We start from the raw sequence: 57,227 nt of genomic DNA, 5'->3' as shown, positions 1-57,227 counted from the left end.
GCCGACGAGGTGAACGCGCTGATCGGAAAGATGGAGCCGACCAGTCCCGCCGTGCTCGGCGAGTGGACCGAACGGGAGTGAACTGGCACTTCACCCCGGACCAGTTCGCGCTGAGCTGGGCGCGCACCGACGGCGACCGGATCCCCTATCCGCTCGCCGTCCGTGCGTCCGCGCGCGACACCGTCGAACGGGCCGCCCAGCAGCCCGCGCTCGACGCCTGGTGCGCTCGCACCCTCGACGCCGACCTCGCGGCCGCCCTGCGGGTGCTGGCGAAACCCGAGATCCGGGTCGAGGTCTGCGGCCACGCGCCCGCGCCGGTGCGGATGCTCGGCGCGGTCACCGCGGATGTCGCGGTCCTCGCGGTGCAGGATCCCGGTAGCGCTGCCGACCGTGGCGGTTCGGTGCACGTCCAAGTGGGCAGTACGAAACGTCTTGCCGCCCAGGTATTCTCCCGGCTGCCCGCCCAACGCCCCGGCGTCACCCCGCGCATCACGGCACCGGCGACCCGGGTCGAGGAGGACAGCCGCGACCTGGTGACCGCCCCCGTCGCCGGCCCGTCCGACGCGGCCCGCATACGCAGGCTGCTCCAGCGCCCCCGCAGCGGCATCGGCCAGATCCTCGTCGCCGCAGGCACCGACCCCACACCCTCGGGCGTCCTGTCCTGGATCGACCTCACCGGCGACGGCCGCTACCTGGTCCACGCCAGCCGCCACATCGACATCACCCCCGCCACCCCCGACACCGCCGTCGAATGGCTACGCCGCCTACTCCGCAGCGTCTGAATCCCACACACCCGCCCACACCCACCACCCTGACCGGGGTGGTCACAGACCCCACACCCTGCGGGTAACCCCCGACACCCCACGCACTATCCGAGCCGAAGAAACCCCGAGAGATCGGCCAACTCTTCCGCCGTGTCCGGAAGATACTCCGTGAGCAACGGCGAGCGGATGACGATGGCCTTCCACATCGCCCGGCACAGAGTGGCGTGGATAACGGTGCGCGACAACAACGGCCGCATCCCGAAGGGCGCGTCAGCGGGCGTCGACGTGGTCATCGACAGCAGAACCACCGCGGCTTCCCGACCACGGAAGCGGTCCGGAGTTCCCACCAGCACGTCTTCGATCTTGGCACGGGCCAGCAGCGTTCGAATGCGCGCCACCTGGGCGGCGTACGGCGCGACCACGAAGATGTCGTGCGGGTGGAGTTTGCGGGTTCCGCCGTCGGAGGTCCATGTCTCGCCGAGCAGGATCCGGACCCGGCGCACCACTTCGCGTGCCTCGGCATCGGATTCGGTGGCACTGCCGCGGTGCTCGACGAGCACCGTGCTCACCCCGGGCGCGATCCCCGCCAGATCCCTTGTCAGCGTGATCGCCTCGTCCGCGCGCAGCCGGCCGTCGTAGCAGCAGGCCGACACGGGTTCGCAGATCGCGGGGTGCATGCGCCAGGTCCGGTCGAGGAAGTAACCGCGTTCGACGGGCAGGGTCCCCGCGCCTTCACACAGCCATTCCAGGGCCGAGACCTGCACGGGCTCCGGGTGTTTCGCCTGCGACCTGGCCGGTACCGGATCGCCGATCAGCAGCAGATTGCGCGCGCTCACCGCGACCGCGACGGTGTCGGCCAGTGAGCATTCGCCCGCGTCGGCGATCACCAGCAGGTCGAGGGCGCCGGGCGCGATCAGTCGTTCGTCGACGAAATCCGCTGTGGTGCCACCGATCACGCAACCGTTGACGGCGTTGTCGAGGAAGCGCGGGTAGCGGGTGGCATCGATCGCCGACCAATCCGGACCGACCGAGGCGACGTCCTTCTTCGCGACGAGTTCGGGCAGCAGGCCGGCTTCCACGACCGCGTCGAAGATCCGCTCGATCACCGCGTGTGATTGCGCCACCACCCCGATCCGCCACTTATGGCGGGTGACGAGCCGCTCGAGCGCACGCCCGGTGATGCCGGTCTTGCCGGTGCCGGGCGGCCCGTGCACGGCCAGGTACGACGCGTCCAGCGCGCCCACCGCGTGGGCGAGGACGGCGCCGAGGTCGTCGTGGGGCTGCGGCAGCGCCATCCCGTCGCGCAGCCGGGGCGCGCGACGCAGCAGCACATCGTAGACCGCGTTCTCCGGCACCCACGGCAAGCTCATCAGCAGGTCCTGGGCGGTGTATTCCAGCGCGGCCTCGATCTCGGCCTCCCCGTCGGGCGGGCCGGGAGCGATGGCGGCGGGCAGGTCGTCGTAGGGCGGGCAGCCCGCCGGAAGCAGCTCTTCCAGCCGGACGGTGTCGTCGAAATTCGGGTCGACGGCGCACCCGAGCACGGTGGCGGTGGCCGTGGCGCGACGGCCGAGCGTCTGGGTCATGCCCGCCGCGGCGGCGCCGTCGTAGATGGTGACCATCTGCGTGCCCGGGGTGAGCGTCGCACCGGTGCCCAACCTGCCGGTGAGCGTCAGGTAGCGGCGCATTGTCGGAAGTTGCGGCGTGCGATGCCATTTGGTGTCGACGGTGCCCCATTCGACGACGAGCACACCCGGTGCGTCGGCCCAGTCGCCGACCGGATGGCCGAGCCGATCGATATGCGCCCACCAGCGCGGCTGGCGTTCTCGCCGGTGATAGCCCAGGACCGCGGCCGTCAACGCGGCGGCACGAGCCGAATCTCCGTGCGCGTCGGCGGCGAACTCGCTCAGCGCCGCTTCCAGCGAGCCGGGGTGCAACGACGGCGGCACATCGGACTCCGCGACGGCGAACCGCGTGCCCGGCACCGCGATTCCCGCGTCGGCTGCGCGGTCGAGCAGCCAGTCACGGATACCGAGAACCGTCGCCGCCCGACCGGGCGCATTCGGCAGTAACGCGGCGAGTCCCGCCGCGTCATAGGACTGTTCGCCGATCAGCAGCGCGGTGCGCACGATCGGCGCGAGGTCGACCAGCGCGCCCTCGGCCAGCAGCTCGTCCAGTAGATCGGCGCCGGTGCCGAGCCTGCCCGCCCCATCGAGCAGTGCCGTGCGAATGTCCGAACCGTAGTGGTACACACGCACATCCGGATCGGCGGCCCGATGCTCGGCGATGATCTCCAGCAGCTCCTCGAGCACTCCCCCGTCCTGCGTCGACGGGCCCGCGTGGTCGAGGCCGGCAGGACTGCGCGGCACCGCATCGACTCCGGCCGGGCGCGGATCGGCGGCAGGCGTATCCGCCGGTTCGTCACCGCTGACCGGGTCGTCACCGATGACTATGCGCGCGAACGAGATGGTGTCCGCATCCGCCGGATCGGCACTGGGATAGCCCGCCGGGTTCGCGGGTTCGACACCGCCGGGCCCGAAGACCACGGCATTGGTGTCCATCGGCCCCACGGGCACGCTCGGCCGGTAGCTCACGCTGTTCGGCTGTTCCACACCGGCGACGACCGGTCGGAAGACGACAGTGGTGGCGTCGGCGAGCTCGAGGCCGGTCATGGTGCCGTGCCGGTCCAGGTCGATGACCAGGGCGAGGTCACCGGGGCGCGGTGCGGGCAGGGCCCCGAGCGCGGTGGCGTCGCGCAGGGCGAAGGCCGGGCGACCGGTGCGTTCGCGGACGAGTTGGATCTCGGCTTGTTTGCGCAGGGCCGCCAGCGTGCGCGGAGCCAGGCCGGGTACGGGCGTGCTGGTGGTGGCGAGACGGTCGATCGTGAGCACGCCCGCCTCACGCAGCCTGGCCCGCTGGGTGGGACGGATCCCCGCCACCAGCAACAGGTCTCGCGCGTTCGCCGCCGCGGCACGGCAACTCGGACACCGCCCGCACGCCAGATAGCGCGGGTCACCCCACTGGACCGGCAGCAATTCCGCCAGCTTCTCCTCGATGATGTGCTCCACGCGAGCCCGCCGCGCCGAATACACCGGCGCCAGTTCCGCGCTCACCGCACGCCGCACCCCCTCGGCGGTCCAGAGATACGCCGAGGGATCGACACCGATTCCCGCGTCGGCGAGTGCCTGCGCGCACGCCGCGAATTCGAGGCGCGCACTCAGCAATTCGCGAGCCGGATCGACCTTGACCGCCTGCACCGACGCCGCGACGCGCTCGAAAGGCGTCCGGCCCGCGGCCAATTCGCGTCGCAGCACCCGGCTGTCGGCAGGAGATACCGCAGCGGATCCGGCGAAACCGCTGAACTCCTCGTCCGACGACGCCGAAACATCGTTTGCCACCAGCGGCGTTCCCGCCGGACCGGTCGACACCGCATCGCCCTCGACGTGCGACCACGCCGACCGCGACGGTGCGGTGCCGCGACCGTGATGCGGCGCACCGGGAATGCCGACCGAATACTCACCGAGAGCACTGTGCACGGTGTAACCGGCGCGACCACGGACCAGAAGGTCGGCACCGCAGGCGAATCGACCGTCGAAGAACACCGCGCCGTAGATCGCCTCGGCGTCCGAGCCCAGCGCTCGCGCGGTGTGCTGCGCGGCGGAGGTCAGCGCCGCGATCCGGGCGTCGGCGTCCCCGCCGACCACCTCAGGTGACGGGATCCGGACCAGCCTGTCACCGAAGTGGGCGACCAGTTCGGCGGACGGCTCGGCCGTGCGCATCAGGGGCGCCGTCGTGTCGGGAACGCCGGGCAGGTTGCCGAGGGCGGCGTCGATGCCACGCAGCACCGCGAACTCACAGTTCGCCGCGCGCGCGAGATCGCCGACGGCACCGACCACCCGATCACCGGACACGAACAAGCGCGGCCCTCCTGTGTTCACGCACACCCGACGCCCATCACCTTAACCAGCGTTGCGAGCCACCAGCGCACTACCCACGGACAGGACGAACGCGCCTGACCTCGGCACCGGCGCGCACGAGCGGGCCTAGGTGCGCGGCTTACGCCGTTCGGTGCGCGGCCTGGCCTCGCGATCGCGGCGCGGGCCACGAGCGTTCAAACGCTGTGCCGGTGCGCCCTGGTCGGGCGTCAGCTGGATCAGCACACCGCTGATCCTGGTGCGCCGCAAGGCTTCCAGCGTTTCGTTGGGCAGGTTGGCAGGCAGCTCGACGAGGCTGTAGTCGGGCCGGATGCTGATGTGACCGAAGTCGCTGCGACGCAGGCCGCCCTCGTTGGCGATGGCGCCGACGATCGCGCCCGGCACCACGCGATGCCGCTTGCCGACACTGATCCGGTAGGTGGCGAGTTCTTCGCCGTTCTCCCGGTTGAACGACGGCGGACGCGGACGGTCCTCGTCGTCGTAGCGGCGCGGTGCGCGCTCACGGTCGCGGTCGTAGTCACGCTCGCGACGCGGGGCGGGCTCCGGCTCGGGCGACATGAAGAAGTTGTCGCCGTCGTAGCCACCCACGGCCAAGGCCGCGGCGATGTCGGCGAGCGGGGTGTTGTGCTCGGCCTCGTAGTCCTCGATCAGCTTGCGGAACAGCGCGATGTTGTCCGAGGACAGGTTCTCGGTGATCGAGTCACCGAACTTGGAGGCACGCGTCGCGTTCACGTCGTCGACACTCGGCAACTGCATCTCGGTGAGCGCGCTCTTGGTGGCCCGCTCGATCGACTTGAGCAGGTGACGTTCGCGCGGGGCCACGAACAGCAGGGCCTCACCCGAACGGCCGGCCCGGCCGGTGCGGCCGATGCGGTGCACGTAGGACTCGGTGTCGTGCGGGATGTCGTAGTTGACGACATGGGAGATGCGGTCCACGTCGAGGCCACGCGCGGCGACGTCGGTGGCGACCAGGATATCGATGCCACCCGACTTCAGCTGGCCGATGGTGCGTTCACGCTGGTTCTGCGCGATGTCACCATTGATCGCGGCGGCGGAGAAACCACGCGAGCGCAGCTTCTCGGCCAGCTCTTCGGTGGCCTGCTTGGTGCGCACGAAGATGATCATCGCCTCGAAGGTTTCGACTTCGAGCACGCGAGTGAGGGCATCGAGCTTGCGCTGATGCGACACCTGCACATAGCGCTGGGTGATGTTGGAGCTGGTCTGAGTCGTGGACTTGACCGTGATCTCGACCGGATCGTTGAGGTACTGCTTGGAGATCTTGCGGATCACGCCCGGCATGGTGGCCGAGAACAGCGCGACCTGCTTGTCCTTGGGGGTGTCACGCAGGATGCGCTCGACGTCTTCCTGGAAGCCCATCTTGAGCATCTCGTCGGCCTCGTCGAGCACCAGGTAGCGCAGCTGCGAAAGGTCCAGCGTGCCCTTCTCCAGGTGATCGATCACCCGGCCGGGCGTGCCGACCACGACGTGCGCGCCACGGCGCAGACCCGACAGCTGCACGCCGTAGCTCTGCCCGCCGTAGATCGGCAGCACGTGCAGACCCGGGATGTGCGAGGAGTATTTACCGAACGCCTCGGCGACCTGGATCGCGAGCTCACGCGTCGGCGCGAGCACCAGGGCACTCGGCTTGCGCTGCGTGGTGTCCAGGTTCATCAGGATCGGGATCGCGAATGCCGCGGTTTTGCCGGTACCCGTCTGCGCGAGGCCGACCACGTCGGCGCCGGAGAGCAGCGGCGGAATCGTCGCCGCCTGAATGGGAGACGGCGACTCGTAGCCCACATCGGCGATGGCCCGCAGCACGCGGTCATCGATCCCGAGATCGGCGAAAGTCGGGCCGGTGTCGTTCCTGTCGTTGTCGGCAGGAACGCTGTCGACCTCATTTGTACTCATTGACCACGAGTTTACTGCCTGGCAGTAGCTGCCCCAACCACCAGGTGAATACGGTGAGACCTATGCAACTGCGCGACGGGTCAGCACATCAGGAACTTCAGCCGGTGGAGGTAGGGATCGCGGTGATCCAATTCGCCCCCGAAACCGACCCCGAAACCAATCTGTCGAGACTGCGCGAACACGTGCGGACGGCGGCCGCGGCGGGTGCCCGGGTGGTGCTCGCGCCCGAATACTCGATGTTCGCTGTGACTCGTCTCGATGAGCGGGTGGTGGCGATCGCACAACCGCTCGACGGTCCGTTCACCAGTGGACTCGCGGCGCTCGCCGCCGAATTCGGCGTATTCCTGGTAGCCGGTGTGGTGGAGTTGCCGTCACCGGGGGCGACCCGGATCAGCAATACCCTCGTCGCGCACGGGCCCGACGGTGCCCGCGTCGCGGTGTATCGCAAAGTGCATCTCTACGACGCGTTCGGGCATCTGGAATCGGATGTGGTGGCAGCGGGACCGCTCGTCGCGCCTGCGACTTTCGCCGTCGACGGTGTGGTATTCGGCATGCAGACCTGTTTCGATCTGCGATTTCCGGAGGGGTGTCGGCGTGTCGCGGCGGCGGGCGCACACGTGTTGCTGCTGCCCGCGCAGTGGATTCCGGGACCGGCCAAAGTCGACCAGTGGACGACGCTGCTGCGGGCGCGCGCCATCGAGAACACGGTCTACGTGGCGGCGGCCGATCAGTGCGCGCCGCGCGGGGCGGGATCGTCGATGATCGTCGACCCGGCGGGCACGGTGCTGGCCGAACTGGGCGATGAACCGGGCGTGGCCACGGCAACGGTCGACACCGCGCATCTGGCCAGGGTGCGCACCGCCAATCCCAGCCTCTCGCTGCGACGTTTCACCATTTCCGAGGAGTCGGGAGCGGAGTAGCGTTCGAGACGATGGTGTACCCGGATCGCGCAGCGGCGGGCCGCGCCCTCGGCACGGCCCTCGAACACCTGCGAGCCACCCGCCCGCTGGTGCTCGGGTTGCCACGCGGGGGTGTGCCGGTGGCGGCGGCGGTGAGCGCGGCGATCGGCGGGGAACTCGATGTCCTGCTGGTCCGCAAGCTGGGGCTGCCGTGGCAGCCGGAGCTGGCGATGGGGGCGCTCGGGGAGAGCGGGCTGCTGGTCCTCAATCGCGACGTCGTCGACCACAGCCGGGTGAGCGCCGAGGCGTTCGACGAGGTGGAACTGGCCGAGCGGGCCGAACTGCGCCGCCGGCAGGCGATCCTGCGGGTCGGCGAACCGATTCCCCTGGCGCGGCGCACGGTGGTGATCGTCGACGACGGGATGGCGACCGGGGCCACGGTGGTAGCCGCGTGCCGGGTGGCGCGGGCGCAGCGGCCCGATCGGCTGGTGGTGGCCGTGCCGGTGTCCGCGCCCGACGCGGCGCGCCGGGTCGAGCGCGAATGCGACGAGTTCGTCTGTCTGTGGACGCCCGCGGACCTGGGCGGAGTCGGCATGGCGTACAGCGACTTTCACCAGCTCGACGACGACGAGGTCATCGCGCTGCTGGGCTGAGGCGCCGGTCGAGCTCAGCCGAAGCACTGACCTTCGCCGCGATAGGTGGGAACCGTCGTGCGGGTGCCCGCCTCGTCGACCAGGTGGATCTCGGCGAAGCGTTCGCACAGTTCGCCCGCCTTGGCATGACGGAACCAGACGCGATCACCGATCTCGAGTTCGGCGCCACCGGCCAGTGGCGTCTGGACTTCGCCCGCGCCTTCGGAGCCGAGCAGCTTCAGGCCCGCGGGCCAGACCGGGACCGGGACGCGGCTCGGGCCCGCGGGGCCCGATGCGATGTAGCCGCCGGCGAAGACGGTCGCGATGGCCGGGGCGGGTTTGCGCAGGACCGGGGTGGCGAAGAACAGGGCGGGGCGGGGCGTGAACGAGCGGTAGTGATCGAACAGGGTCGGCACGTAGAGGCCGGAACCGGCGGTCACCTCGGTGACATCGGGATCGGTGATCGAGACTTCGATCGAACCGGTGCCACCGCTGTTGACGATCTCCAGCGGGCCGGTCACCGAGCGGACAGCGTCGAGCACCCGGGTACGTCGGCGCCCGATCTCGAGCGCGGACAGGCGTTTCACCACGCGCACTGCGGGGTTGCTGTCGGGCAGTCCGGCGATCTGCGACTCGTAGGTCATCACACCGACCACAGCGAACCCGCGCCGCAGCGCTTCGGCGGCCAGCTCGGCGGCCTCCTCGGGGCTGCGCACGGGCGAGCGCCGGGCACCCAGGTGCAGCGGGCCGATCCGCAAGGCGGCGTCGACGTCGAGGCAGACGCGGGGGTGGACCAGGTCGGTGCCGAGCGCGGCGCGCGTGAGTTCGAGCTGGGCGACATCGTCGATCATCAGCGTGATCGCCTCGAGCAGGGCCGGGGCGGCGGCCAGTTCGGCCAGCGCGGCGCGGTCGAGAACCGGGTAGCCGAGCAGCACGTCGCGGGCGCCGAGGCGGACCAGCCAGATGGCCTCACGCAACGAGTACGCCATGATCCCGGCGAAGCCCTCGCGGGCGGTCAGCCCGTCGCCGAGCACCCGCTCGAGCACCGCCCGGCAGCGCACGGACTTGCTCGCCACCCGCACCGCGATGCCGTTCGCGCGCCGGACCAGGTCGGCGGCGTTGCGGTCCAGCGCGGTCAGGTCGACGGCGGCCAGCGGCGGGTCGAGCTCCGCGGTCGCCGCGTGCAGGTGGGGCAGCGATGTCGTCGAGGTCACACGACTACTGAACCACCTATTTGGTCAGTCGTCCAGCATTGCGGGTCAGCTTTCGACCGCTTTCAGCGTCAGGCAGCCGACCAGGTCGTCGATCACCACGAGGATCGTCTCGTCGTTGCCGTCGGCGAGCCAGCGCAGGACCGCGCCGTGGAACACCGAGACGAGGTAACCCGCCACCGAGTCGACCGGCTCCAGCCATTGCGTGCCGGACAGGCGCGCGCACATCCCGAGGAAGTCCGCGGCCTCGTCGTCCATCTCGCGGAACATCGCGACGGCGCTCGGGTCACCGATGGTCTCACCGGCGGGCGCCCACCGCAGACGCAGCGTTTGCAACGCGGCTTCGTAGGCGGCTATTCGCCGGGCGGGCGCGGCCTTCACCAACGGCCAGTAGGTGCTGAGCCCGGCATGCAGGAACACCCTCAGCGCCCGAACGCCGGTGGCGTCCGAACTGGCGGCGGCTTGTTCGACGGCCTCACATACGGCGGGCCGTAGCGAAATTTCAGTTAGTTCACGGCTGGCGCTCAACGACGACTCCTCGGCAACAAATATCGCTGCCCGCGGCGATGCGAGCTTGGTGGTCACCGAGCTCGATCTTAGAAGGTTTTCAGGATTCACGAACTGGTTCAGCCATCCTTTTCAGACTGAAAGATTGTTTTGTTATCCGAATGCGACCTTTTGTAAAACCGACCATACGGCCTCAATTTGTCGCATTCCTGGATATCCGACACCCCCGCGCCGGAATCCGCGCACCTGGTCGATTGTACAAGTCGGCCCTGGTCAGCTCCGTAGGTGTGTGCGACGACGCTCCAAAGATGTGGGCGACGACACAATGGCACCCGTCGGAACGGACGTAACACATCCGGTGACCGATCCGCGAACTCGACGCGGCGGCGGCGGAGTCGCCGATAACCTGGTCAGGTGACTCTCTCGCCTCCTGCCGATCAGTTCGCTCTCAGCGGCACCTTCAATTTCCGCGATGTGGGCGGCCTTCGCACCGCCGACGGCACCACCGTTCGCCCCGGTGTACTCCTGCGATCGGCCCAGCTGAGCGGTCTCGACGACAAGGGGCACGACACCCTGCGTGCATTGCGGGTCACCGATGTGCACGATCTGCGCGGCATCGTCGAGATCGACCACATCGGCCACGACACCCTGCCCGGCCACGTGCGCCTGCACGTGACGCCGTTCGATTCGCGGATGGAAGAGGCGCCGCCACACGAGGCGAAGACCATCTCGGCCTTCGCGCACATGGTCGAGGTCTACCGCGCCTTCCCGACGCTGCCCGAGGCGCACACCGCGATCGCCGAGCTGGCCGGCTCGGTCGTGCGCGGCGACGGCGCGGTGCTGGTGCACTGCGCGGCGGGCAAGGACCGCACCGGCTGGGCCGTGGCCACGCTGCTGCGCGCGATCGGCGTCACCGAGGAGGACGTGTACACCGACTTCCTGGCCAGCAACGCGGCGGTCGAACCGCTGCGCAGGCTGCTGGAACCGAAGATCGGCAACGGCGACGCGCTCTCCGACGACCTCCTCGGCGTCCGCGAGGAATACCTGCGGACCGCCGATGCCAGCGTCCGCGCGACCCACGGCGATATCGAGACCTACCTCACCACGGTCGGCCTCACCGGCGAACTCCGCGACGCTCTGCGGGCGCGCCTGCTCTGACCGGCCCGGATCAGAGCCCGCTGACGCGGCGGCTCGGGTCCACCCGAACCAGCCCGTCGGCATCGATGCTCACGAAATCGCCCGTGTGGAACCAGCTTCCGCTGAAGCGGGCGGCCGAGGCGCCGGGGTTGTTCCAGTAGCGGCGGCTGACATTCGGTCCACGACACAGCAATTCGCCGTGGCCGCCACTGGCCTGGGGTCCCGACAGTGCCAATTCGGTGCCGCCAAAGGCGAATCCGAGGGCGGACCCGGCGTCGGCGCGCTCGGTGTCGTCGACCATCAGGCCGATTCCGCTGGTCTCGGTGGCCCCCCACACCGACCACTGCTTGGCCGCGGGGAACAGCCCGCGCAGTGCGGCGGTGAGGGTGGCCGGGGCCGCCGCGGCGGCGCGTTCGGAGCGGTGACAAGCCTTGCTGATCCGGCGCACACCGGCGCCGGCACGGCGGGCGACGAGTTCGGGTACCAGCCCGGCGAGGATCCGCGGCGTTCCCGAGACGGTGTCGATCCGCTCCCGCACCAGCACGTCGGCCAGACTCCGCGCACCCGGCGCAAGCACGACCGTGCCGCCCACGGCGAAGGTGGGCAGCAGCTGGTCGACGCACCCGCTGGCATGGGCGAGCGGCAGCAACACCAGGTTGCGCAACCCGTCGGCGGGCAGCCCGAGCGCGCCGACCACCGACGACACCGCCGACAGCAGGTTCTCGTTGGACAGCTCCACGCCCGCGGGCATCGACCGCCGGGTGCCGGTGTAGCAGAGCAGCGCCGGATCATCCAGGGCCGCACCGTCATCGATATAGGCGGTGCTGTCGGGCAGCGGCCCGTCGGGGCCGAGGACGAAATCGGCTCTGCTGTCGGCGATCACACGGTCGGCGATCGCGTCGGGCAGGGCGTCGGGCACCAGCACCGGCACCGCGCCCGAGAGCAAGGCGCCGAGAAACGCCTGCACCCAGCGCGCGCTGGTCGGCATGTGCACCGCCACCCGATCGCCGTAGCCGATGCCGTGGCCCTGCAGGCCGCCGGCGATCCGCGCGGCGCTGTGCCAGAGTTCGCGGTAGGTCAGCCGCGGCCCGCCGACCTCGACGATCGCCTCCCGATTCGTGAACGAGTGCACCCGCAGGTCCAGCAGTTCGGTGAGGGCGGGGCTGAGGTCGCCGTAGCGCAGCACGCCGTCAGAGCCCCGCCGCAGCTGCGTTGCCGCACTGGTGGCGGGGAACTCGAAGACGGCCGCGCCCGGTTCGTGCTCGCCATGACCCATCCGGACCTCCGTACGTCGATACAGCCGCACCTGTGACTATATGACGTGGATCACACCGCTGTCAGGCACTCGGCGCGCTCATTCGCCGCGATAGCTCGCCTTACCCGGTCCGATATCGAGGAAACTGCGGACCGCGCCGCGCAGGTCCGCGGTGCCGAACAGCTCGCCCGAGACCTTCGGGGTCACCGAATCGGCATGTGCCACACCGCCGGAACGCCACGCCTCGATGATCTGTTTGGTCGCCGCGTGCGCGCGGGTGGGGCCGTCGGCCAGACGGGTGACCAGCGCGCGAGCCGCGGTCTCCAGGTCTTCGTGGATCCCGTTGACCACGCCCCACTCGGCCATCGTCGCCGCGGGGTAGAGATCGCCGGTCATCACGAACTCGCGGGCGCGCCCCGAACCCGCCCGCTCGGCGAGCCGCTGCGGTCCGCCCATCGACGGCGTGAGTCCCACCACGGTCTCCACCAGCCCGAACTTCGCCTTCGGCGCGGCCAGGATGATGTCGCAGGCGAGCGAGATCTCGAAGGCGGCGGTCAGCGTGAGCCCGTGCGCGGCGAACACCACCGGGCACGGCAGCGCTTCCAGGGGGTGGATGATCTGCTCGAACAGCTCACGCCACAACTGCGCGCCCTCCTCGACGGTCCGGCCGTCGAAGATGTTCACGTCCACCCCGCCCGAGACGACCTTGCCTTCGGCCCTGATCAGCAACGCCCGTGGCGGCAGCCGCCGCACGGCGGCGATATCGGCGATCAGCGACGCGATGAGTGCGCGATCGAACAGGTTCAGCGGCGGGTGGTCGATGGTGATCGTCGCGAACTCGCCACCGGCTTCGGTGAAATCGCGGATGAGTCGGGTCGGCTGGGTTTCACTCATCGGGTCAGCGTAGAACCCGGGCCCCCGCGGCCGACAGAGCCAGTCGGACCGGCCTGCCGGAATCGGTCGCGTAGGTCACGGAACCGCGGGCTGTCGGTGCTCGTTGGCATGATGAGCTCTGGGTACGGAAGTGCCCTACAGTTCGACTCGTTGGGGCGAAGAGGAGGACGACGCCGTGTTCAAGAACGCGATCGAAAAAGCCGTGGTCGATGTGCTCGACACCGGGTCGAAGCTGCAGGCGCCGGCCGTACGCCGCTACGTCGAGTTCCTGCGTGAGCGCCATCCCGGGGAGAGTCCGGCCCAGATCGTGACCCGGCTGGAGAAGCAGTATCTGCTCGCCGTCACCGGCAGCGGCGCCGCGGTCGGCGCCACCGCGGCGGTGCCCGGCGTCGGCACGATCGCCGCGCTCGGGGCCGTGAGCGCCGAGACCGTGTTCTTCATGGAAGCCTCGGCCGTGTTCACCCTGGCCCAGGCCGCGGTGCACGGCATCGAGCCCGAGAACAAGGAGGCCCGGCGCGCGCTGGTGCTCGCGGTCGTGCTCGGTGACGCCGGAATGGCGATCGTGCAGAAGGGGCTCAGCACCCAGTCGAAGAACTGGGCGGGCGCGCTGGCAGGCAAGGTCCCCGGCCTCGGCGGAATCAACAGCAAACTGCTGCAACAGTTCATGAAGCGCTTCATCACCAAGCGCGCCGCGCTGATGGCGGGCAAAGTGCTGCCCGCCGGCATCGGCGCCGCCATCGGTGGTGCGGGTAACCGGGCGCTGGGCAAGGTCACCATCGAGAACGCGCACAAGGCTTTCGGGCCCGCGCCCGCGAGGTGGCCCACCCCGCTGCACAACGTGATCGACGCCGATCCGCTGCCCGCGATCGGCACCCGCAAGGTGAACAAGAAGTGAGCAGCAGCCGCGGCGGTGATGCCGTGCTGGTGCGTGGCGCCGGCAAACAGTTCGGTCCGGTGAGCGCGGTCCACGAGATCGACTTCGCCGTCCCGACCGGGTCGGTCACCGCGCTCGTCGGTCCCGCCGGGGCAGGCAAGTCGACGGTGCTGCGGATGGTGCTGGGTCTCCAGCAGCCGACCACCGGCAGTATCGAGGGCCCCGACCACGGTCCCGCCGCGGTCGGGGCGGTACTGAACCCTCGCGGGCTGCACCCGGCACGCACCGTGCGCGAGCAGCTGCGGTGCTACGCGCCGGTCGCGGGCGCGTCCCGTCGCCGGGTCGCCGCGGTGCTCGACGAGACCGGGCTCACCACCGTCGCCGAAACCACGGTGGCGCAGCTACATCCGGGCCAGCAGACACGCCTGGCCCTGGCCATGGCGTTGCTGGCCGATCCGCCACTGCTGGTGCTCGACGATCTGTTCGCGGGTTCGAACGGCATCGAACGCGGCTGGCTGCACGAGCTGCTGCGCCGCCACGTGCACCGCGGCGGCACCGTGCTGGTGAGCTCGGACGCGCTGGCCGATGTGGTGGCCAGCGCCGATCAACTCGTGGTGCTGAGCGAAGGCACGGTCGTCTGGCAGGGCGCACCGGCCAAACTGCGCCGCGGCCATCCCGACCGGCTGGTCGTCGCCGCGTCCCCGTCCATCGCACTGGCGACCGCACTGGCGGGCCGGGGATTCACCGACGCGGTCATGCGTCCCGACGGCAGGCTCGCCGTCGCCGAGGCCGACGAGGCGACCATCCGTGCCATCGCGGAGCTCGCGCAGGTCCGGATCGGCAGCATCGTGGCCGATCCCATCCACCCCGATCGGGTGCTCGCCTCGCTCACCAAACCCCGCCGTCACCGGCACACCGTGCCCACGCCGAATCCCGCCGCGTACGCCCCGGCGCCGACCTCGTATGGGATGCCACGATGACCACCTCCGTGCTGCCCGCCGATCTCGTTCCCGGTATCGACACCGAGGCGCGCAAGGTCGTCGCACTGCGGCAGACCCGGTTTCTGCTGGCCGCGCCGATCGCGCTGGCGCTGGTCGGGACGCTGATCACCGCGATCATGTCCGGGCCTGCCGATCCGAAGGGGCAGCCCGCGACCGGCGCCGCCACGGTCGGGCTCTACCTCGGGATGATCGCGGTCTTCGTGGTCGCCGCACTGCTCGGCATCGCCTCCACCGGCGGTGAATACCGGCACAAGACCATGGCGCTGAGCGTGCTGTTCGCGCCCGATCGCGACCGGCTGGTCATCGTGAAATACCTCGCCACCGCCGCGTTCGCCTTCGCTGTCGCACTGGCCGCCGAGCTGGTGAGCTTTCTGGTGCTGCTTGCCGCGGCGCGCGGAAAATTCGTCCTCGGCTGGCAGCTGATCGAGGTGCTCGCCGCCGGGCTGCTGGTAGCCATGTGCTGGGCGGTGCTCGGCGCCGGAATCGGGCTGCTGCTGCGCACCTTCAGCGGCGCGGTGTGGCTGGTGCTCGGATGGGCTTTCGCGCTCGAACCGCTGATCTGGGTGGTGGCCAAGGGTTTCGGCGCGGGCGGATTCGCCGCGCTGCTGCCCGTCTCGGCCACGGTGGCCGGGGTGAGCGCGGGCTCGTTCGACGAGGCCGAGATCTTCGCGCCGACACCGGCGGCACTGGTGGTGCTGCTGCTGTGGACCGCAGCGGTCGGCGCCGCGGGGTGGTGGGACCTGCGCAACCGAGACCTGTAGTGCCCGCGACCGCGGGTCCGCCGCCGGGCTGGATCCGCAGGCTCTGGCGCCTGTGCCTGGCACATCCCCGGCTGCTGGCGGGCATCGCGATCTCGGTGCTGGGGGGTGCGGCCGTGGCGATCGCCGCACCGCTGGCCACCAAGCGCGCGGTCGACGCCGCGCAGGTGGGCGACACCGCGGTGATCGGCAGCGCCGCCGCCCTGCTCGCCGGGCTGGCGGTGACCCGTTTCGTCGTCACGTTCGCGCGCAGGCTCTGGGCGGGCAAGCTGTCGCTGGAAGTGCAACACGGCCTACGGATTTCACTGCTGGCCGCCCTCCAGCGGCTCGACGGCGCGGGGCAGGACGCGATCCGCACCGGGCAGGTCGTGTCGCGGTCCATCACCGATCTGCAACTGGTGCAGGGACTGCTGGCGATGGTGCCGTGGTCGGGACTGGCCGTGCTGCAGTTCGTGCTGTCGGCGGTGGTGATGGTGTGGCTGAGTCCGCCGCTGGCGCTGGCCGCGCTGCTGGTCGCGCCCGCGATGGCCCTGATCGTGTTGCGGATGCGGCCCCGGCTCTACGCGGCGACCTGGTCGGCCCAGCAGCGCGCGGCCGACCTGGCCGAACACGTCGAGCAGACGGTGACCGGAGTCCGGGTGGTGAAGGGCTTCGGGCAGGAATCCCGGATGGTCGACATCCTCGAAGACCACGGCCGGCTGCTGTTCGCCGAGCGGATGCGCGCCGCGCGGATCAACGCCGGGTTCGCGCCGGTGGTATCGGCGCTGCCGCAGGCCGGGCTGGTCGCGGTGATCATCGTGGGCGGGGTGCTCGCCTCGCACGGCACGATCGGCATCGGCACCTTCCTCGCGTTCACCGCCTACCTCGCCACGATGACGTCCTCGGCCCGCACGATCACCTCGGTGGTGATCATGGGTCAACTCACCAAGGCCGCCGTCGACCGGGTCTTCGGGGTGATCGACGCGGCGCCGGTACTGGTCGATCCGGCGGACCCCGCCGAGCTGCCGCCGGGACCGCTCGGGATCGAATTCGACGCTGTCGGTTTCGGTTTCGAGCCGGATCAACCGGTGTTGCAGGAACTCGATCTCAGCGTGCGCCCCGGCGAGACGGTCGCGGTGATCGGCCCGGCGGGCTCGGGCAAGTCCACCCTCTCGCTGCTGCTCCCCCGCTTCTACGCACCCGATACGGGCCGGATCAACCTCGTCGGCGCCGACGGCACCCGCGTCGACCTGGCCGAACTGCGCGCCGACGAGCTGCGCGGCGCGGTCGGTGTCGTCTTCGACGATCCGTTCCTGTTCTCCGACACCATCGCGGCCAACATCGCGCTCGGCAGGCCCGACGCCACCGACGCCGAGATCGCCGCCGCCGCGACGGCCGCCGCCGCGGACGAATTCATCGCCGCGCTGCCGGAGGGCTACGACACCGTCATCGGTGAGCGCGGGCTGACGCTCTCGGGCGGGCAGCGCCAGCGCATCGCCCTGGCCAGGGTGCTGCTCACCCGTCCCCGCGTGCTGGTGCTCGACGACGCCACCTCCGCGGTGGACGCCGTCACCGAAGCCGAGATCTTCCGCCGCCTGCCCGATCCGGGCGGGCGGACCACGCTGATCCTGGCGCACCGCGAATCGACGCTGGCCCAGGCCGACCGCGTCATCCGGTTGCCCGCACCCACCGGTTCGATGGCGCCGGCGGCCGCCGGCCTGGCCACCCCTCGCGACGACGCGGGCGCACCGCGGTCGATGTCGTCGGCATCGACCGACCTCAGCGAAACGCCGGAACTGCGCGCCGCGGTCGACGCACTGCCACCGGCCACCGAAGACCCCGCCCTGCCCGGCGACCTGCGCGCACCCCAACCCGGTTTCGGCCTGCGCGCACTGCTGCGCCCGGTTCGCGGCCTGGTGTGCGTGGTCGTGCTGCTGCTCATCGTCGACGCGCTGGTCGGGATCGCCTTTCCGCCGCTGGTCCGCTATGCCATCGACACCGGTGTCACCGCGGGTGACGACACCGCGCTGCTCGTTTCGGCGGTGATCGGGATCGGTCTGGTCCTGGCCGGTCTGGTGGTCGGCGCGGTAGTCACCGTTCTCACCGCGCGCACGGGCGAGCGTGTGCTGTTCGGTCTGCGGGTGCGCAGCTACGCCCAGTTGCAGCGGCTCGGCCTCGACTTCTACGAGCGTGAACTGTCCGGCCGCATCATGACCAGGATGACCACCGACGTCGACGCGCTGTCGACGTTCCTGCAGACCGGGGTCGCCACCGGGCTGGTCGCGCTGATCACCCTGATCGGCGTGGCCCTCGGGTTGTTCTTCATCGATGCCGGGCTGGCCGTGGTCGTGCTGATCACCGTCACGCCGATGCTGCTGGCCACTCTCGCTTTCCGGCGGGTGTCCTCGGTCGCCTACACCGTCTCGCGCGAACGGGTCTCGGTGGTCAACGCCGGTTTCCAGGAGAACATCGCGGGCCTGCGCGCCGTCCAGGCCGCCCGCTACGAACCTGCCGCCGCGCGACGCTTCGCCGAATACTCCCACCGCTATCGCGATGCCAGGATCCGCGCCCAGCGCGCGATCGCGGCCTACTTCTCCTTCGGCCTGGCCTGGGCCGACGTGGCCTTGGCCGTGGTGGTGTACCTCGGCGCCAACGCGGTCGCCGACGGACGCACGAGCACCGGAACGCTCGTGGCGTTCGTGCTCTACCTCGGTCTGCTGTTCAGTCCGATCCAGGATCTGTCCCAGGTCTTCGACGGTTACCAGCAGGCCAGAGTCGGACTCCGGCGCATCGGCGAGCTGCTGCGCACCACGTCGTCGATCGCCGCCGACCCACCCGACGCGATCTCGGTCGATCGCCTGCGCGGTGAGATCGCCTTCGACGACGTTCACTTCCGCTACCCCGGCGCGAGCGCCCCCGCTCTCGACGGCGTCACCTTCACTGTCGCGCCCGGCGCGACGCTGGCGCTGGTCGGCCCGACCGGCGCGGGCAAGTCGACGATCGTGAAGCTGCTCGCCCGTCTCTACGACCTTCCACCCGACCCGGCCGCGGGCACGATCCGGGTCGACGGTGTGGATCTGCGTAAATTTGTGCTCACCGAGTACAGGCGGCGGCTGGGAATTGTGCCCCAGGAAGTTCACTTGTTCACCGGCGACGTGGCGAGCAACATTGCATTCGGGCAAACATTTGCCACATCGGTGGACATCGCGATCGCGGCCGACACCGTCGGGGCGTCGGCAATGATCGGTGGTTTACCTCGGCAAATGCGTCATCCGGTCGGTGAACGCGGTCGCGGGCTGTCGGCCGGACAGCGCCAGCTGATCGCCCTGGCCAGGGCCGAACTGGTCGATCCCGACCTGCTGCTGCTCGACGAGGCCACCTCCACCCTCGACCCGGAAACCGAGGCATCGGTGCTGGTAGCGAGCCGATCGCTGACGCGAGGACGGACCACCGTGGTGGTCGCGCATCGGCTCGCGACCGCGGCGCGCGCCGATCTGGTTGCGGTGGTCGAACACGGCCGTATCGTGGAATTCGGCGCACCGTCAGACCTACTCGCCAGTAACGGCCATTACTCCCGACTCTGGGCGGCGGGGCTCGAGGCAGAGGGCATAGTGTCGACCGAAGACCGGTAGCGACGCCTGTCAACCGCTGGGCATATGCTCGGTGAGGGCGCATCGGCAGCCATCCGCTGATTCCCCTGCCGGGCACGTCACAAACGTCGCAGCGCGAAGAACGAAATGAGGCGAACACCAGCTGTGAGCAGCTCAACTTCCCAGTTCGGACAGAACCAGTGGCTAGTCGACGAGATGTATCAGAAGTTCAAACAGGACCCGTCCTCGGTCGACGCGAGTTGGCACGAGTTCCTCGCGGATTACACGCCGGAAGCCACCGAATCCGGTAACAGCCAGGCACCGGTCGCCTCCTCCGCTCCCTCGGCAGCCGCGGCACCCAAGGCCGCCGCCGCGCAGACCCCGGCTCCCAAAGCCGTGGTAGCGCCCGCACCACCGAAGCCCGCTCCGGCTCCGGCTCCGGCCGCTCCGGCTCCGGCCGCTCCGGCTCCGGCCGCCGTTGCGGCTCCGGCTCCGGCCGCCAAGACCGTGCGCGCTCCGCAGACCACACCTGCACCGGTGTCGAACGCACCGGCCACCACCGCGCCGAAGGCCGCCGCGGCCGCCGCCGCCGGACCGGAGAACAAGGTGCTGCGCGGCCCCGCCGCCGCGATCGCCAAGAACATGTCGGCCTCGCTGACGATCCCCACCGCGACGTCGGTGCGCGCGATCCCGGCCAAGCTGATGATCGACAACCGCCTGGTGATCAACAACCACCTCGCGCGCACCCGCGGCGGCAAGATCTCGTTCACCCACCTGCTGGGTTACGCGATCGTGCAGGCGATCAAGCCGTTCCCGAACATGAACCGCCACTTCGCCGAGATCGACGGCAAGCCGAACTCGGTGACCCCGGCCCACACCAACCTGGGCCTGGCGATCGACCTCGCGGGCAAGGACGGCAGCCGATCGCTGGTCGTGGCCGCCATCAAGGAAACCGAAGACATGAGCTTCGGTCAGTTCCACGCGGCCTACGAGGACATCGTGCGCCGCGCACGTGAGGGCAAGCTCGGTGCCGACGACTTCTCCGGCGTCACCATCTCGCTGACCAACCCCGGCACCATCGGCACCGTCCACTCGGTGCCGCGCCTCATGCCGGGCCAGGGCGCGATCATCGGTGCCGGTGCGATGGAGTACCCCGCCGAGTTCCAGGGCATGAGCGACGAGCGGATCGCCGATATCGGCGTCGGCAAGCTGATGACGCTCACCTCGACCTACGACCACCGCATCATCCAGGGTGCCGAGTCGGGCGATTTCCTGCGCACCATCCACAACCTGCTGATCTCCGACGAGTTCTACGACGAGATCTTCCACGGCCTCGGCGTGCCGTACGAGCCGATCCGCTGGCGCAAGGACATCAGCGCACGCGGTGTCGACAAGAGCGCTCGCGTGCTCGAGATGATCGCCGCCTACCGCAACCGCGGTCACCTGATGGCCGACACCGATCCGCTGCGCCTGGTCAAGGACAAGTTCCGCAGCCACCCCGACCTCGACGTCACTCAGCACGGCCTCACCCTCTGGGACCTCGACCGCACCTTCGACGTGGGCGGTTTCCACGGCCAGGACCGGATGAAGCTGCGCGATGTGCTCTCGATCCTGCGCGACGCGTACTGCCGCCACGTCGGCGTGGAGTACACCCACATCCTCGAGACCGATCAGCTCGAGTGGATGCAGGAGCGGGTCGAGCAGAAGCACGTCAAACCGACGGTCGCGCAGCAGAAGTACATCCTGAACCGGCTCAACGCCGCGGAGGCGTTCGAGACCTTCCTGCAGACCAAGTACGTCGGCCAGAAGCGTTTCTCGCTCGAAGGCGCCGAAGCCGTCATCCCGATGATGGACGCCACCATCGACCAGTGCGCCGAATACGGCATGGACGAGGTCATCATCGGCATGCCGCACCGCGGTCGCCTCAATGTGCTGGCCAACATCGTCGGCAAGCCGTACTCGAAGATCTTCACCGAGTTCGAGGGCAACATGAACCCGGCGGCCACTCACGGCTCCGGCGACGTGAAGTACCACCTCGGTGCGCACGGCCAGTACCTGCAGATGTTCGGCGACAACGAGATCGAGGTCTCGCTCACCGCGAACCCCTCGCACCTGGAGGCGGTCGACCCCGTCCTCGAGGGCCTCGTGCGCGCCAAGCAGGACCTGCTCGACAAGGGCGACGGCCCCGACGGCTTCTCGGTGATGCCGCTGATGCTGCACGGCGACGCCGCGTTCGCCGGTCAGGGCGTGGTCGCCGAGACGCTGAACCTGTCGGGTCTGCGTGGTTACCGCGTGGGCGGCACGATCCACATCGTGGTGAACAACCAGATCGGCTTCACCACGGCGCCGGAGAACAGCCGCTCCACCGAGTACTCCACCGATATCGCGAAGTTCATCGGCGCGCCGATCTTCCACGTCAACGGTGACGACCCGGAGGCCTGCGACTGGGTCGCGCGCCTCGCGGTCGACTTCCGGCAGAAGTTCCGCAAGGACGTCGTCATCGACCTCGTCTGCTACCGCCGCCGCGGGCACAACGAGGGCGACGATCCCTCGATGACCCAGCCGGAGATGTACGACATCATCGACACCAAGCGTTCGGTGCGTAAGGCGTACACCGAATCGCTGATCGGCCGTGGCGACATCTCCATGAAAGAGGCCGAGGACGCGCTGCGCGACTACCAGGGTCAGCTGGAGCGGGTGTTCAACGAGGTCCGCGAGCTGGAGAAGTACGTTCCGGAGCCCTCGGAGTCCGTCGAGGACGACCAGAAGGTGCCCGCCACCGTGATCACCGCGGTCGACAAGTCGGTGCTGCAGCGCATCGGTGACGCGTTCCTGAACACTCCCGACGGTTTCAATGTGCACCCGCGCGTGAAGCCGGTGCTGGAGAAGCGTCGCGAGATGGCCTACGAGGGCAAGGTCGACTGGGCCTTCGCCGAGCTGCTGGCCTTCGGTTCGCTGATCGACCAGGGCCACGATGTGCGCCTGACCGGTCAGGATTCGCGTCGCGGCACGTTCACCCAGCGCCACTCGGTGATCATCGACCGGATCAACGCTGTCGAGTACACCCCGCTGCACAACATCGGCTCGGAGAAGCCGGGTTGGTTCGCGGTGCACGACTCGGCGCTGAGCGAGTACGCCGCTGTCGGTTTCGAGTACGGATACTCCCTGGGCAATCCCAACGCACTCGTGTTGTGGGAGGCGCAGTTCGGTGACTTCGTCAACGGCGCGCAGTCGATCATCGACGAGTTCATCTCCTCCGGTGAGGCCAAGTGGGGCCAGCTCTCCGACGTGGTGCTGCTGCTGCCGCACGGCCACGAGGGTCAGGGTCCCGACCACACCTCCGGTCGGATCGAGCGGTTCCTGCAGCTGTGCGCTGAAGGCTCGATGACCGTGGCGGTGCCGTCCACCCCGGCGAACTACTTCCACCTGCTGCGTCGCCACGCGCTCGACGGGATCCGTCGTCCGCTCATCGTCTTCACCCCGAAGTCGATGCTGCGCAACAAGGCCGTGGTGTCCGACGTCAAGGACTTCACCGAGTCGAAGTTCCGTTCGGTGTTCGACGAGCCCACCTACGAACAGGGCATCGGCGACACCGCCAAGGTCAAGCGCATCCTGCTGACCTCGGGCAAGCTCTACTACGAGCTGGCCGCGGAGAAGGCCAAGCACAAGCGCGAAGACGTGGCCATCGTCCGGATCGAACAGCTCTACCCGATCCCGACGTACCGCCTCAACGAGGCGCTGGCCAAGTACCCGAACGCGACCGACATCGCCTGGGTCCAGGAAGAGCCGGCCAACCAGGGCGCCTGGCCCTTCTTCGGCCTCAACCTCCCCGAGGTGCTGCCCGAGCGTCTCGGTCGTCTGCGCCGCATCTCGCGTCGCGCCATGTCGGCCCCGTCCTCGGGTTCGTCGAAGGTGCATGCCGTGGAGCAGGCCGAGATCATCAGCGAGGCGTTCGAGCCGACCACGTAAGTTCTTCTCGCACAACGGCGAACGCCGGGTGGATCATCGCGATCCACCCGGCGTTCGCCGTTGTGGGCGAGAGATGGGTCACAGAGTTCTCTTATCCAGGCAGCACCGGCGCCTTAGTGAATCCCGGTAGTGTCCGACGAAATCCCCCAAGGGGCCCGCCCTGATCTGGACTGAGTGGAGGGTGCGACGAAGGAGTGCCCGGAGGGAGGGAAGATCAGGGGCCCGAAGGGCCCCGCTCGAGCGCACCAGCGCTCTGACGAACACAGCAGGAGCGTGGCATGGGGAACGGACGTAATGGATACCTGCTTGTGGGCGGGATCGCGTCGGTGGGGGCGGGCGCCGTGCATTTCATGGCGGCGGGCATGCACACCGAGCACGCCACGCTGGCGCGGCTGATGGTGGTGCTCGCCGCGATCCAGTGCGCGACCGGGCTGGCGGTGTTGCTCAGCGAGCGCAGGGCCGTCGTGAGCTCGATGCTGGCGGTGAATGCCTTCGCCGCCGCGGTGTGGGCGTTCACCCGGTTCGCGGATGTGGCGTGGATCGCCGGGTTGACCGCCGAGTCACCGCAGCTGACGGACACCGTGTGCGCGGGGTTGGGTGCGCTGGCCGCCCTCGCCGCGGGCATGGGCCTGCTCCTGCCCACCGTGAGCTTGCCGCCGGTGCGGTCGGGCATCGCGGCCACGGCCGTGGGTGTGCTGGCGCTGTCGGCGATGCTCGACGGTGTCGGGCACGTCCACAGTCACGGGGACACCGGCGATCACGCGCATGCCGCGGGCGGCGGCCACGCGCACGGCGCGGGCGAGGACCACGGCGCCGAGGCGAACTGGCCTCGCCCGTGGGATCCGGCGAAGCCGATCGACCTGTCGGGTGTCGCCGGGGTGACCTCGGAGCAGCAGTCGCGCGCGACCAATCTGGTGCGGAGCACTCTCGACGGCCTGCCCGCCTTCTCGGATGTGAATACCGTTGGTGCCCTTGGCTTCCGCTCGATCGGCGACTCGGCCACCGGGTACGAGCACTACATCAACATGAGCTACATCCGCGACAACAACTTCCTCGACCCCGCCCACCCGGAGTCGCTGGTCTATCGGGTCGACGGAACCGGCCGCACCCTGGTGTCGGCGATGTACATCGCCAACGGCAAGAAGATCGACGACCCGAGCCTGGTCGACTTCGGCGGTTCCCTGATGCAGTGGCACGTCCACGACAATCTCTGCTGGAAGGCGGGCGACAACGGTCCCGTGGTCGCCGGTGTGCTCGACGCCCAGGGCAATTGCCCGCCCAACTCCCTCAATCCCGGCTCGGGTAACCCGATGGTGCACGTCTGGATCGCCCCGCATCAGTGCGGTCCGTTCGCGGCGCTCGAAGGTCACGGCGCGGGCCAGGCGAGCACCGACGGCCGGCGCACAGACACGTGCAGCCACGACCACGGCGGCGGCCACAAGTAGGCGTCCGATCAGCTGGGCTGGACCCAGCGGCGCAGGGCCTCGATCGTGGTTTCCGGTGACGTGTTGAAACAGAAGCGGATTCCGGGCGCGAGGTCGGCGGCGACATTGATCAGGCGCTCGAACAGCAGCGTGTGTTCGGGCGCCATCCGCACCCCCGCGCCGATCATCGCGACCCGGAACTCCCCACCCGCCGCGCATGCGCGCAGGACCGCTTCGGCCGCGTCGGGGTCGGCCGGGACCTGGCAGGAGACGATGTCGAAACCCGCTTCACGCAAGGCGGTTTCGCCCGCGGCGATGCGGGCGGTCAGGGTGGCTTCGTCGATCTGCGGGTAGCGGGCGTAGTCGACGGCGCCGGGGTGCAGGCCGATCGACAGCACCGTACTCGTCTTCGGTTGTGCCACTGGGCTCTCCGTTCTCATCAAGTAGGTGGTGACGCCCAGGCAGGCGAACACCGCCACGAGCAGCGCGCCCGCTTTCACCACGGCGCGGCGCCCGTTCGGTCGAAGAATCCGCCGGTCGGGCCGTCGCGGTCGGCCGTCGCCACCGCGACGACGGCGTCGGTGCCCTCGGTGACGGTCTGGAAACCACTGTGCCCGTTGAGGTCGGTGGCGGTGTAGCCGGGATCGATCGCGTTGACCTTCATCTCGCCGAGTTCGCTCGCGTACATGACGGTGAGCATGTTCAGCGCCGCCTTGGTGCTCGGATAGCCGAGAGCGGGCGGCAGCAGGCCCTGCCATTTCGGGTCGGTGACCGTGGCGATCGAACCGACGCCGCTGGAGACCATCACGATGCGGGGATGGTCGGAGACACGCAAGAGGGGCAGGAAGGCGTTCGTCACGCGGATCGGCCCGAAGACGTTGGTCTCGAACACTTCTCGCAGATCGTCGGGGTGGGTGCCGCCCGGCGCGGTACGCGGGCCGCCGATCCCGGCGTTGTTGATCAGCACATCGAGGCGGCCTGCGACGGCCTCGACCGTGTCGGCGGCAGCGGCGACGGATGCATCCGACGTCACGTCCAGTGGCACGAACCGCACGTCGAGTCCGTCCGCGACGAGGTCGGCCACCGCCGCCTCTCCTCGGGCCACGTCGCGCGCTCCGAGGAACACCTGCCAGCCCTTGCCGGCCAGCCTGCGCGCGGTTTCGCGGCCCAGCCCCTTGTTGGCCCCGGTGACCAGGGCAATCGTTGTCGTCATCGGTCCAGATTCCCGCCGCCGCGGCGTGGTCTCCAGTGCCGGTTCGGCCTAGGACCGGCGGTACCACCCCGGAGCGTGGGTCCTGCGGCACCATGGGAGGGGTGGACAGAGCGGAATTGGCGACAGTATTGCGCACCGCGCGTTCCCGGCTGACCCCCGCCGACGCGGGCCTGCCGGGCGGTTCCCGCAGGCAGGTGCCCGGACTGCGGCGCGAGGAGGTGGCGAGCCTGGCCGGGGTGAGCGTCGACTACATCGTGCGGCTGGAGCAGGGGCGCGGACCGAAACCGTCCGAGCAGGTGCTCGGCGCGCTGACCAGGGCGCTGCGGCTCACCGAGGTCGACCGCGATCTCGTCTTCCGGCTCGCCGGGTCGGAACCGCCGCAGGCCGGGCGGATTCCGATGGTGATCCGCCCCAGCGTGTTGCGGCTGCTGGATCGCCTGGCCGATCTGCCGGTGCTCGTGCTCTCGGCCAAATCCGATGTCCTCGCCTGGAATCCCCTGTCGGCGGCCCTGCTCGGTGATTTCTCCGCGATCCCGGTGGGCCGGCGCAACATCATGTGGCAGCGCTTCCTCGGCACCGGCATGGGCCGGATCGTGATGACACCCGAGGAGGCCGACAGCAACGCGGCCGCTTGCGTCGGATGCCTGCGCGCGGTCACAGCGACCTACCCCGACGACCCCGGCCTGACCCGTCTGCTCACCGAACTACGCACCGGCAGCGCCGAATTCGAAGCGCACTGGCAAGCAGGCCGCTCCAGCGTCATGCACAGCCTCACCAAAACCATCGCCCACCCCGACCTCGGCGCCCTCACCCTCGACTGCGATGCCGTGCACGTCCCCGACACCGACCAAACCATCGTCATCTACTCCGCCGCCCCCCACACCCACACCGCCACCGCCCTCGACCTCCTCCGGGTAACCGGCCTCGAATCCTTTCACTGAAGCGCCTCGATCACGCGCCTCACTCGACTGGGCATGAACCATCAGACGGCACGGTCGCCTACCGCGGCGCGGATCGACGCGACCGCGGCCTTCGGATCGTCGGCCCAGAAGGCGACGGTGCTCACGGTGAAGTCGTCCTGCGGGGTGTGGAAGGTCCGGGGCTCGGTCAGGATGACGCGGATGTTCGTTGAGCTGCCGATGATCACGGCGAGTGTCTCGTCACCCGGTCCGGTGCGCTGCAGCGATTTCGCGCCGTCGTAGGCGCGCAGGTCGTGGCGGACCGCTCGGATGCCGGACAGCGGGATGTCGAGGCCGACGCGGCGCAGGTACCGGACTCGCAGCAGGTCATCGGTGAGTACGTGGGGGTGCATGTGGTGCGCGGCCAGCATCCCGGCCATCCACACCAGTCCCCAGGCGCCGAGTCCCAAGGCGACGATCCGCGCCGCGGGCCATGGAATGAGCAGGTGAACCGCGGGAATCTCCACGGCGCTGACCACGATGAAGGCCCAGATGGTGGCCGATACCGCGCCCGCGTACCGCATCGGCGCGCCGCCCCCGAGGTCCGGCCTGCGGGTGACGGCGCGCGCGAGGCTCACCCAGATGTCTACTTCGAGTCGAACGAAAGACCGTGCGAGCTGGGTGATCGGGCGCATGGGACCCTCCTTTTCAATACACTCGCATTGTAAAGAGGCCGAGCATGGCAATACAAGTGCATTGTGAAAAGATGGACCGATGCCGAAGCGGGTGGATCACAGTTCTCGACGCACGACGATCAGCGACGCGGTGATGCGCCTGCTCGCCCGAGACGGCCTGGAGTCGATCAGCCTGCGCCATGTCGCCACCGAGGCGGGCGTGTCCACCGGCCAGGTGCAGCACTACTTCCCCAGCAAGGAAGCGATGATGGAGTTCGCCACCTCCACGATCGCCGACCGGATCGCCACCCGGATCTCCGCGGCGGGCCCCGATCCCGACCTGCGTCAGCTCCTCACCGCACTGCTCCCCACCGACCCCGAATCGGCCGCCGACGCCCGCGTCCTGATCGGCTATCTTGCCTTCGCCTCGGTCCGCCCCCGGATCGCCGAAACCCTGGCAACGAACGGACGTGGCTTTCGCGACCACGTCGCCACCATGATCACCCATCACCCCGACCCGACAGCCGCCGCCGATTCCCTCCTCGCGTTGCTCGACGGCCTGGCCCTCCACGTCACCATCGGCCAACTCGCGCCGGACAAGGCGCGCGCCCTGCTGAGCGCGGCCATCGATGACGCGCAGGGCTCTCGCCCGCGCGGGGCGCTCGACTGAAGCAGCGCAGCCCCGGTTTTGAGGGCTACCGGTCGGTCGGTTCAGAAGGCAGCATCCATGTCGTCAACTGTGACAACACTTTCGAAATGGGGAGTTTGCGTGTCGATCGGGAAATTCGTGATGGCGGGCGCGGCGATGGTGGCGCTCGGTGCGGTGGTGCCCGCTACCGCGGCGGCCGCGCCGACGGTGCCGGTCGCCGAGGCGGGCACCGGCAGTGCTGACGCGGCCAGCGGGAGCGGCACGCTGGTGATGCTCATCGAAGAGCTGTTCAAGCCGTGCCCGTTCAGCAGCACCGTGTGCCCGGCCACCGATAACTGAGCCGACAGCGAAGGACCCCGTCAGCACGTTCGACGGGGTCCTTCGTGTCGAGCCGAGTATCGATCGGGCCTACACGGACGCGGATTCGGCGCGATCGGCTCGGTGTACAGCCACCGCGGCAGCGGTTTCTTCCATGACGAGTTCCGCGTTGATCTGCGCACCCGCCATGGCCCCGGCCGCCGCGGCCGCGCCGACCTGGGCGGACGGGTCGGTGGCGTTGCCCGCGATCCAGACGCCGGGCACCGAGGTGCGGCCGACGGGATCGGCGGGGATGTGGTCGCCTATGCCGGAGGGGTGCGGCTCGGGAATCAGACCGAGGTCGGCGAGGAAGGTGGCGCGGGTGTTCATGCGGGGTGCCACGACCAGGGCATCACGCTCGATGACCGTGCCGTCGGCGAGTCGGACGCCCGTCAGCCGGTCGGCGCCGAGCACCTCGACCACCTTGCCGTCGACGATCCGAATACCGCGTGCCACCAGCTTTTCCGCGTCTTCGGCACTCACGGGGTCGGCCGTGTGCGACAGGAAGACAATGTCGTCGGTGAGCTGACTGAACAGCAGCGCCTGGTGCACCGACATCGGGCTGCTCGCCAGGACGGCGATGCGTTGATCGCGCACCTCCCAGCCGTGGCAGTAGGGGCAGTGCAGGACGTCGTTGCCCCAGTGCTCGCGCAGCCCGGGAACGTCGGGGAGCTCGTCGGCGAGTCCGGTGGCGACGAGAACGCGCCGAGCCCGTACGGTCCGGCCGTCGTCGAGGGTCACGAAGAATTCTTCGACATACGGCCCCGCCGCAGCGCCGTCACCCGGACCGACCTGCCCCGAATCACGCTCGTCCGCAACGATTCCAGGCTCGGGTGCGCGACTCACACGCGCGACGTTCACCACCCGCCCCGCCACCACATCGCCGCCGTACCCACGCACCTCGGCTCGCCCGAGCTCGAGCAGCTCCAGCGGCGACATCCCCTCGCGCCCGAGCAGTCCGTGCACCCCCTGCGCAGGCGCGTTGCGCGGCGTCCCCGCGTCGATCACGGCCACCGAGCGCCGTGAACGCGCCAGCATCAGCGCCGCGTTCAGCCCGGCGGCTCCACCGCCGAGCACCACCACGTCGTACGAATTTTCCAGCTGTGTCATCTCGACCTCCTTCGAGCATCCACAGTGCGTCCCAGAGACCGATACTGGCAACCTTATTTGCCGGTATGGCAAAATGGTGAGCATGGAGGACCTCGATCAAACCCTCGACTCGGTCGGCCCTCGGCTGCGTAACCTGCGCAAACAGCGCCAGACCACCCTCGCCGACCTGGCTCAGGAAACCGGCATCTCGGTGAGCACCCTGTCGCGCCTGGAATCCGGCGACCGCAAACCCACCCTGGAGCTGCTGCTCCCCTTGGCCAAGGCGCACGGCGTCACCCTCGACGAGCTCGTCGACGCCCCGCCCACCGGCGACCCGCGCATCCACCTGCGCCCGGTCACCCGCCACGGCATGACCATGCTCCCGCTCACCAAACGCGCGGGCGGCATCCAGGCGTTCAAGATGATCATCGCGCCCGGCGCCCGCGATCGACCCCAGACGCCGCAGGTACACGAGGGCTACGAGTGGCTCTATGTGCTCAACGGACGCCTGCGCCTGATCCTCGGCGACAACGATCTGATTCTCACCCCCGGCGAAGCCGCGGAGTTCGACACCCACATCCCGCACTGGTTCGGCGCGGCCGACGAACAATCCGTCGAATTCATCAGCCTGTTCGGCAAGCAGGGCGAGCGCGCACATCTGCGCGCCCGCCCCACATCCGGCTAGGCGGCCACGCCGGGGCGAGTGCGCACACCCGCCCCGGCGCAGCCCAGCGAGAATCAGCCGAGCGTGAAGCTCGCGCGTCCCGCGATGTGCTCCAGTTCCTGATGCTGGGGCAGGGTTTCGTCGGTGGTCACGATCCAGGCCTCCACCCGGCCCTTGCCGGGCGCGGTCCCGAACCCGACGATCACATTGCCCGGCGCGTGCAGGATCTGACCGTTCTCCACGGGGTGCGACTGGCCGTCGCTGTAGCCGGTGTCGAGATTGCGGAAGCGCACGGCCACCTGGTAGCGCTGGCAGAAGTCCCCGGTCTGGGTGATCGCCACCCGCACGCCGAAGGTGCCCGACTGCGCCTGCGGGACGGTCTGGGCGTTGATGATCGCCGCGCAGTTGGCGCCGGGCGTCCGGCTGAGCGTCGGAGTGAACACCGCGATCGGATCCGAGGGCAGCGCACCGACGGGCGCACCGAGCCCGACGAGGACCGCGCCGGTGGAAACGACCACGGCCGAGAGTTTGCGAAACGTGCTGTTCGTGAGAGTCATACCCACTTCGTCGTACCGAACCGGCCTGCCGTTAGCCGCCGTCACGGTCACGATTCGGCATCCGAAGATCAACTGCCACAACAGATTTGGCACATATAGCACCTCATCCCACGCGGCAGCGGACCCCCTGCGAACAGGACATCTCATGACAAGTTCGCGACGCGCCAGTCGGTCCGTTAACAGAAACCTCAATCCCGCAGCGCGGCGATCAGCGCCGGACTCAGCGCCAGCGCGGGCAATGACTCGACCAGCAGGTCGACCAGCGCCTCGCGACTGATCGGCTTGTCGATCATCCAGGTGAGGATGGTCTCCTCGACGAAGGCGATCCAGCCGCGAATGGCCAAGGTGAGGCGGGCCAGATCGGGATCCTCGGGCGGCAGCGGCAGTTCGCTGACGATGAGATCGGCGATGGCGCCGCGGGTTTCGTTGACATAGTCGGCCATGTCGGGGGTGACGCTGGCGGGCCCGCGCAGCACGGAACGGTAGGACGCTGAGTGCTCGGTGGCGTAATCGACGAACCGTTCGATCGAGTCACGCAGCATGTCGAACAGCGACAGCTCGCGGTTGGGCATGATCGCGGTGAAGAACTCGGTACTCACATGCCGGGCGATCGCCTCGTGGAATTCCTGCTTGGAGGCGAAGTAGTGGAACAGCAGGCCACGCGAGATGCCCGCCTGCTTGGCGATGTCGTCGACCGAGACGTCCTCGAGCGACCGGTCGACCAGCATCTCGGCGCCGAGGGTGATCAGCTGTAGCCGACGCTCCTCGGGGCTGAGCCGCACACGCTTCGTCGCTCCCACACTCCTGATGCTCACATCGGCCATCCTAGCCACTACTGAATCTGGTTCAATAGCTGTTGACTCCGTCTCAATAAGGCCGTAGTCTGCAATACATGAGTCGCAAGGTTACAGACAATGTTGTCGAACCCCGGGTCGCCGAAACCCGCCACGTGAAGACGATCATCGTCGGCAGCGGGTTCGCCGGGCTCGGCCTGGCCATCCGCCTGAGTCAGGAGGGTCGCGACGACTTCCTCGTGCTCGAGCGCGGCAGCGAAGTCGGCGGCACCTGGCGCGACAACACCTACCCCGGCGCTGCCTGCGACGTGCCTTCGCACCTGTACTCGTACTCGTTCGCCCCGAACCCGGACTGGACCCGCTCGTTCTCCAAGCAGGGCGAGATCCAGTCCTACATCAAAAGCGTCGCCGAGCGTCACGACGTGCTCGACCGGCACATCTTCGACTGCGACGTGCAGAGCATCCGCTGGAACGACGCGGACGCGCGGTGGGAGATCGGCTCCTCCAAGGGCGACTTCACCGCCGACACCGTGGTCTCCGCGGTCGGCGCGCTGTGCGAGCCGTCGCTACCCGACATCAAGGGCATCAACGACTTCGAGGGCGAGATCTTCCACTCCGCCCGCTGGAACCACGACGCCGACCTCACCGGCAAGCGCGTCGCGGTGATCGGCACCGGCGCCTCCTCGATCCAGATCGTGCCCGCCATCGCGAGCAAGGTCGCCACGCTCGACGTCTACCAGCGCACCGCGCCGTGGCTGCTGCCACGCATGGACCGTCCGTATCTGCTGCCCGAGCGGCTGGCGTTCAAGCACATCCCCGCCGTGCAGCGCCTCTCGCGCGCGGCCATCTACGCGGCCCGCGAAACCCAGGTCGTCGGCCTGACGCGCTTTCCCGTGCTGATGAAGGCCTTCGAGGCCCTCTCGCGCGCCAAGCTGCAGATCGAGATCCGCGATCCCGCACTGCGCAAGAAGGTCACCCCGAACTACCGGATCGGCTGCAAGCGCATGCTGATCTCCAACGAGTACTACCCCGCGCTGGATCGCGACAATGTCGACGTGATCACCGACGGCATCGCCGAGGTGAAGCCGGGCTCGATCGTCACCAAGGACGGCACCGAACGCGAGATCGACGCGCTCATCGTGGCCACCGGCTTCCACGTCACCGACTCCCCGACCTACAACTCGATGGTCGGACGCGACGGGCGCACGCTGGCCGAGGTGTTCGACGACATCGGCCAGCAGGCCTACAAGGGCTCGGCCATCGCGAACTTCCCCAACATGTTCTTCCTGGTCGGCCCGAACGTCGGCCTCGGCCACACCTCGATGGTGTACATGATCGAATCGCAGATCAACTACGTCAGCGACGCGCTGGCGACGATCGACAAGCAGGGTCTGCGCACAGTCGAGGTTCGCGAAAACGTGCAGCGGGCCTACAACGCCGACCTGCAGGAAAAGCTGGGCAAGACCGTCTGGAACACTGGCGGCTGCGCCAGCTGGTACCTGGACAAGCACGGCAACAACACCACGTTGTGGCCGGACTTCACGTTCGAATTCCGTAGGCTCACACGGCATTTCGATGCCGCCGCCTACACTACGACAACCGCAGACGCCGATAGGGAAGTGGTGGCAGCACAGTGAGCAAAGATGCTTACTTCACGAACAAGGTATGCGTGATCACCGGAGCGGGCTCCGGCATCGGTCGCGCGCTGGCCGAGAACCTGGCCGCGCGGGGCGCCAAGCTCGCGCTGTCCGATATCGACGTCGAGGGCCTGGCCCAGACCGTCGCGTCCTGCGAGAAGCTGGGCGCGCAGGTGAAGTCCGACCGGCTCAACGTGGCCGAGCGTGAGGCGTTCCTGCTCTACGCCGATCAGGTGAAGGCGCACTTCGGCGTCGTGCACCAGATCTACAACAACGCCGGCATCGCCTACCACGGCGACGTGGTCAAGACCGAGTTCAAAGACATCGAACGCATCATGGATGTGGACTTCTGGGGCGTCGTCAACGGCACCAAGGCGTTCCTGCCGATGCTGATCGAGTCCGGCGACGGCCACGTGATCAACGTGTCCAGCCTTTTCGGCCTGGTCGCCGTGCCCGGCCAGGCGGCCTACAACTCGGCCAAGTTCGCGGTGCGCGGCTTCACCGAGGCGCTGTTCCAGGAGATGAAGGTCGCCAAGGCGCCCGTCAAGGTCACCTGTGTGCACCCCGGTGGCATCAAGACCGCGGTCGCCCGCAACGCCACCTATGCCGAGGGCATGGACGGCGCCAACGCCGCCACCCTCTTCGACAAGTACCTGGCGATTCACAGCCCGGAGATGGCCGCGCAGACCATCACCGAGGGCGTGCGCAAGGGCCAGGCTCGCGTGCTGATCGGCTGGGAGGCCAAGGTGCTCGACGTGAGCGTGCGCTTCCTCGCCTCCGGCTACAGCCGGATCTCGGCCGTGGTCAACGGCCGCTTCATGCCACACTGATGCTCCGCTAGATCCGAGGAAACTCCATGCGCGAGTTCAAGATTCCGCTGCCGATCGCCCGCACGGTGCTCGACCCGGTGTTCCGGGTGACACTCAACGCGCGGCTACCGGTCGCGGTACAGCGCTTTCTGCTCGACGCGGTCTCCCGGCTGCAGTTGGTGCCCGACGGTTCCGTCGTGCAGCACCTGCAGCTGGGCGGGCGCCCCGCCGAACGCGTGATCGCCGATACCGCCATTCCGGGTTCGCGTACCCGGGCGGTCCCGCCCGAACGTGCCGCGGGCGCGATCCTGTACCTGCACGGCGGCGGCTATGTGGTCGGTTCGATCGCCACGCACCGTTCGCTGGTGGCCGGTCTCGCGCGCGAGACCTCCTGCGCGGTGTATTCGCTGGACTACCGGCTGGCGCCCGAACACCCGTTCCCGGCCGGTCTCGACGACGCCGAGGCCGCGTTCCTCGACCTGGTCGGCAACGTCGGCTACCGGCCCGATCAGATCTGTCTGGCCGGTGACTCGGCGGGCGGCGGCCTGGCGATGGCACTGGCCCAGCGCCTGATCGAACGGCATCAGCTGACCCCCGCGGCGCTCGGCCTCATCGCGCCGTGGGTCGACCCCACCGAGGTACCGGGCAAGGACCGCGACCTGGTGATCAACCGGGCGTGGTCGCAGGCGTGCGCCGCCTACTACCTGGGCGACGCCGCCGCAACCGAAGCGGGCTACGCCCCGCTGTCGGGCAACCTGATCGGCCTGCCGCCCACCTATGTGCAGGTCGATGTGAGCGAACTCCTGCACAACCAGTGTCGCAAGCTCGTCTCAGCCTTGCGTGGAGCGGGCGTGCACGTCCGCTTCACCGAAACCCGCGGCCTCTGGCACGTCGCGCAACTGCAAGCCGCGCTGGTCACCGAGGCAGCGCTGGCTCTCAGCGAACTCGCAGAATTCCTGCGAGAAGCAATTCAGCCGGTGTCGATAGACGATTTACGATAAAGCCTGGTGACGGGCAATTCGGGCGGCGATATCGCGACCCGGCCGAACGTGTCGTAGATTACTGGCGAGTAGAACCCACTGGAAGGGCACAGATGCGAGAGTTCGAAGTTCCGGCTTCCTACACCATCCCGGACGATGCGAACAATTCCGACAACGTCTTCCGCTTCGCGCAGGAGACGCCGAACACGGTGTTGTTCAACGTCCCGAACGGCAGCGGCGGCTGGAATGACGTCACGGCGGCACAGTTCGAGAAGGCCGTCATCGGCGTGGCCAAGGGCCTGATCGCCGCGGGCATCGAGCTGGGCGACCGTGTCGCGATCATGGCCGCCACCCGCTACGAGTGGTCGCTGCTCGACTTCGCGATCTGGGCCGCCGGTGGCGTGACCGTCGCGATCTACGACAGCTCGGCCGCCGAGCAGGCCAAGTGGATCCTGCAGGATTCCGAGACCAAGCTGCTGGTCGTCGAGAACGACAAGCACAGCGCCACGATCGACGAGATCGAAGCCGGTTCGCTGCCCGCGCTGGCCGAGACCCTGCAGATCGACAAGGGCGCCATCGACACGCTCATCGAGCGCGGCGCCGAACTGGACGACTCCGTCGTGCACGAGCGTCGCAAGCAGGTCGGCGCGGCCTCCCCCGCGACCCTGATCTACACCTCGGGCACCACCGGCCGCCCCAAGGGCGTCCAGCTGACCCACGCGAACCTGTGGGCGGAATCGCGTTCGGGTGGCATCGAGCTCAGCGCGTTCGTCTCCGAGGGTCAGAAGACCCTGCTGTTCCTGCCGCTGGCGCACGTGTTCGCCCGCGCCGTCGCGCTGATCGCCTTCGACTCCAAGGTGACCATCCGCCACAGCTCGGACTGGACCACCCTGGTCGAGCAGTTCGGCGACTTCAAGCCCGACTTCATCCTCTCGGTGCCGCGTGTGTTCGAGAAGGTGTTCAACTCCGCCAAGCAGAAGGCGCACGACGGCGGCAAGGGCAAGATCTTCGACGCCGCCGCGGAGACCGCCATCGCCTACAGCACGGCGCTCGAGACCAAGGGCGGCCCCGACCTGCTGCTCAAGGTCAAGCACTTCGTCTTCGACAAGCTGGTCTACAGCAAGCTGCGCGCGGCCCTCGGTGGCCAGTGCCTGGCCGCTGTCTCCGGTGGCGGCCCGCTGGGCGCGCGCCTCGGCCACTTCTTCCGCGGTGCCGGCGTGACGATCTACGAGGGCTACGGCCTGACCGAGACCACCGCCGCGTTCACCGTGAACACCCCCGCGTTCATCCGGGTCGGCTCGGTCGGTCGCCCGATCCAGGGCCACGCGGCCAAGATCGCCGAGGACGGCGAGCTGCTGCTCAAGGGCTCGGTCGTGTTCGACGGTTACTGGGGCAACGCCGAGGCCACCGAGGAGGCGTTCGAGGACGGCTGGTTCAAGACCGGCGACCTGGGCGCCATCGACGCCGACGGCTTCGTCACCATCACCGGCCGCAAGAAGGAAATCCTGGTCACCGCGGGCGGCAAGAACGTCTCCCCCGCGATCCTCGAGGACTCCCTGCGCGCGCACCCGCTGATCAGCCAGGTCATGGTCGTCGGTGACGGTCAGCCCTTCATCGGCGCGCTGATCACCCTCGACCCGGAGGCCCTGCCTGGCTGGAAGGATCGCAACGGCGTCGCCGCCGACACCGCGATCGAGACCCTGATCGAGAACCCGGCGCTGGTCGCCGAGGTGCAGGCCGCGATCGACGAGACCAACAAGAAGGTCTCCAAGGCCGAGGCGATCAAGAAGATCCGCATCCTCCCGGTCGACTGGACCCAGGAGGGTGGCGAGCTCACCCCGAAGATGTCGCTCAAGCGCGCCGTCGTCATGAAGCAGTACGCGGGCGAAGTAGACAAGATCTACTCCTGATCCCACCCTCCGAAAGGCCGGTTGCGTTCGCGCGACCGGCCTTTCGGCTGTTCAGAACCGTTGCGCCGCGAATTGTGCCGCGGTGACGGTCATTCCGTTGATGCCGTAGAGGCTGTGCGCGGTAGTGGGCTGGGCGAGCGGGGAGCCGTCGCAGATGTTGTCCGAGGGGACACACAGCTCGATGGTCTTGTCCTGGTACGGCGCGCCGATCGAGATCGCGGGTGCGTCCGCGTCGCGCATGAACCGATCCGACGGCTTGCCGAACAGCACGACGGCCGCGACGTGCTCGGCCGTCTCGGGCGCCATCGGTGCGGGCAGGTACATCTCGTACTCCGGCAGCACGCCCTCCGGCACACCGGTACCGGTCGAGAAACCGGCCACCGCCGCGCCCTGGGAATATCCACCGAGGACGATCCGGGTGCCGGGGCAGTTCGCCGCGAGGTACTCGACCCGCTGCTGGGCGTCACCGATCCCCTGAACGACGGTGCGCGCGAAGGCGAGCCGGTCGGCGAAGTCGCTGCTCGCCGGGTAGTCGACACCGTAGGAGCCGACCGAGCGTCCGCCCGCGTTCGCGCGTAGCGCTTCGACGAAGGAGATACCGGTCAGGCCGAGTTCACCACCCGGCTCGGCGGTCCCGCGGGCGAACACCACCTCGACATCGGAACAGGGCGCGGCGGTAGCGGAATAGGTGGGCGATACCAGGGGAATCGCGGCTGCCACGAAGACTGCAGACACGAATCGCGAGAAGGAACGTGCTGTCATGCCGCGCAGACTACCGACCGCGACCGTTCACCATTACCTCGCCTCGGCCCGGCGCGCCGCCGGGCCGGTCACTGTGCCGTCGTTCAGGCCACGCTCAACTCCCGGGACCGCAGCACCCGCAGACCCGCGACGCCGATCGCCAGATCGGCCGCGATCTCGAACAGTGCCGCGAACCAGGAGAATCCGGTGACCCCGGCGGCGGCGGGTGCGTTGATGAAGCTGTCGCTGAGCGGACCGAACCAGTCCGGGAGCAGGTGCACGATCGTGAAACCGATCGCGCTCGCGAAACCGATGAACACCGCGGCGCGTGGGGCCGCCGGGTGCCGCCGGAACACGAGGAACACAGTGAACAGGGCGAAGAGGATTTGCAGGGTGCCGAGGGCGTTCACCAGCGGTGAGGTGGCGTCCATGCCGCGGCGTAGGTGGTCGGCGCCGTGGACCAGGAGGGCGACGGCGAAGACCGCCGTCGTGGCGCGCAGTGTCGAGTCCGGTGCTGTCTCGGTCATCATGTCTCCTGCCGAGCGGGATCGTTTCTACTACACAGTGTAGTTTTGATTGCCGATCCGCGGGAGGTGTTCGGCCGTCACAAATCGGCCACCGGGACGATCCGGGCCCGACGTACGCTCTGTACATGGCGTTGTTGCGGGCGGTGGCCGGGATCGTGGCCGCGGCACTGGTACTCGGTGTGGCGGAGTTGATCGCGGTGTTCACCGGGGCCGGGAGCGCACCCGCGTACGCACTCGGCGCGACGGTGGTCGACCACACCCCCGACGGAGTCAGGGAATGGGCGATCTCGACCTTCGGAACCAGCGACAAGGCCGTGCTGTTCGTGTGCATGGGCCTGGTGGCGCTCGCCGTCGCCGGGGCCGCCGGGATCTTCGAACGGACGGCTCGACCGGTGGGATCGGTCGCGTTCGCGATGTTCGGCGTGGTCGCTGCCGTCATCGGCGCCGGGAGAGCCGGCGGGTTCGCCGGGGCGCTGCCCGCGCTGATCGGTACCGCCGCCGGCATTCTCGCGTTGCGAGGATTGACCGGACGGATCGAGGACACCGCCGACTCGCTGCGATCGGCGCCGGAACCCGCCGCGCCACACCTCGGTGCGGCCACCGCGACGCCGGACGTGAGCGGCGAGAAAAGCCTGGTCCGCACCGGCGCATCGGGTGCGGGGGCCGGGCGGCGGCGCGTGCTCGGCGGCCTCGCGGCGACCGGGGTGCTCGCTCTCGGCGCCGGCCTCGCGGGCCGGCTACTCGGCGGTGCCCGCCACGATGTGACGGCCGAGCGCGCGACCGTCGAATTGCCCAGGGCGACAGCACCGTTGCCGGATCTCCCACCGGATGCCGATCTCCGCGTGCCCGGACTCACCTCGTACCTCACCCCGAACAGCGACTTCTACCGGATCGACACCGCGCTGATCGTTCCCCAGGTGTCCACAGACTCCTGGTCCCTGCGCATCCACGGGATGGTCGACCAGGAGATCACCCTCACCTGGGACGACCTGCTTCGCCGCACCCCGGTCGAGCGCCTGGTCACCCTGGCATGTGTCTCCAACCCGATCAACGGCGACCTGATCGGCAACGCCCGCTGGCTCGGCTATCGCCTCGACGAACTCCTCGCCGAAGCACGACCGCACCCCGGCGCCGACATGGTGCTGTCGCACAGCCAGGACGGCTGGACCGCGGGTTCGCCCCTCTCGATCCTCACCGACGGCCGCGACGCCCTGCTCGCCATCGGCATGAACGGCGAACCCCTCCCGGTCCAGCACGGCTACCCCGCTCGCCTCGTCGTCCCCGGCCTCTACGGCTACGTCTCCGCCACCAAATGGGTCACCGAACTCGAGATCACCCGCTTCGACAAGGCCACCGCCTACTGGACCCGCCGCGGCTGGTCGGCGCAGGGCCCGATCAAAACCGGCACCCGCATCGACACCCCACGCGGGCGCGGCCGAATCCCGCAGGGCCGCACCGTGATCGCCGGTGTCGCCTGGGCCCAGCATCGCGGCGTCACCGGCGTCGAGGTGCAGGTCGACAACGGCGACTGGCGCCCGGCCCGCCTGTCCACCGAGGTCACCATCGACACCTGGCGCCAGTGGACCTACGACTGGGAAGCCACCCCCGGCCAGCACACCCTGCGCGCCCGCACCACCGACACCACGGGCAGCCCCCAGACCCCCGTCGAACAAGACGTCGTCCCCGACGGCGCCACCGGCTACCCCACCCTCACCATCCAGGTGAACTGAAACCTGCCCGCCACGTTCGCACGTGACAGGCAGGCGATTCGACAGCGCGGTCAGGCCGCGGCGTCGGCTTTCTCCCGATCGGGTGCCTTGCCGGCGGACTTGCCGTGGCCGACGAACAGTGCCGAGGCGATGATGCCGATCACCAGAATCGCGGCGGGCAGGATCATCGACTGGGCCAGCGCGGTGCTGAATTCGTCGATGATCTGCGGTGGGAGCGGGCCGGTGGCAGCGCCCTCGCCGACCGGGCCGCCACCACCGAGGCCGTTGGCGGTGAGGCGGGCGGCGATCAGAGCGCTGATCGCGGCGCTACCGAGAACCGAACCGACCTGGCGGGTGGTGTTGTACACACCGGCGCCCGCGCCGGCCTGCGCGACCGGCAGATTGTGGGTGGCGGTCGAGGCGAGCGGCGCCCAGATGCAGGCGTTGGCCAGGCCCGCGACGGCGGCGGCGACCAGGAACCAGACGATCGACGAGTCCGGGCTCATCAGCGCGCCGAAGCACGCCACCGAACCGGCGAACAGCACGAATCCGATCGTCGGCAGCAACCGGGGCGGCAGTTTGTCCGACACCTTGCCGATGAACGGCGCGGTGAAACCGGTGATGATCGCCATCGGTGCGAAGACCAGCGCCGACACGGTCGGCGTCATCTCGCGCACCGCCTGCAGGTAGAAGTACGACGGCACCATCATCGAGGTGACCGCGGCGCCCATCGCGGCGATCGCCAGGTTCGACAACGCGAAATTGCGGTCCCGGAACAGGCTCAGCGGCACCAGCGGTTCGCCCTTGTTGCGCGCCTGGTTGATCACGAACACCACCAGCATCACCACGCCGAAGCCGATCAGCAGCCAGATCCGCAACGACCAGTCCTGCGAATTGCCCTCCTGGATACCGAAAACCAGGGCGAGCATGCCGACTCCGCTGAGGATCACCCCGACGATGTCGAACTTGTGGTCGCTGGTCGGCAGCGCGGGCACCAGCCACACGGCCAGGCCGAACGCGATGATGCCCACCGGCACATTGACGAAGAAGATCCATTCCCAGCCGAGGTTGTCGACCAGCACGCCACCGAGAATGGGCCCGATCAGCGTCGCCAGCCCGGCGACGCCACCCCACAGGCCCATCGCGGCGCCGCGTTTGTCCGGCGCGAAGGTGCGGGTGATCACGGCCATCGTCTGCGGGGTCATCAGCGCGGCGCCGATGCCCTGGGCGGCGCGGGCGGCGATCAGCATGCCGATGCTGCCGGACAGGCCGCACCACAGCGAGGCGGCGGTGAAGACCGCGAGGCCGATCAGGTAGATGTTCTTCGGCCCGAACTTGTCACCGAGCCGGCCGGTGACCAGCAGCGGCACCGCGTAGGTGAGCAGGTAGGCGCTGGTCACCCAGATGACGTTGGAGATGTCGGTGCTGAGCTCGGTCATGATGGCCGGATTGGCGACCGCGACGATCGTCATGTCCAGCAGGATCATGAAGAACCCGACCACCAGCGCGAAGAGCGCTAGCCACGGATTACGTTGGGTGGTCATCGAATGCGTTCCAATCGAGGAGAGGGATTCAGCTTCGGGCGGCCCAGCGGGGCCGGGGCGCGGCGTCGGGGTGATCCCCACTCGGCCATTCGTGGAGGTGCTCGCCGGTGATCCGTTCGCCGGTGCCGGGGTCGAACTGCTCCCACGGCACGGCACCGCTGCCGAGTTCGGCGGCGAAGGCTTCGATCCACGTGAGTTCGGCGTGGATGGTGGCGCGAATGTATTCCAGGACAACGAAATAGCGGCGCGGGATGGCACGGCCGCGCGTCCAGTCGAGCAGCACGTCCATGTCGGCTCGCGACTGAGTCAGGTACTCCACGCGCTCATCGAGCAACGCGACGACCTGCTCTCGCGGGAGGGTGTGCGCTTCGGCCAACGCCACCCGGAAGATCGGATATTCCTGCACCGGCGTCCGCAGCAGCTCGGCGATCCGCCCCCGCAGCGCGGTACGCCCGGAATCGGTGATCCGATAGGTGGTCCGCTCGGGCCGGTTACCGGCCCGGCCGATCCCCTCCGCCGCCACCATCTCGTCGTCGGCCAGCCGGGCCACGACGTGATACAGCGACCCGGGCCGCACCTTGACCAGCAGATCCTCCCGCCGAGCGATCAGCAATTGATACATCTCGTACGGATGCATGGGTCGCTCGTCGAGCAACGCGAGCACCGCGATAGCCAACGGCGTCAACGTAGCCCGCCCGGTCTGCCCCACGCCGCCACCTCCACCTCTATCAATGTTCCCGGCAAAATATTCCACTAGGAATATACGGAGTGGAGTAGTGCCTGGCAAGACAGCGACAACGCCGAGCGCCTACGAGAAACGGCAGGCCAACTGCTGTGCGATATCGCGGCGGACGTGCTCGGCTACCTCGGCCGAGTCAGCTGGGGCTCTGTGATCGAGCCGGTCGACGATCCGGTGATCGCGCTTCAGAGAGCGTGGGCGTCGAGCCAGGCGCGGGCTGCCAGTGCCGGGTCGGTGCCGGTGTCGACCTGGTGGACGAGGTCGATCAGGTCATCGGTGGTCAGTTCACCGGCTACGTAGTTGAGCTTCTTCAGCTGTCGGCGGTCGAAGATGCCGCTGCGGTAGAGGGCGACGATGCTCTGGGAGCGGGCGGCGCCCTCCGGCGCTCCCTCCGTCACGCGGGGGCGCGGGTCTGTGCCGTCCGCAGCGTCGGATACCGAAATTCCCTGCGGGAGAGCCGAGTTGACCGCGGCGACCACTTCGTCCGGTGTGCGCGCCGGGGAGGCGGGGTTCCAGCGGTCCACGAGGGCGCCGTTGCGGGCGGGCAGGACCGCGATGCGACCGGCGTCGAGATCGGTGAGGGGGGTGGCCGATCCGGTGGCGACGGCCGAGTCGACGCCCGCGCGTTCCAGTGCTTGGGAATAGATCTCGGCGAGCAGAACTGATTCCGTGGTCGAATCCCCACCCACCACGACCACCGGACCGGCGTCGTCCCCGGCGCAGGAAATGGTGGCGAAAGCGCAGGTGGCAGCGAGGATCGCGGCGGCGGTTCGACGCACGGCGACCGAGTGCATCCGGCGACACCAACTTTCCGTATTTGCCGTCAACCCGCGCAATTCGGCCCGACGGCGGGCAGTATGAACTACCAGAATGTACCTGTGGCCCCCGGGTCGCACGCACAGCGCACTGCCCGCCTTTGCCGGAAGGACACCAGTGAAAACCGACTTCGCCTCCTCCTCGCCAGGACAACGTCGACCGGCACGCCGCCTCGCGATGCGGGCGGGCCGGGTACTGGTTGCCGCGGTGGCGCTGGCCGCCGCCATGATCGCCTCCGCCTGCGGCAACAACGATCCCCTTGCCGCCAAGGGTGATTGCACCAGCGACGCGTTGATCATCGGGTCGGCCAACTTCCCCGAGTCCGAGACCGTCGCCAACATCTACACCGAGGTGCTGCGGATCAACGGCTTCAAGGTCGACACCAAGTTCGACATCGGCTCGCGCGAGGCCTACATCCCCGCACTGCGCCAGTGCGCGATCTCGCTCATCCCCGAATACACCGGCAACCTGCTGCAATACCTCGACAAAGACGCCACGGCCACCGCCGCGCCCGACGTGAACGCCGCGCTCACCACGGCACTCGGCGACGACCTCGCCATCGCGACGCCCGCCCCCGGCGAGGACTCGGACGCGGTGGTCGTCACCCGTGCCACGGCCGACAAGTGGAACCTGAAGTCCATCGCCGACCTCGCGCCGCACTCGGCCGAGGTGAAGTTCGGCGGGATGGCCGAATTCGCCCAGCGCCCGGGCGGACTGCCGGGCTTGAAGAAGAACTACGGCCTCGACATCACCGACGCCAATTTCGTGCCGATCGCCGACGGCGGCGGCCCCGCGACGGTGCGCGCGCTGGTCGACGGCCAGGTCACCGCGGCCGACATCTTCACCACGTCGCCGGCGATCGCGCAGAACGACCTGGTGGTGCTGGCCGATCCGAAGCACAATTTCGCGGCCCAGAACGTGGTCCCGCTGTTCAACGCCGCGAAGAAGACCGACAAGGCCGTCGCCGTGCTCGACGCGGTCTCGGCCAAACTCACCACCACCGAACTGATCTCGCTGAACACGGCCGTCTCCGGCGACAGCAAGATCGAACCGAAGGCCGCCGCGCTCGCCTGGATCACCGCCCAGGGGCTGAACTCCCCCATCGGCTAGGGCCAGCTGCGCCCCGAGGAGAAATTCAGTGTCCGACATCGAATTCCGCGGAATCGACAAGACCTATCCGAACGGCACACACGCGGTGCGCGATCTGAACCTGCACATCGACTCGGGTTCGTTCACGGTGTTCGTCGGGCCGTCCGGCTGCGGCAAGACCACCTCGATGCGCATGATCAATCGCATGGTCGACCCCACCGCGGGCGCGGTCACCGTCGACGGACGCGACATCGCCACGGTCGATCCGGTGAAACTGCGCCTCGGTGTCGGCTACGTGATCCAGAGCGGCGGGCTGCTGCCCAACCGCCGGGTGATCGACAACGTGGCGACCGTGCCGATGCTGCTCGGGCAATCGCGCAAGGCGGCCCGCGCGGCCGCGCTGGAGGTGATGGACCGGGTCGGGTTGGATCGCGATCTGGCGCAGCGGTATCCGGCGCAACTGTCCGGCGGTCAGCAGCAGCGGGTCGGGGTGGCGCGGGCGCTGGCCGCCGATCCGCCGGTGCTGTTGATGGACGAGCCGTTCAGCGCGGTCGACCCGGTGGTGCGCGCGGAACTACAGTCGGAGATGCGGCGGCTCCAGTCCGAGTTGCACAAGACGATCGTGTTCGTCACCCACGATATCGACGAGGCGATCACGCTCGGCGACAAGATCGCGGTGTTCGGGCTCGGCGGGGTGCTCCAGCAGTACGACACCCCGGAACAGGTCCTGGCCCAGCCCGCAACCGATTTCGTCGCCGGGTTCGTCGGCAGGGATCGCGGCTATCGGGGACTGTCGTTCCGCAGCGCCGAAGCTGTTGCGCTGGCGCCGATTCGGACGGTCGAACCGGACGGCATCGCCGGACTGCGGCTCGCTCAGGGCGAATGGGCACTCGTCGTCGACGAGCGCGGCAAACCGGGCGGCTGGATCGATGTCACCGGCGCGGAACGGGTGCGAGCCGGAAAACCCGTGGCCTCCAGTGTTTCCGCCGGTGGTTCACTGTTCACCCCGGACGGTGATCTCCGGCAGGCACTGGACGCGGCGATCTCCTCCCCCTCGGGCATCGGCGTCGCCGTCGACGAGGCGGGTGCGGTGCGCGGCGGGCTGCTGGCCACCGATGTGCTGACCCAACTCGCCGAACAACGGGAAGCCGAAGACTCCCAACGCAATCAGGAGTTCTTCGCCCAGGGCACCGCGTGAGATATCTGATCGACAACTTCGCCGGCATCATGGCGATCACCCGCACCCACCTGGTGCTGGCACTGGTCCCCCTGCTGCTCGGCTTGGCGATCGCGGTCCCGGTCGGCGCACTGGCGCACGGAAACCGCTGGGCCCGGCGGATCACCACCACCACGTCGAGCCTGGCCTACACCATCCCCTCGCTCGCGCTGTTCGTGATCATTCCGCCGCTGGTCGGCATCTCGATGATCGACCCGCTCAATGTGATCATCGCGCTCACCGTGTATTCGACCGCGCTGCTGCTGATCGCGGTGCCGATGGCGCTGGATACGGTGCCCGACAGCGTGATCGATGCCGCCGACGCCATCGGATTCGGCCGGATGCGACGCACGGTCACCGTCGATATGCCGCTCGCGTTACCGGTTTTCACCGCCTCGTTGCGCGTGGTGGTGGTCACCAACATCGCCATGGTGTCGGTCGGCGCGCTGATCGGCGTCGGCGGGCTCGGGAAGCTGTTCACCCAGGGCTATCAGCGCGATTACCCCGACCAGATCGTCGCGGGCATCATCGTCACCCTGGTGCTCGCGCTGATCTTCGATCGGCTGGTGTTGCTGCTCGGCACCCTCGCGACCCCGTGGACCAGGGCCGACGCGCGCGTGAAAGGGACACGCTCGTGAACCTCTTCGTCGAAGCCTGGCACTACCTGAGCGACAGCGCGAACTGGGGCGGACCCACCGGCATCGAACATCGTCTGCTGCAACATCTGTGGTACAGCTTCCTCGCGGTGGCACTGTCGGCGGTGATCGCGGTGCCGCTCGGGGCCGTCATCGGGCACACGCGCCGCGGCAGCGCGGTGATGGTCGGCTTCGCCAATGCCATGCGGGCGCTGCCGACCCTGGGTCTGCTCACCTTTCTGGTGCTCGGACTCGGGCTCGGGCTGATCCCGCCGCTGCTGGCGCTGATCACCGTCGGCATCCCGCCCCTGCTGGCGGGGGCTTACGCGGGGATCGCGAATGTGCCCGCCGACGTGGTCGACGCCTCGCGGGCCATGGGGATGACCGAGCGCCAGATCCTGTTCCGGGTGGAGGCGCCCAACGCGATGCCGGTGCTGCTCGGCGGGTTGCGCAGCGCCACTCTGCAAGTCGTCGCCACCGCGACCATCGCGGCCTATGTCAACCTGGGCGGGCTCGGCCGCTACATCTTCGACGGGATCGGGCTCTACCGATACGACCTCGTGCTGGTCGGCGCGCTGCTGGTGGCGGTGCTGGCACTGGTGCTCGATGGGCTGCTCGCGGTGGCGGTGTGGGCGAGCACCCCGGGCACCGGCAGGCTCACTCGCACCGGAACCGACCCCCAGATCTCAGTCGTCGCCGAGTAGCGCCCGCAGGTGCGGGTCGTCGGCCAGCACCTGCTGCATCCTGGCACGCTCCCTGGCCCGCTGAGCGGTGGCGTGAATCCACTCCTGCGCGGCCTGCACCATCGCCGCGTTCACCGAAACGCCGGTAGCCGCTGCGGCGGCCGTGAGCTGCTCGGCGACCTCGTCGGGAAGCTGCACGGTGATGGTGGTCATCGTTCGATGATCCCAGACAACGCGACAGCGCCCCCGTTCCGGTCGGAACGGGGGCGCTGTCCGGGAGAAACTAGGCGACGCCCTCGGCGCGCGCGGCTTCCGCGACGGCCTCGGCCACCGCCGGAGCCACACGCGGATCGAGCGGGCTCGGGATGATCTTGTCGACGGCGAGCTCGTCGGCGACGACGCCGAAGATGGCGTCCGCGGCGGCGACCTTCATGCCCTCGGTGATCCGGCGGGCACCGGCGTCGAGCGCACCCTTGAACACGCCGGGGAAGGCGAGCACATTGTTGATCTGGTTCGGGAAGTCGCTGCGGCCCGTCGCCACGATCGCCACGTACTTGGCGGCCACGTCGGGGTGGATCTCCGGGTCCGGGTTGGACATGGCGAACACGATCGCCTCCGGCGCCATCGAGGCGATGAGCTCTTCGGGGATGGTGCCCGCGGACAGGCCCAGGAACACATCGGCGCCGGCGAGCGCGTCGGCCGGGCCACCGGTCAGGCCACGCGGGTTGGAGCGGGCGGCCAGGTCGGCCTTCACACCGTTGAGGCCGTCGCGACCGGCACTGACGATGCCCTTCGAGTCGAGCACGACCACATCGGGCACGCCGGCGGCGATCAGGATGTTCGCGCACGCCACACCGGCCGCGCCCGCGCCGGAGACGACAACCTTCAGCCCGGACATGTCACGGCCCTGCACCGCGGCCGCACCCTTGAGGGCGGCCAGCACCACGATGGCGGTGCCGTGCTGGTCGTCGTGCATGACCGGGCAGTCCAGCGCCTCGATGACGCGACGCTCGATCTCGAAGCAGCGCGGGGCGGAGATATCTTCCAGGTTCACCGCGCCGAAGCTCGGACGCAGGTGGATCAGCGTCTGGACGATCTCGTCGGGATCGGTGGTGTCGAGCACCAGCGGGATCGAGTTCAGGCCGGCGAACTTCTTGAACAGCGCGGCCTTGCCCTCCATCACGGGCAGCGAGGCGCGCGGGCCGATGTCGCCGAGGCCGAGCACGGCGGTGCCGTCGCTGACCACGACCACGAGCCGGTCGGTCCAGGTGTAGGTCTTGGTGAGCGCGGCATCCTCGGCGATCGCACGGCTGACCTGGGCGACACCGGGGGTGTAGGCGATGGACAGATCGCGCTGGGTCTCGAGGGGAGCGCTGAGCTCGACAGACAGCTTTCCACCGAGGTGACCCGCGAAGATCTCCTCCTGGGTGATCGCAGCGAGGCTCGCTGCGTCATCGGCCTTGGGCGCCGCGGTGGCATTCGGTGCGTCAGTCACAGGTGACACGATTTCACTCCTGCTCGAGTCGGGCTCAACCGGGGGACGGTTACCGCCGGGTATATCGGAACTACGAATTTCTGGGGCGCGGGATTGCTACGACGCTGGTTCGCTACGACGCTCATCGGGTGCGCGTCCGCACGCGTTTCACGGTGGCAACCGGTACACGTGGCGCGGCACTGATCCGCCGAGCGGAACCGGACGGGTGTGTCCGGGCGAGCAGAACGGATCGACCAACGCTGCGACGGTGCGTCGCACGGCGGAAAGTCACCGATGTTTCCCCGAACCCGGCGGTGGCAAGGGAAGGGAATCCGCAACATTCTGCCAGCACGATGCGTTGATTGCCAAACCGCGTCATGTGTCGAGCGTAGCCGTGTCGAATTGCCGTGGAGTAAGCGAAAACTCGCAGCGCAGCGGGAACATCCGGTGAACTCTCACACCGTGGCGGGGGTGGCCGCGGTGAGCTCGTCACCGAGCGGCGGCGGCCACTGCTCCCGGCGCACCCAGACGTCGTCGAGCCCACCGCAGCGCAACCGGACCAACCAGTCCGAGTGCGCGGCGGGGTGGTCGATGCGGCGGTGGATACCACGGCTCTCGGCGCGAACGAGCGCACTGTAGCCCGCCCACCTGGCGACAGCGAGCAGGGCAGCCGCCTGGCGTGACCGCAGCTGCCCCACGCCGAGGCCACCGAGTTCGAACTGGGCGCCGGGCCACATCGCGTCCAGTTCGGCGATGCTGTCGGCGAGGCTGCCCGCGCTACGCCGGTAGCTGCGGCGCAGCGGCAGCGTGTGCTCCTGCACCAGGCCGATCACCGACCGCGGGTCGATGTGAGCGTGCGGCCCGAGACCCGCGCCGGGCACCGGACGCGCGCTGCTCGCCCGCTCGTTGGCGACCGCGAACGCGGCGGCGCCCTGCCCCGCCCAGCTGCCCGAGGCCAGCGCCCAGGCACCGTTGAGGCCACCGCAGGCGCCCGCCGCGCCGGTGACGATCTGGCGGCCGGTCACATCACCCGCACCGAACAGGCCGCGGATCGTCGTGGAGCAATCGGCATCGGCGAGGGCCAGCCCGCCCGCGCCACGGATGGTTCCCTCCAGCACCGCCCGCACGGGAACCCGTCCCGCGGCGTCGACCGCGCCGTGCCTGCTCAGCCAGTGCCGGACGGTGTCGGGCACCTCGCTCAGAGCCGCGAAGACCCGGCGCCCGTCCGCGATGGCGGTGAGCGCCGCCGGGTACCGGTCGGGCAGTTCGGCGCCCGCTTCGTCGTAGAGGGCCGCGAAATGCACCGACAGACCGGGCGCGACCGCCGGGTGCGGATGCACTCGCGACAGCACCGGCGCGAGCCCGTAGGCACTGGAGAACTCCATCCCGCACAGTTCGGCGCCTGCCTCGGCCGCCATCAGCAAGCCCTCGCCGGTGCTCACCTCGGTGCCCGCACCGCCGGACAGGAACGCGCAACCGCCGGTGGCGACCACGACCGCACCCGCCCGGATGGCCCACGGCCGAAACTTGTTGTGGCGCTGGACCCCCGCCGCGCCCACCACGGTGCCCGCCGGGTCGACGAGCAATTGCAGCGCCGGATGATGATCGAGAATGCGCACACCCGCCTCGAGCGCGCCGCGCCGAAGCCGGCGCAGATAGCTCGCGCCGTCGAAGTGCGCGTGGGCCGGGTCGCCGTTCGGATCGGGCACGCGATGCCGGGTCCCCGACCAGGTCTGCAATCGCCGGTGGGTCTCGTCGACCACGCGGTGCAGCCAGGCGCGATCACCGAGCGCGCCGCCGGAGACGAACATCTGCTCGACCGCCTCGGCGCGGCCGGGACCGGGCGGAATATCCCAGAGCACGGTCGTGCCGTACACGGTGGGACCGCTGGAACCGCAGCGGCTCTTGTCGACCAGCACCACCCGCGCACCCGTCGCCGCAGCCGAGACGGCGGCCCAGAGCCCGGCGGGTCCACCGCCGAGGATCAAGACATCCGTTTCGATGCTGGTCACAAAGAGAAATATTCGGGCACAATTCACCCGTCCGCAACCATTACGCGGCCGTCAACCCCACCATTGTGTCCAAAGCAATACACCGGCCGTGACCAAGACCGTCACCGACCCGAACAAGGTGGACATTCCGCGACGGCGGTCGGCGAAAACCTGCGCCACGACCACCACGACAGCGGCGACGACATGCCACGCCAGCGATTCGGCGCCCGGCCCGGGAAAGTCGCGGCGCGAGCCGATCACCGCCGCGCCGACGACCACGCACAAGAGCACGAGAACCCCACCCGCGACAACACCGCTGACCGCGCGCACCAGCGTCACGGGGCGATCACCGGCGTCCCGCTCGCCTTGTCGATGAGCGCTTCGTACTGATCGCGATCGGTGCCACACGCGCCGATCGCGATGGTCTTGTTGCTGCCGTGATAGTCCGACGAGCCGGTGCGCACCAGACCCAATTCCCGCGAAAGTCCGGTCAGCACACGGCGATCGGCCTCGCTGTGATCAGGGTGGTCGATCTCGAGCCCACCCAGGCCGAGCCCGGCCAGCTCCCTGATGTCGTCGAGCGCCAGCAGCCTGCCCCGCTTCCGTGCGCGAGCATGGGCGATCACGCTGACCCCGCCCGCGGCCGCGATCAACCGCACGGCCCTCGGCAACGGAGTGTCGGCCTTCTCGGCGTAGTACGGCCCGTGCGGCGCGAGCAGATCGATGAACGCGGCGTTCACGCTCTCGACGACTCCCGCCCCGACCAGCGCCTGCGCCAGATGCGGCCTGCCCACCGCCGGACCCGCGCTCGCCATCACCGCGACGGGATCGATCGGCAGGCCGTCGGCCGCCATCTTCTCGGCCATCGCCCGCACCCTGGCCACCCGCTCGGCGCGCAACCGCTCGCGTTCCTCGGCGAAACCGCGATCGGTGGGGTCGAACAGATACGCCAGCAGGTGCACCGGCACCGGGTAACCGTCCTCCCCCATGCCCGTGCACGACATCTCCATGCCACGCACCAGGGTGAGCCCCGCGGGGCGGGCGGCCTCGGCCTCGGCCCAGCCACCGGTCGTGTCGTGGTCGGTGATCGCGACGACGTCGAGGCCGGCCGCCGCGGCGTGCCGCACCAGTTCGGCGGGGGTGTCGGTGCCGTCGGAGGCGGTGGAATGGGTATGCAGGTCGATGCGCACACTTCAGTCTTACAGTGCGGTGTCGGGTCTCGCGCATTCCCGGGTGCACGCGGACGGTGCCCGTAGGATCCACTCGGTGCCCTCATTTCCGCCGATGCCCTCGTTCCACGGGCCCGATCGCGCGACGAAAACGCCGCGACCGCAGGTCCGGGTGCCGACCGCGCGAGCGATCGTCGACTGTGGGGTCTATGTCGACGGCGAGCGGCGGCCGGGACATTTCACGCCACAACAGGCGCTCACCGAGGCGGAGAAGACCGACGCGGGATTCGTCTGGATCGGCCTGCACGACCCGGACGAGCGGCAGATGAACGACATCGCCTCGATCTTCGACCTGCACCCACTGGCCGTGGAGGACGCGGTGCAGGGTCGGCAACGCCCCAAGCTCGAGCGCTACGGCGACACCCTGTTCCTGGTGCTGAGCACGGTCCGCTACGTCGAACACGACATCGCCTCGACCAGCGAGATCGTGGAGACCGGCGACATCATGGTCTTCACCGGCCCACGCTTCGCCGTCACGGTGCGCCACGGCGAACACACCCACCTGTCCACTGTGCGCCACGAGCTGGAACAGCAACCCGATCAGCTCAAATACGGACCGACCTCGGTGCTGCACGCCGTCGCCGACCACATCGTGGACACCTACGTCGACGTCACCGAATCCGTCGGCAGCGATATCGACGAGATGGAGGAGGCGGTGTTCACACCCACCTCGAAGATCGGCATCGGCTCGATCTACCAGCTCAAACGCGAAGTGGTGGAACTGCGAAGGGCGGTCGCACCACTGGCGGTTCCGCTGGAACGGCTGGTGAACAACACCGACCTACCGGTGCCGACCGAGATCCGTCGCTATCTGCGCGACGTCGCCGACCACCAGGCCAGCGTCTCCGATCACGTCAGCTATTTCGACGAGGCGCTCAGCGGGTTGGTCAATGCCGCGCTGGCCAAGATCAGCGTTCAGCAGAACACCGATATGCGCAAGATCTCGGCCTATGCCGCGATGGCGGCGGTACCGACGATGATCGCGGGCGTCTACGGAATGAACTTCGACCACATGTGGGAACTGCATCAGGTGTGGGGCTATCCCGTGGTGCTGATCGTGATGGGAGTGCTGTGCGCGGTGCTGCTCCGCAGCTTCCGCCGCAACGGGTGGCTCTAGAGATTCACCGCACCGCGCTCGGGATCACGCACGTCGATACCGGCCTCGGCCCAGGCCTCGCGCAGCGCCGCAGCACCGCGCACCCGCACCCAGGCGGCCTCGGTCGCGGTCACCGGGGTGACGCTGAGATAGCGCACCGGGTCGGCCGGGTCGGGCAGCGCGATCGCGGGAATGTCGCTCTCGCCGAGCACGACCGCGGTGAACTTCGCGTTGCGCCACAACGGTTCTCCGAGATCGAGTAGCGCGTCGGCCTGCAGCACCACGCCTTCCACCGCGGGCGAGGCGACCAGCACACCGAGGGATTTGGCCACCCCGACCTGCGGGTCGGCACTCATCAACAGTGTCAGAACCAGTTCCGCGCGCGGTCCGCGCACCGGGTCGGCCAGCAGATCGGACGGATCACCCATCGGGTGCCGGGAACCGCCCAGCGTCGCGTAGTGGATCGCGCCGTCGCCCGGGATACGCAGGATCTCGACGGGTTCGAGCCCGAGGAAGGTCAGCGACGCCGAATCGACCTGCGCGCGTTCGACACCGAAGTGGTCCAGCACCGCGGTGCGGACCGTGTTCTCCACATCCATCGCGCTACAGGGCCAATCGGGCCAGCATGTCGCGGGCTTGCTCGGCGGACTTCGGATCACACAGCACGTCGTAACGCCCCGCGACCAACTGCATGGTCGAGGCGAAGTCGCGCTGGCCCTTGGTGGCCGCGTACGGGATCGAGGTGGTGATGACGCCGAAGACGATGCCGCCGAGCAGACCGACGACCAGCGGTCCGAGCGCACCGCCGGTGGTGGTGAACAGGCTCAGCAGCAGACCGAGGAACAGGCCGAGCCAGGCACCCGACACCACGCCGCCGCCGATGACCTTGCCCCAGGTGAGCCGGTAGAGCACCCGCTCGACCTGCATCAGATCGACACCGACGATGGTCACGTCCTGCACCGGGAACTGCCCGTCGGCCAGGTAGTCGACCGCGCGCTGCGCCTCCGCGTAGGTCGGGTAGGAGCCGACCGGCCAGCCCGACGGCGGCGTCGGCAACGCCTGCCGCCCGCGATTCGAGTTGCCCAAGGGATTCGTCATAGTCCTATTCTGCTATTCGTCGACCGACTGTGCCGCAGCGAAACGCGCCAGTGCACCCCAGCGGGATCAAGCGTCAGTTCTCGTCATTCCCGCGGCACGCCCCTTGTCGGCCACAACCTGAGCCATCTTGGCGCTTGCTTCGTCGATCATCTCATCCCCCAACATCACAGCGCCACGCGCGCCGCCGGCCTCGGAGGTGTGAAAGGCGTAGGTCTCCAGGATCAACTCGGCGCGGTCGTAGTCGGCCTGACGGGGACTGAAGATCTCGTTGGCCGCGTCCACCTGGCCGGGATGGAGCACCCACTTGCCGTCGAAACCCAGTGCGGCCGTTCGCCCCGCGGCCCGGCGGAAACCGTCGACATCGCGAATCTGCAGGTAGGGGCCATCGATCGCCTGCAGGCCGTGCGCGCGGGCGGCGAGCAGGATCGTCATCAGGATGTGGTGGTACGCGTCGCCGACGTCGTAGCCTTCCGGCTGCTCGCCCACCACCAGCGTGCGCATATTGATACTGGCCATGAAGTCGGCGGGCCCGAACACCAGCGTCTGCACGCGCGGGCTCGCGGTGGCGATGGCGTCGATATTGCGCAGGCCCAACGCGTTCTCGATCTGCGGTTCGATGCCGATCCGGCCGACCTCGAGGCCGCTCGCCTTCTCCACCTGGGTGAGCAACAGATCGAGAGCCCGGACCTGACCCGCGTCGGTGACCTTGGGCAGCAGGATCGCGTCGAGCCAACTGCCCGCGCCCTCGACCACGCTGATCACATCGGCGAAGGTCCATTCGGTCGACCAGTCGTTGACCCGCACCACCCGCAACTGCGAACCCCAGCCCGGCTCGTTCAGGGCGGCGACGATATTCGCGCGGGCGGCCGCCTTGGCGCCGGGGGCGACCGCGTCCTCCAGGTCGAGGAACACCTCGTCGACCGGCAGAGTTTTCGCCTTCGCGATCATTTTCGGGTTGCTACCCGGCACAGCGAGCACCGAACGACGTGGCTTCATGAGGAGTGCCTCCTGACTGGTGCGGCCGTCCCCGACCGATAGCCTGATGGTCATGGCAACCACCAGGGTGTACGTCGCCCGGCTCGCCGGCCTGACGGTGCTGGGTCCGGACGGGGAGTCTATCGGCCGGGTCCGCGATGTGGTCGTCGCCGTCCGGCACGGACGCCAGCCGCCGCGCGTGCACGGGCTCGTCGTCGAATTGCTCACCCGGCGCCGAATTTTCGTGCCGATGCTGCGGGTCACCGCGATCGAACCCGGCATGGTCACCCTCAATACCGGCACCGTGAGCCTGCGCCGGTTCGCTCAGCGGCCCGGCGAGCGCCTGGCCATGGCGCAGATTCTCGATTCACCGGTCCGGGTGAACGACCCCGATCTGCCGGATCTGGCCGATATCGACGTGCTCGTCGCCGATCTGGGGATCGAGCAGACCAGGACCAGAGACTGGATCGTCAGCCGGGTCGCGGTGCGCGGGCATCGGCGGATCGGGCGCAGGCGTTCGGTGCACGTCGTCGAGTGGTCGCAGGTCGACGGGCTCACCCCCGCCGAGGTGGACCGCCCCGGCCAGGACGTGACCACCCTGCTCACCCAGTTCGAGGGGCTGCGCGCGGCCGATGTCGCGCACCGGCTGCGCGAGCTGCCGGAGAAACGTCGCATCGAGGTGGCGATCGCCCTCGACGACGAACGCCTGGCCGACGTGGTCCAGGAACTGCCCGACGACGATCAGGTCGACCTGCTCGGCCATCTCGAGGTGCGCCGCGCCGCCGACGTCCTCGAGGCGATGGACCCCGACGACGCCGCCGACCTGCTCGGCGAGCTGCCCGAGAGCGAAGCCGAATCGCTGTTGGCCCTGATGGATCCCGAGGAATCCGAGCCGGTGCGCCGGCTGCTCGCGCACTCCCCCGACACCGCGGGCGGTCTGATGACGCCGAAACCGATCGTGCTCGGTCCCGCGACCACCGTCGCCGAGGCGCTGGCCCGGGTCCGCGACCCCGACCTCACGCCCGCGCTGGCCTCGATGGCCTTCGTCGTGCGACCGCCCACGGCCACGCCGACCGGCCGCTACCTGGGCTGTGTGCACATTCAGCAGTTGCTGCGCGAACCGCCCGCGCACCTGGTGGGCGGGATCGTCGACAGTGATCTGGCGCCGCTGTCACCGGACCTGCCGCTCTCGGCGGTGACCCGCTATTTCGCCACCTACAACCTGGTGTGCGGGCCGGTGGTCGACGCGGAGAACCACCTGCTCGGCGCGGTGACCGTCGACGACGTCCTCGATCATCTGCTGCCCGAGGATTGGCGCGAGGAAGAGCCCCCGGCGCTGCAGCAGGTCGAGGCGAGCGGGAGTACGGCATGAGTGAGAAGAATCCGGCGCGGCAACGATTGGAGACGCCGGTCGGCTCGCGCTTCCGCTTCGACTGGGATTCGGACGCTTTCGCACAGGCCAGCGAGCGCGTCGCCCGGTTCCTCGGCACCGGGCGCTACCTCGCGATCCAGACGGTGATCGTCATCGTGTGGATCCTGCTCAATGTGTTCGCGGTGGCGCTGCGCTGGGACCCGTACCCGTTCATCCTGCTCAACCTGGCCTTCTCCACCCAGGCCGCCTACGCGGCGCCGCTGATCCTGCTGGCGCAGAACCGCCAGGACAACAGGGACAAGGTCTCGCTCGAAGAGGACCGGACCCGGGCCGCGCAGACCAAGGCCGATACCGAGTTCCTCGCCCGCGAACTCGCGTCACTGCGGCTGGCGGTGGGCGAGGTCGCCACCCGCGACTACCTGCGGCGCGAACTGGAGGAGATCAAGGACGTGCTCGACCGCATCGATGCGGTCACCACGCCCGACGGCGCGCCGAAGCAGGACAAAAAGCGAAAAGCGGTCCGCAAGAAAACCTCCGGTCAAACGCCCTCTTCCGCCCCGATTTCGCCTGGTGCTCCAGATGGGTGACCGGAAATGCTCAACAACTTCCTGACCGGTAGGTAACCTGGATCACGTTGTTCCGGGTGGGCCGGAGGGGGACTCTGCGGCCCGCCGCTTTTCGACGAAAAGGGTGTGGCCGTGCGAATCTCTGCTCCGATAACGATGTCGGCCCTTGTAGTCGCAGGTCTCGTCGCCTCCGGGTCCGGGGTGCACACCAGCGACCCGAGCACCGCGCCGACCGCCCCGGAGGCCCTGCTGGCCGCCACGGCGAGCTCCGCCGAGGACACCCCCGAAACCGATCCGTCCGAGATCGTCGGCCTGCTGCCGGTCGCGCAGGAGGCGCCGCGCCGGTTGCGCGCGCTCAACGCCAACACCGCCGCGCCCTTCGCGGGAACCGTGCCACTGCACAGCATTTCGCTGCCCACCGGCAGCGGCGCGCTCGGCATCCCGGAGATCGTGCTCGCCGCCTACCGCAACGCCGAGCTGGCCATGGAATCCGCGCAGCCCGGCTGCGGGCTCACCTGGAACCTGCTCGCGGGCATCGGCCGGATCGAATCCGGGCACGCCAGCAGTGGCCGCACCGACCCCGCCGGTACCACGACGACGCCGATCTTCGGCCCCGCGCTCGACGGCACCCTGCCCGGCAACGAGGTGATCAAGGAAGCCGACGGCGGTTTCGTACGGGCCCTCGGCCCGATGCAGTTCCTGCCGAGTACCTGGGTGCACTACGCCGCCGACGGCAACGGCGACGGCGCCGCGGACCCGCA

53 protein-coding genes (2 of these 53 cut by a window edge) are annotated in these 57,227 nt (G+C 68.9%); 28 read left to right on the top strand and 25 right to left on the bottom strand.

The features are described from left to right. Both ACFWFP_RS23020 and ACFWFP_RS23015 read left to right on the top strand, forming a co-directional pair. On the top strand, positions 1–81 hold the end of the coding sequence (locus tag ACFWFP_RS23020; protein ID WP_379298164.1) for a WXG100 family type VII secretion target. The gene continues 1,248 nt to the left of window position 1, outside the view; the window shows 81 of its 1,329 coding nt (coding positions 1,249–1,329); the start codon falls outside the window, past its left edge; its stop codon occupies positions 79–81. After that, complete coding sequence (locus ACFWFP_RS23015) at positions 78–782, top strand: ESX secretion-associated protein EspG (protein WP_379298162.1); 705 nt, start codon at positions 78–80, stop codon at positions 780–782. The genes ACFWFP_RS23020 and ACFWFP_RS23015 overlap by 4 nt, the downstream gene beginning before the upstream one ends. Before the next feature lie 86 nt (positions 783–868). On the opposite strand, the gene ACFWFP_RS23010 is transcribed toward ACFWFP_RS23015, so the two are convergent. Continuing rightward, positions 869–4,672 carry an AAA domain-containing protein gene (locus tag ACFWFP_RS23010; protein ID WP_379298363.1) on the bottom strand — a complete coding sequence of 1,268 codons (3,804 nt, stop codon included), beginning with the start codon at positions 4,670–4,672 and terminating at the stop codon, positions 869–871. A gap of 132 nt (positions 4,673–4,804) precedes the next feature. Then, positions 4,805–6,604 (bottom strand): DEAD/DEAH box helicase, encoded by a 1,800-nt coding sequence (locus ACFWFP_RS23005; protein ID WP_379298160.1) that lies wholly within the window; start codon positions 6,602–6,604, stop codon positions 4,805–4,807. A gap of 62 nt (positions 6,605–6,666) precedes the next feature. Here ACFWFP_RS23005 and ACFWFP_RS23000 point away from each other — a divergent pair, with 62 nt between their 5' ends. Together ACFWFP_RS23000 and ACFWFP_RS22995 are read left to right on the top strand one after the other, a co-directional pair. Continuing rightward, the gene (locus tag ACFWFP_RS23000) at positions 6,667–7,524 is read left to right on the top strand and encodes a carbon-nitrogen hydrolase family protein (protein WP_379298158.1); all 858 of its coding nucleotides are present in this window, start codon (positions 6,667–6,669) and stop codon (positions 7,522–7,524) included. 11 nt (positions 7,525–7,535) lie between these two features. Then, entirely contained in the window at positions 7,536–8,156 is a 621-nt protein-coding gene (locus tag ACFWFP_RS22995) for a phosphoribosyltransferase (protein WP_379298156.1), read from the top strand. A 14-nt stretch (positions 8,157–8,170) separates the two neighbouring features. Here ACFWFP_RS22995 and ACFWFP_RS22990 read toward each other — a convergent pair whose 3' ends face one another. Continuing rightward, positions 8,171–9,349 carry an alanine racemase gene (locus tag ACFWFP_RS22990; protein ID WP_379298154.1) on the bottom strand — a complete coding sequence of 393 codons (1,179 nt, stop codon included), beginning with the start codon at positions 9,347–9,349 and terminating at the stop codon, positions 8,171–8,173. A 45-nt stretch (positions 9,350–9,394) separates the two neighbouring features. Further along, the gene (locus tag ACFWFP_RS22985) at positions 9,395–9,964 is read right to left on the bottom strand and encodes a TetR family transcriptional regulator (protein ID WP_379298152.1); all 570 of its coding nucleotides are present in this window, start codon (positions 9,962–9,964) and stop codon (positions 9,395–9,397) included. A gap of 303 nt (positions 9,965–10,267) precedes the next feature. Between ACFWFP_RS22985 and ACFWFP_RS22980 the strand changes: the two genes are divergently transcribed. Beyond that, positions 10,268–11,011, top strand: coding sequence for a tyrosine-protein phosphatase (locus tag ACFWFP_RS22980; RefSeq protein ID WP_379298150.1), 744 nt, complete (start codon positions 10,268–10,270; stop codon positions 11,009–11,011). Positions 11,012–11,021: 10 nt separating this feature from the next. Here the strand turns inward: ACFWFP_RS22980 and ACFWFP_RS22975 are convergent, their stop codons facing one another. Together ACFWFP_RS22975 and ACFWFP_RS22970 are read right to left on the bottom strand one after the other, a co-directional pair. Further along, positions 11,022–12,266 carry a class I adenylate-forming enzyme family protein gene (locus ACFWFP_RS22975; RefSeq protein WP_379298148.1) on the bottom strand — a complete coding sequence of 415 codons (1,245 nt, stop codon included), beginning with the start codon at positions 12,264–12,266 and terminating at the stop codon, positions 11,022–11,024. Between the two features lie 78 nt (positions 12,267–12,344). Then, entirely contained in the window at positions 12,345–13,139 is a 795-nt protein-coding gene (locus tag ACFWFP_RS22970) for an enoyl-CoA hydratase/isomerase family protein (RefSeq protein WP_379298146.1), read from the bottom strand. Positions 13,140–13,314: 175 nt separating this feature from the next. Here ACFWFP_RS22970 and ACFWFP_RS22965 point away from each other — a divergent pair, with 175 nt between their 5' ends. From ACFWFP_RS22965 to ACFWFP_RS22940, 6 genes are all read left to right on the top strand, one after another. Beyond that, positions 13,315–14,034, top strand: coding sequence for a hypothetical protein (locus tag ACFWFP_RS22965; protein WP_379298144.1), 720 nt, complete (start codon positions 13,315–13,317; stop codon positions 14,032–14,034). Beyond that, positions 14,031–14,993, top strand: a complete 963-nt coding sequence (locus ACFWFP_RS22960; RefSeq protein ID WP_379298142.1) for an ATP-binding cassette domain-containing protein — start codon at positions 14,031–14,033, stop codon at positions 14,991–14,993. Before ACFWFP_RS22965 ends, ACFWFP_RS22960 begins: the two co-directional genes overlap by 4 nt. Next, positions 14,990–15,775 carry an ABC transporter permease gene (locus tag ACFWFP_RS22955; protein ID WP_379298140.1) on the top strand — a complete coding sequence of 262 codons (786 nt, stop codon included), beginning with the start codon at positions 14,990–14,992 and terminating at the stop codon, positions 15,773–15,775. Before ACFWFP_RS22960 ends, ACFWFP_RS22955 begins: the two co-directional genes overlap by 4 nt. Beyond that, positions 15,775–19,383, top strand: a complete 3,609-nt coding sequence (locus tag ACFWFP_RS22950; RefSeq protein ID WP_379298138.1) for an ABC transporter ATP-binding protein — start codon at positions 15,775–15,777, stop codon at positions 19,381–19,383. Before ACFWFP_RS22955 ends, ACFWFP_RS22950 begins: the two co-directional genes overlap by 1 nt. A gap of 105 nt (positions 19,384–19,488) precedes the next feature. Further along, on the top strand, positions 19,489–23,310 hold the full coding sequence (locus ACFWFP_RS22945) for a multifunctional oxoglutarate decarboxylase/oxoglutarate dehydrogenase thiamine pyrophosphate-binding subunit/dihydrolipoyllysine-residue succinyltransferase subunit (protein WP_379298134.1): 3,822 nt from the start codon (positions 19,489–19,491) through the stop codon (positions 23,308–23,310). 278 nt (positions 23,311–23,588) lie between these two features. Next, positions 23,589–24,755: a hypothetical protein gene (locus ACFWFP_RS22940; protein WP_379298132.1), complete on the top strand. Its 1,167-nt coding sequence runs from the start codon at positions 23,589–23,591 to the stop codon at positions 24,753–24,755. Positions 24,756–24,763: 8 nt separating this feature from the next. On the opposite strand, the gene ACFWFP_RS22935 is transcribed toward ACFWFP_RS22940, so the two are convergent. After that, complete coding sequence (locus ACFWFP_RS22935) at positions 24,764–25,156, bottom strand: hypothetical protein (protein ID WP_379298130.1); 393 nt, start codon at positions 25,154–25,156, stop codon at positions 24,764–24,766. 74 nt (positions 25,157–25,230) lie between these two features. Further along, positions 25,231–25,947: an SDR family NAD(P)-dependent oxidoreductase gene (locus ACFWFP_RS22930; RefSeq protein ID WP_379298128.1), complete on the bottom strand. Its 717-nt coding sequence runs from the start codon at positions 25,945–25,947 to the stop codon at positions 25,231–25,233. Positions 25,948–26,048: 101 nt separating this feature from the next. Between ACFWFP_RS22930 and ACFWFP_RS22925 the strand changes: the two genes are divergently transcribed. After that, positions 26,049–26,888 (top strand): helix-turn-helix transcriptional regulator, encoded by an 840-nt coding sequence (locus ACFWFP_RS22925; protein WP_379298126.1) that lies wholly within the window; start codon positions 26,049–26,051, stop codon positions 26,886–26,888. Between the two features lie 41 nt (positions 26,889–26,929). On the opposite strand, the gene ACFWFP_RS22920 is transcribed toward ACFWFP_RS22925, so the two are convergent. After that, complete coding sequence (locus ACFWFP_RS22920) at positions 26,930–27,541, bottom strand: hypothetical protein (RefSeq protein ID WP_379298124.1); 612 nt, start codon at positions 27,539–27,541, stop codon at positions 26,930–26,932. 79 nt (positions 27,542–27,620) lie between these two features. Here ACFWFP_RS22920 and ACFWFP_RS22915 point away from each other — a divergent pair, with 79 nt between their 5' ends. Together ACFWFP_RS22915 and ACFWFP_RS22910 are read left to right on the top strand one after the other, a co-directional pair. Beyond that, positions 27,621–28,190 carry a TetR/AcrR family transcriptional regulator gene (locus tag ACFWFP_RS22915; protein ID WP_379298122.1) on the top strand — a complete coding sequence of 190 codons (570 nt, stop codon included), beginning with the start codon at positions 27,621–27,623 and terminating at the stop codon, positions 28,188–28,190. 99 nt (positions 28,191–28,289) lie between these two features. After that, complete coding sequence (locus ACFWFP_RS22910; protein ID WP_379298120.1) at positions 28,290–28,508, top strand: hypothetical protein; 219 nt, start codon at positions 28,290–28,292, stop codon at positions 28,506–28,508. Between the two features lie 69 nt (positions 28,509–28,577). On the opposite strand, the gene ACFWFP_RS22905 is transcribed toward ACFWFP_RS22910, so the two are convergent. Continuing rightward, positions 28,578–29,636, bottom strand: coding sequence for an NAD(P)/FAD-dependent oxidoreductase (locus ACFWFP_RS22905; protein ID WP_379298118.1), 1,059 nt, complete (start codon positions 29,634–29,636; stop codon positions 28,578–28,580). Positions 29,637–29,718: 82 nt separating this feature from the next. Here ACFWFP_RS22905 and ACFWFP_RS22900 point away from each other — a divergent pair, with 82 nt between their 5' ends. After that, the gene (locus ACFWFP_RS22900; protein WP_379298116.1) at positions 29,719–30,300 is read left to right on the top strand and encodes a helix-turn-helix domain-containing protein; all 582 of its coding nucleotides are present in this window, start codon (positions 29,719–29,721) and stop codon (positions 30,298–30,300) included. Between the two features lie 53 nt (positions 30,301–30,353). On the opposite strand, the gene ACFWFP_RS22895 is transcribed toward ACFWFP_RS22900, so the two are convergent. Together ACFWFP_RS22895 and ACFWFP_RS22890 are read right to left on the bottom strand one after the other, a co-directional pair. After that, a complete protein-coding gene (locus ACFWFP_RS22895) occupies positions 30,354–30,836 on the bottom strand; it encodes a hypothetical protein (protein ID WP_379298114.1) in 483 nt (160 codons plus the stop codon). A gap of 188 nt (positions 30,837–31,024) precedes the next feature. Further along, entirely contained in the window at positions 31,025–31,660 is a 636-nt protein-coding gene (locus tag ACFWFP_RS22890) for a TetR/AcrR family transcriptional regulator (protein WP_379298112.1), read from the bottom strand. A gap of 68 nt (positions 31,661–31,728) precedes the next feature. Here ACFWFP_RS22890 and ACFWFP_RS22885 point away from each other — a divergent pair, with 68 nt between their 5' ends. The 4 genes from ACFWFP_RS22885 to ACFWFP_RS22870 all read left to right on the top strand — a co-directional run bounded on the left by ACFWFP_RS22885 (position 31,729) and on the right by ACFWFP_RS22870 (position 36,966). Then, entirely contained in the window at positions 31,729–33,267 is a 1,539-nt protein-coding gene (locus ACFWFP_RS22885) for a flavin-containing monooxygenase (protein ID WP_379298110.1), read from the top strand. Continuing rightward, a complete protein-coding gene (locus tag ACFWFP_RS22880; RefSeq protein WP_379298108.1) occupies positions 33,264–34,097 on the top strand; it encodes an SDR family NAD(P)-dependent oxidoreductase in 834 nt (277 codons plus the stop codon). Before ACFWFP_RS22885 ends, ACFWFP_RS22880 begins: the two co-directional genes overlap by 4 nt. A 26-nt stretch (positions 34,098–34,123) precedes the next feature. Further along, a complete protein-coding gene (locus tag ACFWFP_RS22875) occupies positions 34,124–35,077 on the top strand; it encodes an alpha/beta hydrolase (RefSeq protein ID WP_379298106.1) in 954 nt (317 codons plus the stop codon). Between the two features lie 92 nt (positions 35,078–35,169). Next, complete coding sequence (locus ACFWFP_RS22870) at positions 35,170–36,966, top strand: AMP-dependent synthetase/ligase (protein ID WP_379298104.1); 1,797 nt, start codon at positions 35,170–35,172, stop codon at positions 36,964–36,966. Between the two features lie 51 nt (positions 36,967–37,017). Here the strand turns inward: ACFWFP_RS22870 and ACFWFP_RS22865 are convergent, their stop codons facing one another. Both ACFWFP_RS22865 and ACFWFP_RS22860 read right to left on the bottom strand, forming a co-directional pair. After that, positions 37,018–37,728 (bottom strand): cutinase family protein, encoded by a 711-nt coding sequence (locus tag ACFWFP_RS22865; RefSeq protein ID WP_379298103.1) that lies wholly within the window; start codon positions 37,726–37,728, stop codon positions 37,018–37,020. An 83-nt stretch (positions 37,729–37,811) separates the two neighbouring features. After that, positions 37,812–38,234 carry a hypothetical protein gene (locus tag ACFWFP_RS22860; RefSeq protein WP_379298101.1) on the bottom strand — a complete coding sequence of 141 codons (423 nt, stop codon included), beginning with the start codon at positions 38,232–38,234 and terminating at the stop codon, positions 37,812–37,814. A gap of 125 nt (positions 38,235–38,359) precedes the next feature. Between ACFWFP_RS22860 and ACFWFP_RS22855 the strand changes: the two genes are divergently transcribed. Then, on the top strand, positions 38,360–39,964 hold the full coding sequence (locus tag ACFWFP_RS22855; protein WP_379298099.1) for a molybdopterin-dependent oxidoreductase: 1,605 nt from the start codon (positions 38,360–38,362) through the stop codon (positions 39,962–39,964). Between the two features lie 50 nt (positions 39,965–40,014). Here ACFWFP_RS22855 and ACFWFP_RS22850 read toward each other — a convergent pair whose 3' ends face one another. The 3 genes from ACFWFP_RS22850 to ACFWFP_RS22840 all read right to left on the bottom strand — a co-directional run bounded on the left by ACFWFP_RS22850 (position 40,015) and on the right by ACFWFP_RS22840 (position 43,020). Continuing rightward, complete coding sequence (locus tag ACFWFP_RS22850) at positions 40,015–41,487, bottom strand: DHA2 family efflux MFS transporter permease subunit (RefSeq protein WP_379298097.1); 1,473 nt, start codon at positions 41,485–41,487, stop codon at positions 40,015–40,017. A gap of 28 nt (positions 41,488–41,515) precedes the next feature. Then, positions 41,516–42,196, bottom strand: coding sequence for a PadR family transcriptional regulator (locus tag ACFWFP_RS22845; protein ID WP_379298095.1), 681 nt, complete (start codon positions 42,194–42,196; stop codon positions 41,516–41,518). 215 nt (positions 42,197–42,411) lie between these two features. Further along, positions 42,412–43,020 carry a hypothetical protein gene (locus ACFWFP_RS22840; RefSeq protein ID WP_379298093.1) on the bottom strand — a complete coding sequence of 203 codons (609 nt, stop codon included), beginning with the start codon at positions 43,018–43,020 and terminating at the stop codon, positions 42,412–42,414. A gap of 199 nt (positions 43,021–43,219) precedes the next feature. Between ACFWFP_RS22840 and ACFWFP_RS22835 the strand changes: the two genes are divergently transcribed. From ACFWFP_RS22835 to ACFWFP_RS22820, 4 genes are read left to right on the top strand one after another with little or no spacing between them, the layout of a single operon-like run. Further along, positions 43,220–44,152, top strand: a complete 933-nt coding sequence (locus ACFWFP_RS22835; RefSeq protein WP_379298362.1) for an ABC transporter substrate-binding protein — start codon at positions 43,220–43,222, stop codon at positions 44,150–44,152. 28 nt (positions 44,153–44,180) lie between these two features. Further along, positions 44,181–45,329: an ABC transporter ATP-binding protein gene (locus tag ACFWFP_RS22830; protein ID WP_379298091.1), complete on the top strand. Its 1,149-nt coding sequence runs from the start codon at positions 44,181–44,183 to the stop codon at positions 45,327–45,329. Then, complete coding sequence (locus ACFWFP_RS22825) at positions 45,326–45,985, top strand: ABC transporter permease (RefSeq protein WP_379298089.1); 660 nt, start codon at positions 45,326–45,328, stop codon at positions 45,983–45,985. The genes ACFWFP_RS22830 and ACFWFP_RS22825 overlap by 4 nt, the downstream gene beginning before the upstream one ends. Continuing rightward, on the top strand, positions 45,982–46,686 hold the full coding sequence (locus ACFWFP_RS22820) for an ABC transporter permease (protein ID WP_379298087.1): 705 nt from the start codon (positions 45,982–45,984) through the stop codon (positions 46,684–46,686). Before ACFWFP_RS22825 ends, ACFWFP_RS22820 begins: the two co-directional genes overlap by 4 nt. On the opposite strand, the gene ACFWFP_RS22815 is transcribed toward ACFWFP_RS22820, so the two are convergent. The 5 genes from ACFWFP_RS22815 to ACFWFP_RS22795 form a co-directional block, all read right to left on the bottom strand. Beyond that, the gene (locus ACFWFP_RS22815; protein WP_379298085.1) at positions 46,669–46,878 is read right to left on the bottom strand and encodes a ribbon-helix-helix protein, CopG family; all 210 of its coding nucleotides are present in this window, start codon (positions 46,876–46,878) and stop codon (positions 46,669–46,671) included. The two genes, ACFWFP_RS22820 and ACFWFP_RS22815, sit on opposite strands and share 18 nt — an antisense overlap. Before the next feature lie 70 nt (positions 46,879–46,948). Further along, complete coding sequence (locus ACFWFP_RS22810) at positions 46,949–48,169, bottom strand: NADP-dependent malic enzyme (RefSeq protein WP_379298083.1); 1,221 nt, start codon at positions 48,167–48,169, stop codon at positions 46,949–46,951. 425 nt (positions 48,170–48,594) lie between these two features. Then, positions 48,595–50,151 (bottom strand): FAD-binding protein, encoded by a 1,557-nt coding sequence (locus ACFWFP_RS22805; protein ID WP_379298081.1) that lies wholly within the window; start codon positions 50,149–50,151, stop codon positions 48,595–48,597. Positions 50,152–50,202: 51 nt separating this feature from the next. Then, complete coding sequence (locus ACFWFP_RS22800; protein ID WP_379298079.1) at positions 50,203–50,469, bottom strand: hypothetical protein; 267 nt, start codon at positions 50,467–50,469, stop codon at positions 50,203–50,205. After that, positions 50,466–51,320 carry a PHP domain-containing protein gene (locus ACFWFP_RS22795; RefSeq protein ID WP_379298077.1) on the bottom strand — a complete coding sequence of 285 codons (855 nt, stop codon included), beginning with the start codon at positions 51,318–51,320 and terminating at the stop codon, positions 50,466–50,468. The genes ACFWFP_RS22800 and ACFWFP_RS22795 overlap by 4 nt, the downstream gene beginning before the upstream one ends. 67 nt (positions 51,321–51,387) lie before the next feature. On the opposite strand from ACFWFP_RS22795, the gene ACFWFP_RS22790 reads away from it, so the two are divergent. After that, positions 51,388–52,476, top strand: coding sequence for a magnesium and cobalt transport protein CorA (locus ACFWFP_RS22790; protein WP_379298361.1), 1,089 nt, complete (start codon positions 51,388–51,390; stop codon positions 52,474–52,476). Here ACFWFP_RS22790 and ACFWFP_RS22785 read toward each other — a convergent pair. The 3 genes from ACFWFP_RS22785 to ACFWFP_RS22775 all read right to left on the bottom strand — a co-directional run bounded on the left by ACFWFP_RS22785 (position 52,473) and on the right by ACFWFP_RS22775 (position 54,549). Continuing rightward, the gene (locus ACFWFP_RS22785) at positions 52,473–53,054 is read right to left on the bottom strand and encodes a suppressor of fused domain protein (RefSeq protein WP_379298075.1); all 582 of its coding nucleotides are present in this window, start codon (positions 53,052–53,054) and stop codon (positions 52,473–52,475) included. The two genes, ACFWFP_RS22790 and ACFWFP_RS22785, sit on opposite strands and share 4 nt — an antisense overlap. A gap of 4 nt (positions 53,055–53,058) precedes the next feature. Further along, the gene (locus tag ACFWFP_RS22780; protein WP_056813349.1) at positions 53,059–53,553 is read right to left on the bottom strand and encodes a general stress protein; all 495 of its coding nucleotides are present in this window, start codon (positions 53,551–53,553) and stop codon (positions 53,059–53,061) included. A 66-nt stretch (positions 53,554–53,619) separates the two neighbouring features. Then, the gene (locus ACFWFP_RS22775; protein ID WP_379298073.1) at positions 53,620–54,549 is read right to left on the bottom strand and encodes an HpcH/HpaI aldolase/citrate lyase family protein; all 930 of its coding nucleotides are present in this window, start codon (positions 54,547–54,549) and stop codon (positions 53,620–53,622) included. 52 nt (positions 54,550–54,601) lie between these two features. Here ACFWFP_RS22775 and ACFWFP_RS22770 point away from each other — a divergent pair, with 52 nt between their 5' ends. From ACFWFP_RS22770 to ACFWFP_RS22760, 3 genes are all read left to right on the top strand, one after another. Then, entirely contained in the window at positions 54,602–55,900 is a 1,299-nt protein-coding gene (locus ACFWFP_RS22770) for a magnesium transporter MgtE N-terminal domain-containing protein (protein ID WP_379298071.1), read from the top strand. Next, positions 55,897–56,487 carry a DUF1003 domain-containing protein gene (locus tag ACFWFP_RS22765; protein WP_379298069.1) on the top strand — a complete coding sequence of 197 codons (591 nt, stop codon included), beginning with the start codon at positions 55,897–55,899 and terminating at the stop codon, positions 56,485–56,487. The genes ACFWFP_RS22770 and ACFWFP_RS22765 overlap by 4 nt, the downstream gene beginning before the upstream one ends. A 111-nt stretch (positions 56,488–56,598) precedes the next feature. Then, positions 56,599–57,227 carry the 5' portion of a lytic murein transglycosylase gene (locus ACFWFP_RS22760; protein ID WP_379298067.1) on the top strand. The gene runs 739 nt beyond the window's last position, so 629 of the gene's 1,368 nt are visible here — the first part of the coding sequence; its start codon is at positions 56,599–56,601; its stop codon lies beyond the right edge, outside the window.

Source organism: Nocardia sp. NPDC060249 (assembly GCF_042728755.1).
GTDB lineage: Bacteria > Actinomycetota > Actinomycetes > Mycobacteriales > Mycobacteriaceae > Nocardia.
Note: the sequence above shows the minus strand (reverse complement) of the source record. Positions and strands in the feature narration are given on the sequence as shown.

Excerpts from the sequence above, each read along its gene's own strand:
- ACFWFP_RS22775 (WP_379298073.1), bottom strand. The coding sequence starts at position 54,549 with ATGAAGCCACGTCGTTCGGTGCTCGCTGTGCCGGGTAGCAACCCGAAA.
- ACFWFP_RS23005 (WP_379298160.1), bottom strand. The coding sequence starts at position 6,604 with ATGAGTACAAATGAGGTCGACAGCGTTCCTGCCGACAACGACAGGAAC.
- ACFWFP_RS22940 (WP_379298132.1), top strand. The coding sequence starts at position 23,589 with ATGGGGAACGGACGTAATGGATACCTGCTTGTGGGCGGGATCGCGTCG.
- ACFWFP_RS22900 (WP_379298116.1), top strand. The coding sequence starts at position 29,719 with ATGGAGGACCTCGATCAAACCCTCGACTCGGTCGGCCCTCGGCTGCGT.
- ACFWFP_RS22955 (WP_379298140.1), top strand. The coding sequence starts at position 14,990 with ATGACCACCTCCGTGCTGCCCGCCGATCTCGTTCCCGGTATCGACACC.
- ACFWFP_RS22780 (WP_056813349.1), bottom strand. The coding sequence starts at position 53,553 with ATGACGAATCCCTTGGGCAACTCGAATCGCGGGCGGCAGGCGTTGCCG.
- ACFWFP_RS22870 (WP_379298104.1), top strand. The coding sequence starts at position 35,170 with ATGCGAGAGTTCGAAGTTCCGGCTTCCTACACCATCCCGGACGATGCG.
- ACFWFP_RS22850 (WP_379298097.1), bottom strand. The coding sequence starts at position 41,487 with ATGACCACCCAACGTAATCCGTGGCTAGCGCTCTTCGCGCTGGTGGTC.
- ACFWFP_RS22920 (WP_379298124.1), bottom strand. The coding sequence starts at position 27,541 with ATGCGCCCGATCACCCAGCTCGCACGGTCTTTCGTTCGACTCGAAGTA.
- ACFWFP_RS22995 (WP_379298156.1), top strand. The coding sequence starts at position 7,536 with ATGGTGTACCCGGATCGCGCAGCGGCGGGCCGCGCCCTCGGCACGGCC.
- ACFWFP_RS22895 (WP_379298114.1), bottom strand. The coding sequence starts at position 30,836 with ATGACTCTCACGAACAGCACGTTTCGCAAACTCTCGGCCGTGGTCGTT.
- ACFWFP_RS22885 (WP_379298110.1), top strand. The coding sequence starts at position 31,729 with ATGAGTCGCAAGGTTACAGACAATGTTGTCGAACCCCGGGTCGCCGAA.
- ACFWFP_RS22860 (WP_379298101.1), bottom strand. The coding sequence starts at position 38,234 with ATGACCGAGACAGCACCGGACTCGACACTGCGCGCCACGACGGCGGTC.
- ACFWFP_RS22770 (WP_379298071.1), top strand. The coding sequence starts at position 54,602 with ATGGCAACCACCAGGGTGTACGTCGCCCGGCTCGCCGGCCTGACGGTG.
- ACFWFP_RS22855 (WP_379298099.1), top strand. The coding sequence starts at position 38,360 with ATGGCGTTGTTGCGGGCGGTGGCCGGGATCGTGGCCGCGGCACTGGTA.
- ACFWFP_RS22785 (WP_379298075.1), bottom strand. The coding sequence starts at position 53,054 with ATGGATGTGGAGAACACGGTCCGCACCGCGGTGCTGGACCACTTCGGT.
- ACFWFP_RS22905 (WP_379298118.1), bottom strand. The coding sequence starts at position 29,636 with ATGACACAGCTGGAAAATTCGTACGACGTGGTGGTGCTCGGCGGTGGA.
- ACFWFP_RS22815 (WP_379298085.1), bottom strand. The coding sequence starts at position 46,878 with ATGACCACCATCACCGTGCAGCTTCCCGACGAGGTCGCCGAGCAGCTC.
- ACFWFP_RS22865 (WP_379298103.1), bottom strand. The coding sequence starts at position 37,728 with ATGACAGCACGTTCCTTCTCGCGATTCGTGTCTGCAGTCTTCGTGGCA.
- ACFWFP_RS22875 (WP_379298106.1), top strand. The coding sequence starts at position 34,124 with ATGCGCGAGTTCAAGATTCCGCTGCCGATCGCCCGCACGGTGCTCGAC.
- ACFWFP_RS22930 (WP_379298128.1), bottom strand. The coding sequence starts at position 25,947 with ATGACGACAACGATTGCCCTGGTCACCGGGGCCAACAAGGGGCTGGGC.
- ACFWFP_RS22840 (WP_379298093.1), bottom strand. The coding sequence starts at position 43,020 with ATGCACTCGGTCGCCGTGCGTCGAACCGCCGCCGCGATCCTCGCTGCC.
- ACFWFP_RS22970 (WP_379298146.1), bottom strand. The coding sequence starts at position 13,139 with ATGAGTGAAACCCAGCCGACCCGACTCATCCGCGATTTCACCGAAGCC.
- ACFWFP_RS22975 (WP_379298148.1), bottom strand. The coding sequence starts at position 12,266 with ATGGGTCATGGCGAGCACGAACCGGGCGCGGCCGTCTTCGAGTTCCCC.
- ACFWFP_RS22915 (WP_379298122.1), top strand. The coding sequence starts at position 27,621 with ATGCCGAAGCGGGTGGATCACAGTTCTCGACGCACGACGATCAGCGAC.
- ACFWFP_RS22890 (WP_379298112.1), bottom strand. The coding sequence starts at position 31,660 with ATGGCCGATGTGAGCATCAGGAGTGTGGGAGCGACGAAGCGTGTGCGG.
- ACFWFP_RS22765 (WP_379298069.1), top strand. The coding sequence starts at position 55,897 with ATGAGTGAGAAGAATCCGGCGCGGCAACGATTGGAGACGCCGGTCGGC.
- ACFWFP_RS22945 (WP_379298134.1), top strand. The coding sequence starts at position 19,489 with ATGAGGCGAACACCAGCTGTGAGCAGCTCAACTTCCCAGTTCGGACAG.
- ACFWFP_RS22835 (WP_379298362.1), top strand. The coding sequence starts at position 43,220 with ATGCGGGCGGGCCGGGTACTGGTTGCCGCGGTGGCGCTGGCCGCCGCC.
- ACFWFP_RS23000 (WP_379298158.1), top strand. The coding sequence starts at position 6,667 with ATGCAACTGCGCGACGGGTCAGCACATCAGGAACTTCAGCCGGTGGAG.